Annotated in this window: 69 protein-coding genes, 1 tRNA gene and 3 pseudogenes; 48 read left to right on the top strand and 25 right to left on the bottom strand. The window is 55.8% G+C overall.

What is annotated here, in order from left to right; genetic code table 11:
• Positions 1-297 precede the first annotated feature (297 nt).
• Entirely contained in the window at positions 298-1,620 is a 1,323-nt protein-coding gene (locus APY94_RS05920) for a glycerate kinase type-2 family protein (protein WP_058938750.1), read from the bottom strand.
• Between the two features lie 29 nt (positions 1,621-1,649).
• Positions 1,650-2,069: a DUF371 domain-containing protein gene (locus APY94_RS05915; RefSeq protein ID WP_058938749.1), complete on the bottom strand. Its 420-nt coding sequence runs from the start codon at positions 2,067-2,069 to the stop codon at positions 1,650-1,652.
• 94 nt (positions 2,070-2,163) lie between these two features.
• On the opposite strand from APY94_RS05915, the gene APY94_RS13185 reads away from it, so the two are divergent.
• Both APY94_RS13185 and APY94_RS05910 read left to right on the top strand, forming a co-directional pair.
• Positions 2,164-2,307, top strand: coding sequence for a hypothetical protein (locus APY94_RS13185; protein WP_157065481.1), 144 nt, complete (start codon positions 2,164-2,166; stop codon positions 2,305-2,307).
• A gap of 93 nt (positions 2,308-2,400) precedes the next feature.
• Complete coding sequence (locus APY94_RS05910) at positions 2,401-2,604, top strand: 30S ribosomal protein S17e (protein ID WP_058938779.1); 204 nt, start codon at positions 2,401-2,403, stop codon at positions 2,602-2,604.
• Positions 2,605-2,663: 59 nt separating this feature from the next.
• On the opposite strand, the gene APY94_RS05905 is transcribed toward APY94_RS05910, so the two are convergent.
• The 3 genes from APY94_RS05905 to rbcL form a co-directional block, all read right to left on the bottom strand.
• A complete protein-coding gene (locus APY94_RS05905; protein ID WP_058938748.1) occupies positions 2,664-3,260 on the bottom strand; it encodes an ArsR/SmtB family transcription factor in 597 nt (198 codons plus the stop codon).
• Positions 3,261-3,343: 83 nt separating this feature from the next.
• Complete coding sequence (locus tag APY94_RS05900) at positions 3,344-3,925, bottom strand: thymidine kinase (protein WP_058938747.1); 582 nt, start codon at positions 3,923-3,925, stop codon at positions 3,344-3,346.
• 97 nt (positions 3,926-4,022) lie between these two features.
• Positions 4,023-5,357: a type III ribulose-bisphosphate carboxylase gene (gene rbcL / locus APY94_RS05895; protein ID WP_058938746.1), complete on the bottom strand. Its 1,335-nt coding sequence runs from the start codon at positions 5,355-5,357 to the stop codon at positions 4,023-4,025.
• A 391-nt stretch (positions 5,358-5,748) separates the two neighbouring features.
• Between rbcL and hpkB the strand changes: the two genes are divergently transcribed.
• On the top strand, positions 5,749-5,952 hold the full coding sequence (gene hpkB, locus APY94_RS05890; protein WP_014013473.1) for an archaeal histone HpkB: 204 nt from the start codon (positions 5,749-5,751) through the stop codon (positions 5,950-5,952).
• Positions 5,953-5,996: 44 nt separating this feature from the next.
• Here hpkB and APY94_RS05885 read toward each other — a convergent pair whose 3' ends face one another.
• Genes APY94_RS05885 through APY94_RS05875 form a run of 3 tightly spaced genes read right to left on the bottom strand, consistent with a single transcriptional unit; the run spans position 5,997 to position 7,739 of the window.
• Positions 5,997-6,491 (bottom strand): YfcE family phosphodiesterase, encoded by a 495-nt coding sequence (locus tag APY94_RS05885; RefSeq protein ID WP_058938778.1) that lies wholly within the window; start codon positions 6,489-6,491, stop codon positions 5,997-5,999.
• 9 nt (positions 6,492-6,500) lie between these two features.
• On the bottom strand, positions 6,501-7,412 hold the full coding sequence (locus tag APY94_RS05880; RefSeq protein WP_058938745.1) for a transcription initiation factor IIB: 912 nt from the start codon (positions 7,410-7,412) through the stop codon (positions 6,501-6,503).
• Positions 7,413-7,418: 6 nt separating this feature from the next.
• Positions 7,419-7,739: a Gar1/Naf1 family protein gene (locus APY94_RS05875; protein ID WP_058938744.1), complete on the bottom strand. Its 321-nt coding sequence runs from the start codon at positions 7,737-7,739 to the stop codon at positions 7,419-7,421.
• A 122-nt stretch (positions 7,740-7,861) separates the two neighbouring features.
• Between APY94_RS05875 and APY94_RS13940 the strand changes: the two genes are divergently transcribed.
• From APY94_RS13940 to APY94_RS05860, 4 genes are all read left to right on the top strand, one after another.
• Entirely contained in the window at positions 7,862-8,341 is a 480-nt protein-coding gene (locus APY94_RS13940; protein ID WP_342667072.1) for a hypothetical protein, read from the top strand.
• The gene (locus APY94_RS13935; RefSeq protein WP_342667071.1) at positions 8,259-8,705 is read left to right on the top strand and encodes a PfkB family carbohydrate kinase; all 447 of its coding nucleotides are present in this window, start codon (positions 8,259-8,261) and stop codon (positions 8,703-8,705) included. Before APY94_RS13940 ends, APY94_RS13935 begins: the two co-directional genes overlap by 83 nt.
• Before the next feature lie 77 nt (positions 8,706-8,782).
• Positions 8,783-9,292 carry an NUDIX domain-containing protein gene (locus APY94_RS05865; RefSeq protein WP_058938743.1) on the top strand — a complete coding sequence of 170 codons (510 nt, stop codon included), beginning with the start codon at positions 8,783-8,785 and terminating at the stop codon, positions 9,290-9,292.
• A 4-nt stretch (positions 9,293-9,296) separates the two neighbouring features.
• Complete coding sequence (locus tag APY94_RS05860; protein WP_058938742.1) at positions 9,297-9,653, top strand: Mth938-like domain-containing protein; 357 nt, start codon at positions 9,297-9,299, stop codon at positions 9,651-9,653.
• On the opposite strand, the gene APY94_RS05855 is transcribed toward APY94_RS05860, so the two are convergent.
• Both APY94_RS05855 and APY94_RS05850 read right to left on the bottom strand, forming a co-directional pair.
• Entirely contained in the window at positions 9,643-11,106 is a 1,464-nt protein-coding gene (locus APY94_RS05855; RefSeq protein WP_058938741.1) for a hypothetical protein, read from the bottom strand. The two genes, APY94_RS05860 and APY94_RS05855, sit on opposite strands and share 11 nt — an antisense overlap.
• A 9-nt stretch (positions 11,107-11,115) precedes the next feature.
• Positions 11,116-11,877: an ABC transporter ATP-binding protein gene (locus tag APY94_RS05850; RefSeq protein ID WP_058938740.1), complete on the bottom strand. Its 762-nt coding sequence runs from the start codon at positions 11,875-11,877 to the stop codon at positions 11,116-11,118.
• Between the two features lie 169 nt (positions 11,878-12,046).
• Between APY94_RS05850 and APY94_RS05845 the strand changes: the two genes are divergently transcribed.
• Both APY94_RS05845 and APY94_RS05840 read left to right on the top strand, forming a co-directional pair.
• Positions 12,047-14,578, top strand: coding sequence for a hypothetical protein (locus APY94_RS05845; protein WP_058938739.1), 2,532 nt, complete (start codon positions 12,047-12,049; stop codon positions 14,576-14,578).
• A gap of 80 nt (positions 14,579-14,658) precedes the next feature.
• Positions 14,659-15,972, top strand: coding sequence for an RNA-guided endonuclease InsQ/TnpB family protein (locus tag APY94_RS05840; RefSeq protein ID WP_058938738.1), 1,314 nt, complete (start codon positions 14,659-14,661; stop codon positions 15,970-15,972).
• A 66-nt stretch (positions 15,973-16,038) separates the two neighbouring features.
• Here APY94_RS05840 and APY94_RS05835 read toward each other — a convergent pair whose 3' ends face one another.
• Complete coding sequence (locus APY94_RS05835; RefSeq protein WP_058938737.1) at positions 16,039-16,713, bottom strand: diphthine--ammonia ligase; 675 nt, start codon at positions 16,711-16,713, stop codon at positions 16,039-16,041.
• A gap of 60 nt (positions 16,714-16,773) precedes the next feature.
• On the opposite strand from APY94_RS05835, the gene APY94_RS05830 reads away from it, so the two are divergent.
• The 7 genes and pseudogenes from APY94_RS05830 (at position 16,774) to APY94_RS05800 (ending at position 22,743) form a co-directional block, all read left to right on the top strand.
• A complete protein-coding gene (locus APY94_RS05830; RefSeq protein WP_058938736.1) occupies positions 16,774-18,468 on the top strand; it encodes a prenyltransferase/squalene oxidase repeat-containing protein in 1,695 nt (564 codons plus the stop codon).
• 3 nt (positions 18,469-18,471) lie between these two features.
• On the top strand, positions 18,472-19,215 hold the full coding sequence (locus tag APY94_RS05825) for an MBL fold metallo-hydrolase (protein WP_058938735.1): 744 nt from the start codon (positions 18,472-18,474) through the stop codon (positions 19,213-19,215).
• Positions 19,216-19,292: 77 nt separating this feature from the next.
• Positions 19,293-20,441, top strand: coding sequence for an inositol-3-phosphate synthase (locus tag APY94_RS05820; RefSeq protein ID WP_058938734.1), 1,149 nt, complete (start codon positions 19,293-19,295; stop codon positions 20,439-20,441).
• 67 nt (positions 20,442-20,508) lie between these two features.
• A complete protein-coding gene (locus APY94_RS05815; RefSeq protein WP_058938733.1) occupies positions 20,509-21,111 on the top strand; it encodes a DUF4443 domain-containing protein in 603 nt (200 codons plus the stop codon).
• Between the two features lie 4 nt (positions 21,112-21,115).
• Positions 21,116-21,763 (top strand): orotidine-5'-phosphate decarboxylase, encoded by a 648-nt coding sequence (gene pyrF, locus APY94_RS05810; protein WP_058938732.1) that lies wholly within the window; start codon positions 21,116-21,118, stop codon positions 21,761-21,763.
• Positions 21,764-21,765: 2 nt separating this feature from the next.
• Positions 21,766-22,283: pseudogene (locus APY94_RS05805) on the top strand (RNA-binding protein).
• 1 nt (position 22,284) lies between these two features.
• Positions 22,285-22,743 (top strand): adenylyltransferase/cytidyltransferase family protein, encoded by a 459-nt coding sequence (locus APY94_RS05800; RefSeq protein WP_058938731.1) that lies wholly within the window; start codon positions 22,285-22,287, stop codon positions 22,741-22,743.
• A gap of 133 nt (positions 22,744-22,876) precedes the next feature.
• Here the strand turns inward: APY94_RS05800 and APY94_RS05795 are convergent, their stop codons facing one another.
• The 4 genes from APY94_RS05795 to APY94_RS05780 all read right to left on the bottom strand — a co-directional run bounded on the left by APY94_RS05795 (position 22,877) and on the right by APY94_RS05780 (position 25,524).
• Complete coding sequence (locus APY94_RS05795) at positions 22,877-23,221, bottom strand: CopG family transcriptional regulator (RefSeq protein WP_211259701.1); 345 nt, start codon at positions 23,219-23,221, stop codon at positions 22,877-22,879.
• Complete coding sequence (locus tag APY94_RS05790) at positions 23,208-23,978, bottom strand: ParA family protein (protein ID WP_058938729.1); 771 nt, start codon at positions 23,976-23,978, stop codon at positions 23,208-23,210. The genes APY94_RS05795 and APY94_RS05790 overlap by 14 nt, the downstream gene beginning before the upstream one ends.
• 35 nt (positions 23,979-24,013) lie before the next feature.
• The gene (gene ftsZ / locus APY94_RS05785) at positions 24,014-25,267 is read right to left on the bottom strand and encodes a cell division protein FtsZ (RefSeq protein WP_058938728.1); all 1,254 of its coding nucleotides are present in this window, start codon (positions 25,265-25,267) and stop codon (positions 24,014-24,016) included.
• A gap of 65 nt (positions 25,268-25,332) precedes the next feature.
• On the bottom strand, positions 25,333-25,524 hold the full coding sequence (locus tag APY94_RS05780) for a ribbon-helix-helix domain-containing protein (RefSeq protein ID WP_058938727.1): 192 nt from the start codon (positions 25,522-25,524) through the stop codon (positions 25,333-25,335).
• Between the two features lie 209 nt (positions 25,525-25,733).
• On the opposite strand from APY94_RS05780, the gene cgi121 reads away from it, so the two are divergent.
• The 5 genes from cgi121 (at position 25,734) to APY94_RS05755 (ending at position 29,213) form a co-directional block, all read left to right on the top strand.
• The gene (gene cgi121 / locus APY94_RS05775; RefSeq protein ID WP_058938726.1) at positions 25,734-26,141 is read left to right on the top strand and encodes a KEOPS complex subunit Cgi121; all 408 of its coding nucleotides are present in this window, start codon (positions 25,734-25,736) and stop codon (positions 26,139-26,141) included.
• A gap of 85 nt (positions 26,142-26,226) precedes the next feature.
• On the top strand, positions 26,227-27,405 hold the full coding sequence (locus APY94_RS05770) for a pyridoxal phosphate-dependent aminotransferase (RefSeq protein WP_058938725.1): 1,179 nt from the start codon (positions 26,227-26,229) through the stop codon (positions 27,403-27,405).
• Positions 27,406-27,415: 10 nt separating this feature from the next.
• On the top strand, positions 27,416-27,679 hold the full coding sequence (locus APY94_RS05765) for a TMEM165/GDT1 family protein (RefSeq protein WP_058938724.1): 264 nt from the start codon (positions 27,416-27,418) through the stop codon (positions 27,677-27,679).
• Positions 27,680-27,691: 12 nt separating this feature from the next.
• Positions 27,692-28,894 carry an MFS transporter gene (locus APY94_RS05760; protein WP_058938723.1) on the top strand — a complete coding sequence of 401 codons (1,203 nt, stop codon included), beginning with the start codon at positions 27,692-27,694 and terminating at the stop codon, positions 28,892-28,894.
• A complete protein-coding gene (locus APY94_RS05755) occupies positions 28,884-29,213 on the top strand; it encodes a hypothetical protein (protein ID WP_058938722.1) in 330 nt (109 codons plus the stop codon). The genes APY94_RS05760 and APY94_RS05755 overlap by 11 nt, the downstream gene beginning before the upstream one ends.
• A gap of 381 nt (positions 29,214-29,594) precedes the next feature.
• Here APY94_RS05755 and APY94_RS05750 read toward each other — a convergent pair.
• Positions 29,595-29,682 (bottom strand) — tRNA-Leu (locus APY94_RS05750).
• 101 nt (positions 29,683-29,783) lie between these two features.
• Between APY94_RS05750 and APY94_RS05745 the strand changes: the two genes are divergently transcribed.
• The 6 genes from APY94_RS05745 to APY94_RS05720 are packed head-to-tail and all read left to right on the top strand — an operon-like array spanning position 29,784 to position 33,129.
• Positions 29,784-30,164, top strand: a complete 381-nt coding sequence (locus tag APY94_RS05745; protein ID WP_058938721.1) for a DUF2178 domain-containing protein — start codon at positions 29,784-29,786, stop codon at positions 30,162-30,164.
• Positions 30,165-30,533, top strand: coding sequence for a DUF2178 domain-containing protein (locus APY94_RS05740; RefSeq protein ID WP_058938720.1), 369 nt, complete (start codon positions 30,165-30,167; stop codon positions 30,531-30,533).
• Positions 30,534-30,743, top strand: coding sequence for a helix-turn-helix transcriptional regulator (locus APY94_RS05735; RefSeq protein ID WP_058938719.1), 210 nt, complete (start codon positions 30,534-30,536; stop codon positions 30,741-30,743).
• Positions 30,733-31,101, top strand: coding sequence for a hypothetical protein (locus APY94_RS05730; protein ID WP_058938718.1), 369 nt, complete (start codon positions 30,733-30,735; stop codon positions 31,099-31,101). Before APY94_RS05735 ends, APY94_RS05730 begins: the two co-directional genes overlap by 11 nt.
• On the top strand, positions 31,088-31,846 hold the full coding sequence (locus APY94_RS05725; protein ID WP_058938717.1) for an ABC transporter ATP-binding protein: 759 nt from the start codon (positions 31,088-31,090) through the stop codon (positions 31,844-31,846). The genes APY94_RS05730 and APY94_RS05725 overlap by 14 nt, the downstream gene beginning before the upstream one ends.
• Positions 31,843-33,129: an ABC transporter permease gene (locus APY94_RS05720; protein WP_058938716.1), complete on the top strand. Its 1,287-nt coding sequence runs from the start codon at positions 31,843-31,845 to the stop codon at positions 33,127-33,129. Before APY94_RS05725 ends, APY94_RS05720 begins: the two co-directional genes overlap by 4 nt.
• Positions 33,130-33,143: 14 nt before the next feature.
• On the opposite strand, the gene APY94_RS05715 is transcribed toward APY94_RS05720, so the two are convergent.
• Entirely contained in the window at positions 33,144-33,557 is a 414-nt protein-coding gene (locus APY94_RS05715; RefSeq protein ID WP_058938715.1) for an RNA-binding domain-containing protein, read from the bottom strand.
• Positions 33,558-33,629: 72 nt separating this feature from the next.
• On the opposite strand from APY94_RS05715, the gene APY94_RS05710 reads away from it, so the two are divergent.
• Entirely contained in the window at positions 33,630-34,439 is an 810-nt protein-coding gene (locus APY94_RS05710) for a ZIP family metal transporter (RefSeq protein WP_058938714.1), read from the top strand.
• Here APY94_RS05710 and APY94_RS05705 read toward each other — a convergent pair.
• Both APY94_RS05705 and APY94_RS05700 read right to left on the bottom strand, forming a co-directional pair.
• Positions 34,425-35,027 carry a dephospho-CoA kinase gene (locus tag APY94_RS05705; protein ID WP_058938713.1) on the bottom strand — a complete coding sequence of 201 codons (603 nt, stop codon included), beginning with the start codon at positions 35,025-35,027 and terminating at the stop codon, positions 34,425-34,427. The genes APY94_RS05710 and APY94_RS05705 overlap by 15 nt on opposite strands.
• A gap of 45 nt (positions 35,028-35,072) precedes the next feature.
• Positions 35,073-37,253, bottom strand: coding sequence for an ATP-dependent DNA helicase (locus APY94_RS05700; protein WP_058938712.1), 2,181 nt, complete (start codon positions 37,251-37,253; stop codon positions 35,073-35,075).
• A gap of 72 nt (positions 37,254-37,325) precedes the next feature.
• On the opposite strand from APY94_RS05700, the gene APY94_RS13450 reads away from it, so the two are divergent.
• Entirely contained in the window at positions 37,326-37,688 is a 363-nt protein-coding gene (locus tag APY94_RS13450) for a hypothetical protein (RefSeq protein WP_058938711.1), read from the top strand.
• Between the two features lie 174 nt (positions 37,689-37,862).
• Positions 37,863-38,108 carry an Lrp/AsnC family transcriptional regulator gene (locus APY94_RS05690; protein ID WP_012572304.1) on the top strand — a complete coding sequence of 82 codons (246 nt, stop codon included), beginning with the start codon at positions 37,863-37,865 and terminating at the stop codon, positions 38,106-38,108.
• Here APY94_RS05690 and APY94_RS05685 read toward each other — a convergent pair whose 3' ends face one another.
• Entirely contained in the window at positions 38,109-38,456 is a 348-nt protein-coding gene (locus APY94_RS05685) for a signal recognition particle protein Srp19 (protein ID WP_058938710.1), read from the bottom strand.
• A gap of 48 nt (positions 38,457-38,504) precedes the next feature.
• On the opposite strand from APY94_RS05685, the gene APY94_RS05680 reads away from it, so the two are divergent.
• Positions 38,505-39,152, top strand: coding sequence for a DUF257 family protein (locus APY94_RS05680; protein WP_245610418.1), 648 nt, complete (start codon positions 38,505-38,507; stop codon positions 39,150-39,152).
• Entirely contained in the window at positions 39,133-39,894 is a 762-nt protein-coding gene (locus APY94_RS05675) for a tRNA (adenine-N1)-methyltransferase (RefSeq protein WP_058938708.1), read from the top strand. Before APY94_RS05680 ends, APY94_RS05675 begins: the two co-directional genes overlap by 20 nt.
• Here APY94_RS05675 and APY94_RS05670 read toward each other — a convergent pair.
• Complete coding sequence (locus tag APY94_RS05670) at positions 39,881-40,105, bottom strand: hypothetical protein (RefSeq protein ID WP_058938707.1); 225 nt, start codon at positions 40,103-40,105, stop codon at positions 39,881-39,883. The two genes, APY94_RS05675 and APY94_RS05670, sit on opposite strands and share 14 nt — an antisense overlap.
• A 167-nt stretch (positions 40,106-40,272) precedes the next feature.
• Between APY94_RS05670 and APY94_RS05665 the strand changes: the two genes are divergently transcribed.
• Both APY94_RS05665 and gltA read left to right on the top strand, forming a co-directional pair.
• Complete coding sequence (locus APY94_RS05665) at positions 40,273-41,154, top strand: sulfide/dihydroorotate dehydrogenase-like FAD/NAD-binding protein (RefSeq protein WP_058938706.1); 882 nt, start codon at positions 40,273-40,275, stop codon at positions 41,152-41,154.
• Positions 41,154-42,595 (top strand): annotated as a pseudogene (gltA, locus tag APY94_RS05660) (NADPH-dependent glutamate synthase). Before APY94_RS05665 ends, gltA begins: the two are co-directional and overlap by 1 nt.
• Positions 42,596-42,606: 11 nt before the next feature.
• Here the strand turns inward: gltA and APY94_RS05655 are convergent.
• Both APY94_RS05655 and gcvH read right to left on the bottom strand, forming a co-directional pair.
• Positions 42,607-43,707 (bottom strand): AAA family ATPase, encoded by a 1,101-nt coding sequence (locus APY94_RS05655; RefSeq protein WP_342667068.1) that lies wholly within the window; start codon positions 43,705-43,707, stop codon positions 42,607-42,609.
• 285 nt (positions 43,708-43,992) lie between these two features.
• Positions 43,993-44,397, bottom strand: coding sequence for a glycine cleavage system protein GcvH (gcvH, locus tag APY94_RS05650; RefSeq protein WP_058938704.1), 405 nt, complete (start codon positions 44,395-44,397; stop codon positions 43,993-43,995).
• A gap of 194 nt (positions 44,398-44,591) precedes the next feature.
• Here gcvH and APY94_RS05645 point away from each other — a divergent pair, with 194 nt between their 5' ends.
• The 10 genes from APY94_RS05645 to APY94_RS13630 are packed head-to-tail and all read left to right on the top strand — an operon-like array spanning position 44,592 to position 48,382.
• Positions 44,592-45,197 carry a Na+/H+ antiporter subunit E gene (locus APY94_RS05645; protein ID WP_058938703.1) on the top strand — a complete coding sequence of 202 codons (606 nt, stop codon included), beginning with the start codon at positions 44,592-44,594 and terminating at the stop codon, positions 45,195-45,197.
• Positions 45,173-45,445, top strand: coding sequence for a monovalent cation/H+ antiporter complex subunit F (locus APY94_RS05640; protein ID WP_058938702.1), 273 nt, complete (start codon positions 45,173-45,175; stop codon positions 45,443-45,445). The genes APY94_RS05645 and APY94_RS05640 overlap by 25 nt, the downstream gene beginning before the upstream one ends.
• Positions 45,438-45,752, top strand: coding sequence for a monovalent cation/H(+) antiporter subunit G (gene mnhG / locus APY94_RS05635; protein ID WP_058938701.1), 315 nt, complete (start codon positions 45,438-45,440; stop codon positions 45,750-45,752). Before APY94_RS05640 ends, mnhG begins: the two co-directional genes overlap by 8 nt.
• The gene (locus APY94_RS05630) at positions 45,733-45,963 is read left to right on the top strand and encodes a hydrogenase subunit MbhD domain-containing protein (protein WP_058938700.1); all 231 of its coding nucleotides are present in this window, start codon (positions 45,733-45,735) and stop codon (positions 45,961-45,963) included. Before mnhG ends, APY94_RS05630 begins: the two co-directional genes overlap by 20 nt.
• Positions 45,960-46,202 carry a hypothetical protein gene (locus tag APY94_RS05625; RefSeq protein WP_058938699.1) on the top strand — a complete coding sequence of 81 codons (243 nt, stop codon included), beginning with the start codon at positions 45,960-45,962 and terminating at the stop codon, positions 46,200-46,202. Before APY94_RS05630 ends, APY94_RS05625 begins: the two co-directional genes overlap by 4 nt.
• A complete protein-coding gene (locus APY94_RS05620; RefSeq protein WP_014013410.1) occupies positions 46,199-46,600 on the top strand; it encodes a Na(+)/H(+) antiporter subunit B in 402 nt (133 codons plus the stop codon). Before APY94_RS05625 ends, APY94_RS05620 begins: the two co-directional genes overlap by 4 nt.
• Positions 46,593-46,883, top strand: a complete 291-nt coding sequence (locus APY94_RS05615) for a cation:proton antiporter subunit C (RefSeq protein ID WP_058938698.1) — start codon at positions 46,593-46,595, stop codon at positions 46,881-46,883. The genes APY94_RS05620 and APY94_RS05615 overlap by 8 nt, the downstream gene beginning before the upstream one ends.
• Positions 46,880-47,671, top strand: a complete 792-nt coding sequence (locus APY94_RS13860; RefSeq protein ID WP_281176009.1) for a proton-conducting transporter transmembrane domain-containing protein — start codon at positions 46,880-46,882, stop codon at positions 47,669-47,671. The genes APY94_RS05615 and APY94_RS13860 overlap by 4 nt, the downstream gene beginning before the upstream one ends.
• Before the next feature lie 20 nt (positions 47,672-47,691).
• Positions 47,692-48,111, top strand: a complete 420-nt coding sequence (locus tag APY94_RS13855; protein ID WP_281176008.1) for a proton-conducting transporter transmembrane domain-containing protein — start codon at positions 47,692-47,694, stop codon at positions 48,109-48,111.
• 10 nt (positions 48,112-48,121) lie between these two features.
• Complete coding sequence (locus APY94_RS13630; RefSeq protein WP_245610417.1) at positions 48,122-48,382, top strand: hypothetical protein; 261 nt, start codon at positions 48,122-48,124, stop codon at positions 48,380-48,382.
• On the opposite strand, the gene APY94_RS05605 is transcribed toward APY94_RS13630, so the two are convergent.
• Positions 48,365-48,772 (bottom strand): ACT domain-containing protein, encoded by a 408-nt coding sequence (locus APY94_RS05605; RefSeq protein ID WP_058938697.1) that lies wholly within the window; start codon positions 48,770-48,772, stop codon positions 48,365-48,367. The two genes, APY94_RS13630 and APY94_RS05605, sit on opposite strands and share 18 nt — an antisense overlap.
• A 74-nt stretch (positions 48,773-48,846) precedes the next feature.
• Between APY94_RS05605 and APY94_RS05600 the strand changes: the two genes are divergently transcribed.
• Entirely contained in the window at positions 48,847-49,995 is a 1,149-nt protein-coding gene (locus APY94_RS05600) for a cation:proton antiporter (RefSeq protein WP_058938777.1), read from the top strand.
• 166 nt (positions 49,996-50,161) lie between these two features.
• Positions 50,162-50,636 (top strand): annotated as a pseudogene (locus tag APY94_RS05595) (pyruvoyl-dependent arginine decarboxylase).
• An 8-nt stretch (positions 50,637-50,644) separates the two neighbouring features.
• Here the strand turns inward: APY94_RS05595 and APY94_RS13850 are convergent.
• Positions 50,645-50,776, bottom strand: coding sequence for a hypothetical protein (locus tag APY94_RS13850; protein ID WP_281176007.1), 132 nt, complete (start codon positions 50,774-50,776; stop codon positions 50,645-50,647).
• Positions 50,777-50,847: 71 nt separating this feature from the next.
• On the opposite strand from APY94_RS13850, the gene speE reads away from it, so the two are divergent.
• Entirely contained in the window at positions 50,848-51,714 is an 867-nt protein-coding gene (gene speE / locus APY94_RS05590) for a polyamine aminopropyltransferase (protein WP_058938696.1), read from the top strand.
• 32 nt (positions 51,715-51,746) lie between these two features.
• Positions 51,747-52,293: UbiA prenyltransferase family protein (locus APY94_RS05585; protein ID WP_058938695.1), on the top strand; the 547-nt coding region annotated here is incomplete at its 3' end.

Here is a 52,293-nt window from a genome sequence, read left to right as displayed (position 1 = left end):
CGGCCTTGAACCCGTTACCCCTACCGCCAAAGCGGATTGGGGTTATCGCTTAAGGCCACTCATCAGGTTTCGAACCGCTTAAAGGCGGTTTTTGAAAGGACGCCTTACGGCGTCTTCCTCCCAATGGCGGGAGGACACGCTGAAACCCCTCGTCCCATCGGGTTGTCTTTGAGTGGCCCCTCCGAGGCCTTACTACACCCCAAAGTTTAAAAGGGTTTCGACTGTTGGAAGGCCGGATTACCGATTACTGCATCCCAGCTCTAAAGGACGAGGCTTTCAAGAGAAAAAAAGTAAAATTTATTGGCGTCCCTTCGGGATGACCGCTATCACCATCGAGTTCACGTTGGTTCCCGTCGGCCCCATCTTGAGGAGCGCACCCACTCTTTCCAGCGCACCGTAGGCGTCGTGCCTCCTGAGGACTTCCCCGATGTCCACTCCAGCTTCCCCGAGAAGTCCAAGCGTTTTCCCGTCCACTATCCCGCCGGCCGCATCCGTCGGCCCGTCCGTTCCATCGGTATCGACCGCTAAGACGACTGCGTTTAGACCAGCTATCTTTCTGGCCACACTTAGCGCGAACTCCTGATTCGGTCCGCCGAGGCCGGCTTTTCCCTCAATAGTCACCGTCCACTCGCCGCCGGCTATTAGAACCGCCGGCTTTGGAACCGGGCGGTCGTATTTGGCGATCTCCTGGACTATCGAGCCTATTGCCAGGGCTATCTCCCTTGCCTCACCTTCGAGGGTCGTGGTGAGCAACAGGGCATTGTAGCCGAGTTCCTCCGCCTTCGCCAGGGCAGATTCACAGGCGAGGGTGTTGCTTCCGACTATGAAGTTGTGGACGTTTGGGAGGTCTTCCTTGAGGGTTTCCTCGGCTTTTCCCTCAAGTCCCAGCTCGATGTGCCTCTTAACGCTCTCGGGCAGCTTCTCCCAGACGCCGTAGAGCTTCAAGATTCTGAAGGCATCCTCGAAGGTGGTGGGGTCCTTTACAGTTGGGCCCGATGCTATGGCCTCGAGCGGGTCGCCGACGACGTCCGAGAGGATCAGGCTTACAACCGTCCCCCTCACGCGCTTCGCCAGCTTGCCGCCCTTGACGGCCGAGATGTGCTTTCTCACTGTGTTTATCTCGTATATCTTTGCCCCGCTTTTCAGGAGGAGCTCGTTTGTCCGGATTTTGTCCTCCAGGGTTATTCCCCTCTCGGGAAGGAGGAAGAGGGCGCTTCCGCCACCGGAGATCAGGACGATGAGAATGTCGTTCTCCCCAACCTTCTCGGCCAGCTCGAGGCCGAGTTTTCCAGCCAGGAGGGAGTTTTCGTCTGGAACAGGGTGTCCAGCTTCGATAGCTTTCAGCCGTTCCGTTCTCGGACAGTTTTCGGCGTACCCGTACTTGGTGATGATTACCCCCTCTTCGACTCTCTCCCCGAGGAGGTCAACGACCGCCCTTGCCATGGAGCAGGCGGCCTTGCCGAAGGCCAGAAGATAGATTTTCCCCCGAACCGGGAACCTCTCACCAGAAACGACCAAGTGGTTCCCCTCAATCCCAAGGTTCCTTTTCACCGCGAGGTACGGGTCAGCGGCTTTCAACGCCGCATCCATCAGGGCGAGTGCCGTTTCTTTAGGTGTCATGTGAAAAGATAGTTTGCGAAGCTTAAAAATCAGTCGAACACCACCAGCTCAATCTCGGCAATCGTCTCGGGGTTCTTCAGAAGCTCCACAATGCGCCGGTCTATGTCCCTGGCGGCCTTGTTGGCCCTTATCGCGAGGGTTCTGGCGTCCACGTAGGTGCTCTTCCTGATGACCATCGAGTACTCGTGCTCGAGAATCAGCTCCGGGCTCCCCTCGGCCAGGACCTCGTCAGTGAGGTCGCCCACCCTGATGCGGATCAAGAGCTTCTTTCCAGCCCGGAGGGCACGTTTAAAATCCTCGCTCAGGTCGTTTATGCCCCTGTCCGCTTCGATGCACAGTATGCAGTCCCCCCTTGGGGTGAGGTAGTTTTCCTTCGTGAACTCAAGCGTCGATTTGTGGGTTGCCCTGACGTTCTCGTGTCCCCTGCAGCGGATGATTTCCCTCATCATGATCAAGGGTTTTCGCGGGGCCTTATAAACGTCCCGAAACACTTATAGGTGAATTCACGTTCATGCCATATAGATGCAATGGGGTGGGTGCCAGATGAGGCGTTCGTGGAGGAACCTCCTGAGGGGTATCATCAGGGTTCACGCGGGATTCGCGGTGATTAGGATTAACTCCCTCGGAATCGTCTATCCCAAGCGGACAAACGCGAACATCACCGAGAGACTGAGGAGGGAAGGATGAGTCCTTTTCTTCCCACCACGTGGGAAAACCTTTAAAAGGGCTTTCATGATTTGGGTTACGGTTGTCAGAGTCAAGATAATGGGGGGATTGATGATGGGAAACATCAAGCAGACTTTCATCAAGAGAATCGCCCGCGAGCTGTTTGACCGCTACCCGAACGAGTTCACCAGGGACTTCGAGCACAACAAGAAGAAGGTCGATGAGCTCACCAACGTCACCAGCAAGACCATCAGGAACAGGATAGCCGGTTACATGACCAAGCTCGTGAGGATGAAGGAAGAGGGCAAGATGCTTTGATGCCCCTTTTCTAGGATTTATTCTCTTCGGACCCTTCCAGCCGATTCTTAAAAGGATTCTTAAAAGCTTTCCAGGTCCTCAAGTATCTTTCTCGGCAGCCTGGGGGCGAACTCCTTCAGGAGCCTCTCGAACTCCCGTTCGTTTTCCTGAGCCACCCTTCTGAAGAAATTCTCTATGTACGTCTCCGTCAGCAGGCGGACTTCCTCCAGCTCCTGCTTTGTCCGGATTATCTCATTTATCCTCTCCTGTATCTCCGTTAGAAACGTCAGGAGCTCGTCTATCTTGGCGTCCGCGGGCTCAGTGGATTTTATGAGCGCCCTGGCCTGGTTGTACTCCCTGGTTCGCCTGGGGGCCTTCGGTTCGTACATCTCAGTGCCGAAGGTGTACGGAGTGAGCAGTACCTCCATTCTGAAGCCTCTCTTTATCGTGTAGTACTTCCTGGGCCTGCCACGCGGTATCTTCTCAGTCCTTCCCTCTATGAGCCCAGCGCTCTCGAGTATCCTCAGATGCTCAAGGACCGCCTTCTGACCGACCCCCAGCTCCTGGCTCAGCTCGCTCACAAAGTAAGGTCTCTTGGTGAGCAGGATGAGTATCCTCCTGCGGGTCTCGTTTCCCAGTATGTCAAGCAGCCTTCCCATGTTCTTATTTGACTCCATGGCCTCTCACCCCCTTTCCCTAACCTGATGTAAGAAAAGATTACTTTAAGCTTTTCGGTGGATCCGGGAGAAAAATTGGAGGATTATGGAACAACGTGGTGCTCCCTGCAGCGTGCCTCATAGCTCTCGCTGCTCCCGACGAGGATTATCGGGGAGTCCCTCGGGGCCGGCTTCCCATCAATAAGACGCTGACTCCTGGTCGCGGGTTTCCCGCAGACCGTGCAGACGGCGGTGAGGTAGACGATGTTATCCGCACGGACAAGGAGGTCCCTGGTCACCGGGAAGGGGTCCCCCTTGAAGTCGAGGTTGAGGCCGCTCGCAATCACGTAGATTCCCTCGTCGGCGAGGCGGTTCAGAGTCTCAACTATTCCCTGCGGAAAGAACTGAACCTCGTCCACCCCGATTACCTCGAAGCCCTCATCCAGGGTAATTCTCTCAATGAGTTCAACGCCCTCCTCATTCGTGGGGACGACGAAGGCCTCATACCTGAGACCGTTGTGGGCAACCACGTCATCCTCGGAATATCTGTTGTCGATGCTGGGCTTGAAGAGGGCGGCCTTTCTCTTGGCAAAAGTCTGCCGCTCTATCCTCTTTATAAGCTCGGTGGTTTTGCCCGCGAACATCGGCCCCGTTATGACCTCCAAGAATCCACCAGGGTGAACCATAACACCACCGGGGGAAGAACATTCCCACCCGTTAAATCTCCTCCGGGTGAAAAGTTGAACGAAAGACGAAAATGGGGGAGAAAAGCCGTCAAACCGGTCAGACCGGAGTGACGTGGCCCCACTTCTCCAGGGCGCGGGCAAGCTCCCTGTGGCTCTTGGCGTATTCGTCGAGGGGGATTCCCTGCATGATGGCATCTATCGCCTGCCTGGCAGCTCTTGCACCCGCAGCAGGCCCATCGGGGTGTCCGAGGGTTCCTCCACCGAGCTGGAAGACGATGTCAGTTCCGAGGGCGTCAACAACGGGCTGGATGTTGCCGGGGTGGAGGCCACCCGAGCTCGTCGGGAACGCGGCCTTTATGCCGTAGAACTTCTGCTCCATGTGGAAGACATCGTTCTCGTCCGGCTTGTAGTGCTTCTCCCTGAGGATCCTGGCGTTCTGAATGACGTCCCACTTTCCTCCCTCGAGCTTGCCGGCTCCGGCCGTTCCAACGTGGAGCTGGTCGATACCGACGAGCCTGTAGAGCTTCGCCAGGACGAACATCGAGATGCCGTGGTGTGGGTTCCTGGTGAACGCGGCGTGCATGGCCCTGTGACCGTGGACGGCTAGACCGTAGTCCGCCGCCAGCTCGGTTATGTACTCGAGTGCGCCCCAGCCGGTTATGACGACATCGACCATCGCGTGCTTGAGGCCGAGATCGGCCAGAACCTCAAGCCTGCGCTCCATCTCAAGGAGCGGGGCAGTTATGTTGGCGAACCAGGTCTTCTTCTCACCGGTCTCGTTCTCAACCCTCTCTATCACCCTGGCCATTATCTCGGCGCGCTCATCAAAGCGGTTGTACCAGGGGCTCGTGAGGTTCTCGTCGTCCTTCATGTAATCGGCGCCGTTTGAGAGCAGGTCGTACGCGAGCTTTTCGAACTCCTCAGGGGAATAACCCACCTTGGGCTTTGGAACGACACCGTAGAGCGGCCTGTCCTTGATATCGAGCATCTTTCTGACGCCCTCGATACCAAAGGCCGGACCGTTGAACTCCCTGATGAGCTTCTCGGGGAAGTACATGTCCTCAAGACGCAGCCCCTTAACGCGCTTCATCCCGAAGACGTTGCCCGCTATGCTCGCCAAGAGTCCGGGAAGGTTTGCCTCCTCAAAGGCGTGGAACGGGTAGGCTATCTTGACTATCCAGCTGCCGTCGCCCATGTCGTGGAAGTCGTAGGCCTTGGCGGAAAGGTCCGCCCATCTCTCCTTCTCATACCACTCGTAGAGGGTGGTCCAGGTTCCGGTCGAGCTCTCGGCGGCGACTGCACCGGCGGCCGCCTCGATGGTGTACCCCTCGGCAGGGGTTACGCGGAACACGGCTATGATGTCCCTCTTTTTATTGGGCTCATAGGCCTTGTCCACGTAGTAGTCGTATATCTTGTCAAACTTCTCTACCATGCTTTCACCTCCTGAGTAACTTGGAGATTATACGGCCACCTATAAAAATGCTATGGTTCATTATTGGGACACTCCTGCCCCCATATGAGTATCGGGGACACTTTTACTGCGTCAACGCCCCAAACTTCCGCCCCGCTTTTAAAAATCAAAGCTGTGTCCCACCGGCAAACGGGGTTTCAAGTGCGGATAGACCTTTTCAAAACTTTGCCCTCGGGTTTGTATTGGGCTGTTCATAAGGTGGCAGGCGAAGGATGCCGAATTTCTAAACACCCCACCTAAAAACAGCCGATTATCGCCCCCAGAAGCCCCTGTTTCCGAAAAGTTTATATAGGCCTTCCTTCCTAGAATAGAACGCAGATACCTGCAAAACAACGTTTAGGAGGTTGGGAAAATGGCTGAGTTGCCGATTGCCCCGGTTGACAGGCTGATAAGGAAGGCCGGCGCCGCCCGCGTCAGCGAGGACGCCGCCAAGCTCCTGGCCGAGCACCTCGAGGAGAAGGCCATGGAGATCGCCAGGAAGGCGGTCGACCTTGCCCACCACGCCGGCAGGAAGACCGTCAAGGCCGAGGACATCAAGCTCGCCATCAAGAGCTGATGGCCTTTCTTTTCCTTCCTTAGCTTTTCTGAAAGTTTGGAGCTTTACCAGAAGCGCACCCTTTTGACCCGGACGCTTTCTCCGGTAACCTCCAAAAACGCAAAGCCTGCCGAATCCATCCTAGGGAACGTCGGCGAGCCAGGGTTGAGGAGAACCACCCTTTTCCCGTGGATTGAGTAGGTATCGTGGTAGAAACGGTGCGTGTGACCGAATATGAGAACATCGACCCCCATGTCGAGGGCTTTGAGCGTCAGAAACTGGGCGTTGAGCGAGAAGAACCGGTGCCCGTGGAGAAGGCCGATTCCAATATCCGCGGCATCGACGACCCTCTCCTCAGGGAGGTTGAGGTAATCAGCGTTTCCCCGAACGGCTATGACCGGTGCGAACCTCTCAAGCTCCTCCAGAAGCTCATGGGATGTAACGTCGCCCGCGTGGAGTATCAAATCCGGCGTTCTCTCCTCAAGGTGCTGGAAAAGAAGGGAGAGGGGGTTTCGGGTCTTATCGCCGTAATGGGTGTCGCTCGTCACCGCTATAAGCACGGCCATCCCTCATATCGGGACGTTTATGTTGAGCTTCTCCACCAGCTCCTTGTAGCGGTTCCTCACGGTGACCTCGGTTACGTGCGCTACCTCCGCCACCTCGCGCTGGGTCTTTTTCTCACCCTCGAGGAGAGAGGCAACGTACAGGGCAGCCGCCGCAAGTCCAGTAGGACCCTTGCCGCTGGTTATGCCGCGCTTTATGGCCTCCCGGAGTATCTCCTTGGCCCTCTTCTTCGTCCGGACACTCACGTTTAGAGCGTCGCCGAAGCGGTCAACGTACTCAATCGGGCTGGTCGGGCGGAGGTTGAGGCTGAGACCGCGGGCAAGGAAGCGGTAGCTCCTTCCTATCTCCTTCTTCGTGACCTTTGAAACGGCCGCTATCTCATCGAGAGTCCTTGGAATGCTCTCCATCCTGCACGCCGCGTAGAGTGCCGCGGAGACCATTCCCTCAATCGAGCGCCCGCGGATGAGCTTCTTCATGACTGCCTTTCTGTAGAGCGAGGCCGCAACCTCCTTGACGCGCCTCGGGAGACGCATCTGGGCAGCCATTCTGTCCAGCTCGCTCAGGGCGAAGGCGAGGTTACGCTCGGCGGCGTCGTTTATGCGCATCCTGCGCTGCCACATCCTCAGGCGGCGCATCTTAGTCCGGTACATGCCGGTTATCTGGTTCCCGTGTATGTCCTTGTCGCGCCAGTCTATGTCGGTGGAGAGGCCCTTATCATGGATCATCAGCGTCATGGGCGCACCGGTCCTGGCACGCTTGGCCCTCTGATCGGGGTCGAAGGCGCGCCACTCAGGACCCTCATCGACGACATTCTGCTGAACAACGTAACCACAGACAGAACAGACAATTTCGCCTCTCCTCGGGTCGTAAAACAGCTTATCGGAGCCGCAAATCGGACAAACATTCTTATCAGCCAAAAGCTCTCACCCCCTCTTTCTGGGGGCAGGGCGTCTTGCCTTTCCGCCCTTGGAACGCTTCTTCCCGGACCGAGCTTTTCTGCCAGGCCCGGATTTCTTCCTCGAGGAATCAACGTACAGCAGTGCACCGATGTAACTCTCGGGATTCTTGACTCGTGGCTTGACGGCCACGTAGGGCCTCTTAACCGGCCCGAAAACATCCTTTACTACCCCGACCACGGTGAGCTTTTTGTCAACCACCGGGTCGTTGAGTGAAGGAACCCAGTCAGTCCTGAGAACCAGGAACCCCTGCTTTGCATAGTGAGAAACTTTACCCAGGCGCTTCATAGCCCCACCCCAAAAGGACATCTCCTTTTAAGCTTTTCGTTTTTGCCCTTATAAACTTTTCGGAAAATTTCCAAAAGGTTTTTATGGAAAGCGTGGCTAACAATAAAGATTGGGCGAGCAAAATGAGGTGCCTCATCGTCGGCCATCTCGTGAGGGATATCATTGTCAAGGATTCCGGAATCGAATACCGCATCGGGGGCGGGGCGTACTATTCTGCGATGGCCCTGTCCAGATTCTGCAGGGTCGAGATTCTGACCAGCGTTGGGGAGGATTTTCCCGAAAGCTGGCTCAAGGGACTTGAGGAAGCGGGCATAGTGCTCCATACGATACCCGCGGAAAACAGCACTTCCTACCGTCTCCGTTATCTCGACGGGAACACAAGAGAACTCAGCCTCCTCTCCACCGCGGAGAGAATAACCGACATGCCACATGGGAGCTACGATATAATCATCCTCAACCCCGTCGCAGGTGAGATTACACCCGAAACCGTTGCACTCGCCAAAAAGAGGGGCGACTTCGTTGCTGCAGACGTCCAGGGGTTCATCAGGTCCCCCCCACCCTGGAAGACTGAAGCTGACAGGGGTAGACGGCAGCATCTTTAACGGACTGAAGGTTCTCCACGCCGACGTCTCCGAGGCCCAGCTCGTAAGAAACCTTAATCCGGACAAAATAGAGGTGCTGCTGGTCTCCCGGGGTGCCGACGTTGGGCAGGCATACCTCCGGGGACGAAAGTACACCTATACCCCGGCCAGGGTTGCGGTGGAGGAATCCACCGGCGCGGGCGACGTTTTTCTCGCGAGCTTTTCGTACTTCTACCGCGAGTGTCCCTTCATCCAGGCACTCAAGAGGGCCAGCGCGTTCACCGCCCTTTTTCTCCAGCGCAGAATCCTCGACTTCCCGATGGACGAAGTGAACGAGCTGGCGAGAAGGGTGACGGTTCGCCCAGTTAAATCCCAAGGAATATAAGGGCCCGCACCCACCACATCACGGGTAAGGAAACGTCAGCATGCTAAAGAGGATGAGAGACATCCTGAGGTGATGGTATGGACCGATACGTTCTGCTCGTTAAGGCCCCGAGGGGCTACGATATAACCCCCGTACGGGAGGAGCTCAGAGAGTTTCTCTCCAGAACCCATCCCGAACTCAAGGTCGAGGCGCACAGATGCATAGGCCTCACCGCCGACATAGTCATACTGTACGGGGACGGCGTCGTACTCATCAAAAGGAAGCACGAGCCGTTCAAGGACAGCTTTGCGTTACCGGGGGGCTTCGTCGAGTACGGGGAAACCGTCGAGGAGGCGGCCCTTCGTGAGGCGAGGGAGGAGACTGGTCTCGACGTGAGGCTCATCAAGCTCGTTGGAGTTTACTCCGACCCGAACCGCGACCCGAGAGGACACACCGTAACGACGGCATTTCTGGCGATTGGAACCGGAAAACTGAAGGCCGGGGACGATGCCAAGGAAGTCCACGTTGTACCCGTGGATGAAGCGCTGAAGCTGCCGCTGGCGTTCGACCACGCGAAGATTCTGAGGGACGCCCTGAGCCTGAGGTGATGTCATGAGGGTCGAGTTTCCGGAATTCGGCAGGATAGTCGTGGACGGGAAGGTTTACGAAGGCGACATCGTGATATATCCGAGCGGAAAAATCGAGGAGCGCAAGAAATGGCTCAGCAAGAACAAGCACGGCACGAGCCATAAGCTCGACCCGGATGAGCTGAGGGAGTACCTCACGGAGGACTTCGACGTTCTGCTCGTCGGCACCGGTGCCTGGGGAAAGCTCTCCCTTCTACCGGAAAGCAGGGAGCTGGTGGCGAACAAAGAGGTCATCGAAAAGCCGACCGGCGAGGCGGTGGAGCTCTTCAACGGGCTCTGGGGAAAAAGGAAAGTCCTTGCGATATTCCACGTCACCTGCTGAGGAAGGCCTGAACCGCCGCGAAGCCGACGGTAGCTAGAGCCAGCGCGTAGGGGTAGCCGAGGAAGTACCAGAGGCCGGCGATTGCTCCGAGGGTAACCCCGTTGATTATCATCAGCACCAGGACGTGGCCGAAGTTCGTCTCCGGCACGGATAGCTCGCTTTCGCCGTGGTAGAAGAAGGCCAGCGCCAGGGATGACGTCAGGAGCGGAAGAATAACCGCGGCGGGGAGCAGGGCGAGGGTTTTAACGTCGAGGTACGAAACCGCTAGGACGAGGCCGACGCCGGCAGTAACCGGAACGGCGTTCATTACCAGGAGCTTCGCCCGAACGAACTGACCGACCGTTATGGGCAGACTCCTCAGGAACTCGAACTCCCTACCATCTATTTTGAGAACCGTGTCGATTCCCACGGAGCTCATCCAGGCTATCATGAGGAGGACCGATGCGAGCGCCCAGTCCTCAACCTTTCCGGACGTGAGAATGCCAACGGCACTCGGCAGGATTATGAAGAGAGGAAAGACGAGACCGACGAGGAGGGCACTCTTTCTGAAGACTATCCTCAGGTCCTTCAGGGCGATCGCCACGGTTGGGTGGTGGGTTTCGGCCTTGAAGCGAACGATTCTGGAGCGGGAAACCTTCGCCCCCTCCTCGAGCCGGCCCCAGAGCCGTCCGAGAATGAACAGGTAGAGCGGAACTAGGATGACGAGATAGCCGAGGAGAATGAGGGAGGAGTGGGATGGATCCGTTATCGAGGCGACGGAGAATGGATAGGCCAGGGAGTACTTCGAGAAGAAGGGCAGAAGGTCCTCGTAGTGCTCATTGACGTACCCCTGGAAGTAGTTGAGGGCGTAGAAGATGCCGATGAAGAGGATAACCCCCAGGGTTCTGGCGAGTGTTCTGAGCTTCGAGAACCTGCCGCCGACGCTGGAAGAGCCGAAGAAGGTGAACACTATCAGTCCAAGTGTGTGGCCGAGGAAGGCCCCTGTAAGGATCCAGAGAAGGCCGAGCAGGCCGGAGGTTCCGTACTTCACCATCATCATGATGGCCGCAGGAAGGAGCGCAATGACCGCGGGAACGTTGTCTATCGCCAGGAGAAGGCTGAGATACTTTGAGCCGGTCCTTATCGGCAGGGGTTTGAGCGGCTCGAAGATTCCCATGGAGGTCGCGTAGGAAGCATTGACGGTCGTCGTGTAGAGCGCCATTATGAAGGGGAGCAGGGCATAGGTGGCGAATATCACCGCCGCCCGGGTTTCATCTTCGGCTCCGACAATAGCCCCCGCCATCATGACGCCAAAGAACAGAAAGGCAACTGCCTGAAGGGCCATCCCCCTCTTTATGTCGCCCGCGTTCTTGAGCTGCTTCCTGAACTTCTCAGGATCGGCCGCTATCTGAGGGTTGCTCTTCAAACGTCTGTAGTGGAGTTCCTTATAGAGGATTCTGACTATCTCGAACATGCTCCCACCCTAAAGGGCATTCTTAAGAGCCCGGACTATGCTGGACACCTCGTCCTGGCTCTCGGTGAGCTTCAGGAAAACGTCCTCCAGGCTCTCCTCGTGGGCGAACTCCTTGAGCTGCTCCACCGTTCCCTCAGATATTATCTCACCGTTGTAGATGACCCCAACGCGGTCGCATATAGTCTCCGCCAGAGCCAGGACGTGGGTGGAGAAGACTATGCTCCTGCCCTCCTCCCTGAACTGGAGGAGAAGTTCCCTGAGAATGCGGGCGCTCTTGGGATCGAGGCCGTTCATCGCCTCATCGAGGATGAGAACCCTCGGGTCATGGAGCATTGCCGCTATGAGCGACACCTTCTGCCTGGTTCCGAAGCTGAGCGAGCCTATCATCTCCCCGAGGTAGCTCCCTATGCCAAACGCCCTGACCAGGGTCTCAACCCTCTCCTGGAGTTCTTCTCTGGGAATCCCCCTCACACTCCCCACGAAATTGAAGAACTCGACTGGAGTGAGGCTCTCGTAGAGGACGGGCGTCTCCGGCACGTAGCCGGTTATCTCTTTGACTCTACGGGGGTCTTGCGAGACGTCAACCCCGCCCACAACAACGCGCCCCGAGGTGGGTCCCAATATCCCGGCCAGAATCTTCATCGTCGTGCTCTTTCCACTTCCGTTCGGCCCAAGAAGGCCGTATATCTCGCCATCACCAACGGTGAACGTTATTCCATTGACTGCCCTCGTCGGGCCGAAGCTCTTGGTGAGGTTCTCAACCTCGATCATTCTACCACCAGATGTGAGAATAATCCGCGCTTAATAAATTTTGTCCCCTGAATGACTCTTCATCGAAGAAACTCTTAAATAAAATGAGGGACATAATTGGATAAAATCCAGACCCCTGCATGGGCTTCAATTTCTTTTCTTGCCCGAGGTTTGGCCCGGAGGTGCCGGTATGAAAAAAACCTCACGGATTTTGATTTTCCTGTTGATGAGCATGTTAGTCATCATCAGCGGGTGCATTGGCAACACCCCCTCATCCACGGGCACAAGCCCAACAACGAGCGAGAATCCAACGAGCAACAGGGGCGAGACGTCTGAGATAGAGATCTCGCCGACGGAAACTGGGAGTGAAACCGGAACCGAAACCCATACCGAGGCCGCAACGCAAACCGAAACCCAAACGGAAACCTCGACCGAAACCCCCGTCCAGAACGAGAGCCTCCAGTACGATGAGGACGGGAACGTTGTATGCGAGGGCGACGCAGACCCGGACCTCGGCTGTGAAGCCGGGGAGACCAACGAGAACGGAAGTGGACCGGGATTCTCCCTGGCAGGGGGCATAAACTTCACCCTTCAGCCGGTTATAAGGCCCGTTTACATGCTTACTATGAACTTCACCTACGTCGGACCGATTGGAAGCGAAGTCTTTGAGCCTAACGGCGAGAAAATAGAGCAGATCTCGATTATTACGCAGTCCACGAATCCCGGAAAGAACGTGAAGTTCACTATAACATTTGAAAACGAAAGCCTTGCGGCAGCATACGTCCACATTCCCTCGTTCATCGACATGTTCTCTGGCAAGAAGCACGTGTACGAGCCGACGGTCATAAAGTTCGACGAGGGGGATGAGTTTGGGAGAAACTGGGAGCTCCACCTCTACTCGACGGGCTCCACCCTCTATGAGCTAACCTCCAACGGTTCAATTGAGCTCCAGAGCGGTGAGGTGGAGCTCGACGGGAGGCGCGTGAGCTTCACCGTCGAAAACTTCTCTGAAATCTTTCCGGAGAAGGTTTACCTCAGAATCTACGGCAGAACGATAAACGATGACAACCCCAGCCTCACCTATCCGAGCGTTGGGAAGTTCGTGGTGGAGGCCGGAAGGGGCTGGATTGACTACTACTCGCCCGCCTGGTTCGGCCTTCCTGATGAGAACGTTGAACTCTACATGGAGGCGGGGGGCCACGACCTCCTCATGAGGCTCTACTTCAAGGACGAGAGAACCTACAACCTGATGATGCCCATCAAGGCCTTCATAGACAGCAGCGACAACGGTGAGGCGGACTGGATAGCCATAATAACCGCCAACGGCTACGAACTCAAAGACCGCTCCGGCAGCGTCTTCCGCTCGGGAGACGTGAAGGTTGAGCAGCTCGGGGACGGCAGGTTCATAGTAGAGTTCAATATCAGCAACTTCTTCTCCCTCGTCCCCTGGCGCTACTTCCGCCTCTGGTTCGCCCCCTCAATTGGCCTTGACCGCTTCCCATCGCACAGCAACATCTGGGTGAACGCGACCAACGGACTGAGCCTTGACAAGGACGTTGAGCGCTATCTGATCATCGTCGTCGAGGACGTTTACATAAAGGGCAACAAGGACAGCGCAGAGGGCGAGATACAGCTCGTCTCGTGGGCCTTCCCGGTTTACTGGGAGCACGAGAACGACCTCGACTGGGAATACGGACCGATTTATGCAGTCGGCTATCCAGCCAAGCGCTGGGTCGAGGCGAACGACCACAGCAGACTGCTCTACCACGACGAGAGGGCGATAAGCGTGAGCTATCCCTTCATCAACGGCTACCCGATTTTCGTCATGCCCCTCGATGAGGTCAAAAAATACAGAAAGGTTTACGTCCAAACCGCCGGCTGGGACTTGGACGACCCCGGTGAATACATCACCCTCGGCGTCGGCCTCCTGATTGACGCCGCCATCGGCCTCGCCACCGGAGAAATAGGAACCGCGATGAAGTACGGCTACAACGGCGTTATGTTCATCAACCAGCTCGTTACTGGCCAAGGTGCGGGCGAGTGGTGGGGATCAACGATAGTCAAAGACCTCGGTGGAGATCCCGACCCGGTCGGCTACAACGGTTATACGATAGACGCGAGAGGTAATTACCGCGACGGCGTTCTCGTTGAGATCTGGTCCGCCGACGGCAACATGAGGGTGACCTACCTCGTTCAGGAGGTTGAGGTCCCGAGGACGCTCCGCTACGACACGCTGAAAGCCTATCTCGATACGGTACAGTTCACAAAGGACACAGAGCTCGGAGACGACGAGTACTACCTCTACGCGAGCGCCTTCACCCATTTCGAGCCCCAGGAATACGCCGACGTGCCCGACATAACGAGGGAGGAAACCACCGCGATGGTTCCGGTTGAAGTGACCTACCGCTATCCGAAGGCTGGAGTCCTCTCCGGGAACAAGGTTACGGCCAGGCCTGAGATGCTGATTATAGAGCACGCGAGGGCAAATGTTCCCCTCCTCTACCTTGAGTACGCCGGCTGGGAAGAGGACGCAGGAAAGTGGGGCAACGACGACGACCCGATGGGCCAGGTGGCGATAACGATTCTCCTGGACGACGATTACTTCAACTGGGATTCCTTCTCTGGAATCCCCGAGAAGGAGTGGAGCATTGAATTCCCGAGCTGCGGAGTTTCCGGCGGCTGCTCAAAGGCCTGGTTCTGGGTGAGGATAAATGCCGACTGAGCCTTTCCTTCTTTTACCCAACAACCTTTAAACAGGAAAGCAAACCATTTTAAAGCCTAAGAACAATACCATACTTTGAGATGAGGAGAACAGTAACCATAAAACTCCAGCCGAGCAAAGAACAAGAGAAAACACTCTTCGAATTAGCTGACATTGGGGCTAAAGTTTGGAACCGAGTGAACTACTTGCGGAGGCAAGAATTCTTCGAGGGTAAGCCCGTTGACTTCCTCAAAACCGAGAAGATAGTTTATGAAGAGTTTAAGAAGGAAATCGGTTCTGCAACAGTCCAGCAAATTTGCAGGAAAAACGCCGAAAGCTGGAGAAGCTTCTTCTCCCTTTTGAGGAACAAAAGGGATGGCGAACTCCCCAAGTGGCTCAAGCCCAAACCACCGAACTACTTGAAGGACGATAGGAAGAGAAAACTCTTAATCGTCCTCAGGAAAGACCAATACAAGATTGAAGGCAACAAGTTAATCCTCAAAGGCCTCGGAAAATTCAAACACTTAGAAATCCAATTTAAAGGCAGAATACACTTAAAAAGCAAGCAAGGAAGATTAGAAATAACTTATGACCCCCCCGCTAAGCGGAAGTGGTATGCTCACATCAGCCTCACCGTCAAGGAGAAGTTAATCAACGACGAGTGGGTCAAAGTCCCACGACAACCCTTAGGAAACCTTTCAGCCGGAATAGACTTGGGGGTAAATAATTTAATGGCCGTCTATGTCGAGAATGGAGAAAGCTTTCTCGTCAATGGGAAACCATTGAAAGCCATAGACTTCTACTTTAGGAAGGTCATCGCTGAATACCAGTCAAAACTCAACAAATCTGGTTGTAAAAGGAGCAGGAAGCTTAGAAGAATGCACGAGAAGGCTAAACTCCAAGCGAGACACTACATTAATACCGCAGTAAGACAGACCCTCGAAAGGCTGTATCAGTTGGGTGTTGGCAGAATCGTCGTTGGCTATCCTAAGGGCATTAGTAGGAATTCTGAAAAAGGCAAGAGGCAGAATTTCATTCTCTCCCACGTGTGGCGTTTCAACACGGTGATTCAGCGTCTCAAAGAAGTGGCTGAGGAGTATGGTATTAGCGTTGTGGTTGTTAATGAGGCTTTCACGTCTAAGCTTTGCCCCGTCTGCGGGAAGCCCCACAATGGGGCGAGGTTTGTTAGGGGATTGTTTAAGTGTCCCGCAACGGGGCTTGTATTCAATGCGGATTTAGTTGGTGCTTTCAACATTTTGAGGAAGGTTGTGAAAACCATAACCCCGAGTCTGGGTGGGCTTTACGCTCAGAGGAGGGGTAATTGGGGGAAGACCGTCCCGGAGGGGTCGAAGACCCGCTTTTTAGTGGGTTTTAATGAGACCCCTCAAACCTCTCCGCCATTAGCGAGGGGTTAGGCAAACCCCCGCCCCTCACGGCGGGAAGGAGGTCAGATGGAGAACGGGGAGTTCAGCTGACTCCCCTTATTTTGGTTCCAGGTGAGCCCTCTTAACCTCAAGCACCCCAGAGTAGTTGCACTCGTTCCACTTCTTCTCGACCTCGTCGAATACTACTCTCGCCTTGAAGAACGGGGCGTCGCGAACGAATGTCTCGAACTCACCTCCTTCGCCGGCGACGTGAATCTTGTACTTCTCATGGAGCTTCACAAGTTCCTCAAGGGCTTTCTCGTTTATCCTCCTGCCAAGCCAGCTCTGGTCAAGGCCAAAAGCAGCCGTGCCGACCATGACGATGTCAAAAATCTCTATCAGCTCACGCATGTAGTCAACCGGATCGCGGTGCCAGGCCGGGGCGAAGCTCTCTATGCCAAGCTCCTCGGCAACCCGGTCAACGCGCTTCTTCTGATACTCGCTGGCCAAGGCGCCTGCAACTACCCCGTCTATCCTCAGCCCCTCAAGGACGACCTTCATGTCCTCGACTTCCCTCTCCTTCTCACCGCTGGTAAAGCCCTTAACAAGGGGAATTCCGATGGCTTTCGCTTGGAGCTCGGTGAGGTGGATGTTCTGCACGTGGTACATGTAGCTCTCGTCGCTCTCGCTGACCATGGAGACGAGGTATTTGACCTCGAACCCCTGCTCCAGCGCCCAGTGGAGGGCGTAGTTGGAATCTTTCCCACCGGAGTAGAGCACAGCGACGCGCATCTTCACCACCGTTCAGGTTATAGAAAGCAATAAAAGAGCTGCCTTAAAAGTTTAGTCCGTATGGGGAGGATAGAGACCAACGTTCCCCACCTCAAGATCAACCTCGGAGTGTGGCGGAAGCTCTACGCCCTGACTGGGGGGTACGTAGATAACATCGAAGACGTTAGCAGGGGCCATCTGTGGAGCGTTGGATTAAGTCCTGACTTCTGGGTAGTTATAGACGCTATGAAAAGCTGGAAGGTACCTTTCCATGTAGTTATGATTCTATGGGCACTGCGGGAGAGACAACTCGATAACGGCGGCTTTCTAAGACTTGGGGAGCTAAGCAGGTACGTTGAGACGGGGAGCGTTTACCGCTACGTTGAAATTGCCACTCTGGCAGGGGAGACGTTGAAAGATGATATCCACATGCGGAAAGCCATTGGCTGGCTTCTGGAGCACCAGTTAGGGGATGGCTCGTTTCCAACGCACGAGATGTCCAGCATCGGCGAGGTAGGAACAACAGGACGGGCGGTGAGGATTCTAGCAATGGCAATTGAGAATGAAGCGGGGCAATCCACTGAAAAGATACTCAAAGCTATCGAAAGGGCCCTAGCCTATCTAAAAGAGAGGCACCACCAGACAGGCAAGGATCTTGGTTGGTGGCCCCGAACCGAACGGGATAATGGGAGAGGCATAGTCGGAGCGTCTTCCCTTGCCGTCTTGGCAATCCTCAAGGTGAGGGAGCTCTCCAGGAGATTCCCCCTTGAGGTTCCCCTTGAAACCGTGGAGCCGACGTTAAGATGGCTTTTGAGGGAGTTCGAGGAAACGACCGGCTGGCCGGAATCCGCAGGTGAGGTCTCAAAAATAGACACAACGTTCTACGCTTCGTGGGCCCTGCTGTGGGCCTGGGAAAGCGGACTGCCCGTGGAGAAGGGGAAAGTCCGCTCAAAGATTCTCGATGCCTTTGAGGGACTTCACTATTTGACGAGAGATACCCTCTACGACACGAGCTTTGTACTCCGCTTTCTGGCGCTTCTGGTTCGGTACAGGCGTTTGCTTGGAATCGAAGAGGAGCGGTTGAGGGCGTTGATAAGAAAGTACCTCCACCGTTTAATGGGCGAAATCGGAAGAGTTTTCAAAAGTGATTCCGATACCTACCTCATGGAACTCGTCGGTATATCCCTCCTCGAAGCAAGCAAAGCTATGAAAGAGCTTGGCATGAACGATGAAGTTCAGGAACTCAGACGGTTTCCAGGTATGCCACCGAGCTTTATGTTAAAGGAGATACTTGAGAAGTCCAGCAACGCCAGCGACGTTCTCTACCTCCTGATTGGTCCAAAGACGAAGTGGAAATCCTTCGTGAGTCTCATCGACACTCTGGTGAAGATGGACATATTAACAACTCTTATCGGGGTTACCCTGGGTCTCCTTGTCATCATTAACGACTTCTCCGATGCGTTCTTTAAGGTGATGCTGTCCCCACACCCCCCTTCCGCGGGACTGCTGTCATTTCTCGTGGCGCTGATGCTAACCGTGGTTTGGATAGGGATAAAGGTGGTGCCCGAAAAATCGAGGCTTGAGGCGGTCATGAGCTACACCCTCGCCATGCTTGCGGCCTACCTCTACCTCAAAACCTTCCTGAAGGCGTCAGGTATTGAAGCGTCCCCAGATGCCTTTGCTTTCCTCAAGGTTCTGCTCCTGCTGGCAATAGTAATAGACGTCACCGTTAAACTTCTCGATACAGCCGTCTTCAGCAAAATACTGGGGGGATAACTTGTGATAGTCAATCTGCTCGGAACCGGAGGCTCTGAGGGCATTCCGAACTACCTGTGCAGATGTCCCGCCTGCCAGGAGGCCAGGAGGTTAGCCTTTGCGAGAAGAAAGCCCACCTCGATTTTGATTGTTTCTGAGGAAGGAACGACGATTTTGGTGGACGTTGGCTTTGACGTGACACCCTACGTGGGGGAAAGGATCGACGCCATACTGCTAACCCACTGGCACCATGACCACATAGCTGGACTCTTTAAGCTTCGCTGGACGTCGGAGAGGATAGAGCTCCACGCACCCTCAGGCAGTGCCAACAGGGAGATAGTAGAAAGTCCAAGGAACCTTCGAGTGGTTCTCCACGAGACGCCTCCAAGACTAAAAATCGGGGACATCAGGATAAGGGCTTTCCCCCTCAACCACAGCGTTCAGACCTTTGGATACCTCATAGAGGGCGGGAGCGGGACTCTAGCGGTGGTCTTTGATACGAAGGGTCTGCCACCCAAAAGCTTAGAGTTGCTGAAGAATGAGAGCCCCCACGTGGCACTTGTGGATGCAACCTTTTCCCCGGGTGTAAGCGATGAGAACCACAACAATATCGATGAGGCCATTGCCCTAGGTGAGAGGTTCGCTGAGCTAACTGTTCTGACCCACATAGCTCATCACAACCTGCCCTTCACGGAAGCGGTAAAATACGTCAGGGATAGAAGTGAACGGGCCGTTCTCTCTTACGACGGCATGGTTATCGTCATCTGATTTTTGCAAAAATTTCATAACCAAAAACTATTTAACTGTTGTAAAATATCTTAGGGCAACTGAGGAGGTGGAGAAAAATGGTGAAGGTTGTCATACTCGGACAGGGCTACGTTGCCAGCATCTTCGCGAGCGGCCTTGAGAAGATAAAGGCCGGAAAGATGGAGCCGTACGGAGTCCCCCTCGCCGAGGAGCTTCCAATCAAGATTAAGGATGTTGAGATCGTCGGTTCCTACGACGTCGATGCAAACAAGGTCGGAAAGGACCTCCATGAGGTCGTCAAGGCCTACGATCCGGAGGCGCCGGAGAGCCTCAAGGGCATCACCGTCAGGAAGGGAATACACCTCGGAAGCCTCAGGAACCTTCCGCTCGAGGCCACCGGGCTCGAAGAAGAGATGACCCTCAAGGAGGCCGTCGAGCACCTTGTGAACGAGTGGAAGGAACTCAAGGCAGAGGTCTTCATAAACGTCTGCACCACCGAGGCGTTCCAGCCCTTCGGAAGCAGGGAGGAGCTTGAGAAGGCCATCGAAGGGGACAACAGGGACAGGCTCACCGCGACTCAGGTCTACGCCTACGCGATAGCCCAGTACGCCAAGGAGGTTGGTGGAGCGGCCTTCGTCAACGCCATACCGACCCTCATAGCCAACGACCCGGCGTTCGTCGAGCTCGCCAAGGAGAGCAACATGGTCATCTTCGGCGACGACGGAGCCACCGGAGCCACCCCGCTCACCGCCGATGTCCTCAGCCACCTCGCCCAGAGGAACCGCTACGTTCTTGACATAGCCCAGTTCAATATCGGTGGAAACAACGACTTCCTAGCTCTCACCGACAAGGAGAGGAACAAGAGCAAGGAGTTCACCAAGAGCTCGGTCGTCAAGGAGCTTCTCGGCTACGACGCTCCGCACTACATCAAGCCGACCGGCTTCCTTGAGCCCCTCAACGACAAGAAGTTCATCGCCATGCACATCGAGTACATCAGCTTCAACGGCGCCCACGACGAGCTCGTCATCACCGGCAGGATAAACGACAGCCCTGCCCTCGCTGGTCTCCTCGTCGACCTCGCCAGACTTGGAAAGATAGCGGTCGAGAAGAAGGCTTTTGGAGCCGTTTACGAGGTCAACGCCTTCTACATGAAGAACCCGGGACCGAAGGAGAAGGGCAACATACCGCGCATCATCGCCCACGAGAAGATGAGGATCTGGGCGGGTCTGGAGCCGAGATGGCTCTGAGACCTTCCAACTTTCTCTAACAAACCTTTTAATCCCCTCTCGCCATATTATTCTTGGAGGGAAAAAGATGAGCTGGAAGAGGGGAGCCTATCCTGAGTTCACGCTTGAGGATGCCGTTGCGGTTCTGTTCATGCTCCGGAACCCGACCGGGAGGAAGGCCATATCCGAAGTTCTTGAGCTGGGTGAGGGCAGCGTCAGGACGCTTCTGAAGAAGCTCGGGAACCTTGAGGTCATAGCATCAACCCAGCGCGGCCACTCGCTCAACAAGAGAGGAATGGGGCTTCTTGAGGGGATTTCGAGGCATTTCTCAGAAGCCCGCCGTATAGGGGAGATTGAGGGCTACCCCGCATTCGCACTGACCGTGAGAGAGCCAGGGGAGTTCAAGAGTATCGAGCTCAGGGACGAGGCGATACGGTTCTTCGCAAAGGGTGCGATGATACTGGTAGTGAGGAACGGGGAGCCGGTCTTTCCGGAGGACGGAAGACCGCTGAGCGAGACCATGCCCGAGCTGGCGGAGAAGGTTAAGGAAGCGTTCAAGCTGGAGGACGGCGAGCTGGTGGTAATCACGTGGGCGGAGAAGGAAGCGAACGCCATGAAAAGCGCCTACCATGTGGCACTCTCCCTGAAGGAGGAGGTTCTTCCGGAGGAGATAAAGTCCCTCGTGAGGTGACGAAATGAGCGGGAGTGAAGACCGCAAACTAATCCTGGCCCTTGACGTGTACGAACGCGAGAGGGCGCTTGAGATAGCCGAGTGCACCGCCGATTACCTGTGGGCGGTGAAGGTTAACTGGCCGCTGATAGTCGGCTCGGGGTTGAGCATCATCACCGAACTCAAGCAGGTTACGGGGCTGCCGATAATAGCGGACCTCAAACTGGCCGACATCCCAAACACCAACCGGCTGATAGCGAGCAAAGTTTTCGAGGCCGGTGCCGACTACATCATAGCCCACGGCTTCCCCGGGAGCGACAGCGTTGGGGCCGTCATGGAGCTTGGGAAGACCATAATAGTTGTCGAGATGAGTCATCCGGGCGCGAAGGAGTTCATCCAGCCGGCCACAGACAAACTCATCGAACTGGCCAACGAACTTGAGCCCTTCGGCGTCATAGCTCCCGCCACCAGGCCCGAGCGCGTTTCGTACATACGCTCGAAGCTGAAGCCGGGAATCAAAATCCTCACCCCCGGCGTCGGTGCCCAGGGCGGCAGGGCGGGTGAGGTTTTAAAGGCAGGGGCGGACTACATAATAGTCGGTCGCTCAATCTACGCGAGCGAGAACCCGAGGGAAAGCGCCAGAATGCTGTACGAGGAGACGTTGGGGGTGTGAGAATGGAGCTGAAGGTCAAGCACCCGCTCAGCAAGAAGGAAGTGAAGGAGATAATCAGGGAGATGAGCGAGACTTTCGGCGAGGAGATAGCGGGGAAGATGCTGAACAGGAAGGACAAGGTTGAGGTCGCGGAATTCGATAAGACGACGGAGATACTCCTGGTTAACGGGAAGCCATTCTTCATAAGAAGGAAGGGACTCATCTTCCCGCTGGTTATAGCACTCTACGAGCTATCCAACGAGGAGGACCTGAGGGCGTGGCCCAGGCGCGTCGTGGTCGATGCCGGCGCCGTCCCGTTCGTCCTCAAGGGTGCGGACGTCATGGCCGCGGGGATAACGGACGCGACGAGAGCATCAGGGAGGGCGATTTCGTCTTCGTGGTCGAGGAGGACTACGGAAGGCCCCTCGCAATAGGCATAGCTCTGATGGACGGAAGGGCTATGAAGGAAAAACCCAAGGGGAAGGCAGTGAAGAACATTCACCACGCTAAGGACAGGATCTGGGAACTGACGGTGGGTTGATATGGACGGGGAAACGGAGGGGAGGAAAAGAATTCGCGTCCTCGTCGGCGGGGTTTTTGATCTCCTGCACATCGGCCATATTCACTTTTTAAGTCAGGCCAAGGCCCTGGGGGACGAACTGGTGGTTATAGTTGCCCACGACGAAACGGTGAGAAAACGGAAGCGCAGGGACCCCGTGAACACGGCGGAGGACAGGGCGGAACTTCTAAGGGCACTGAAGATGGTGGACGAGGTTTACATCGGCTCCCCTGGAGGTATAGATTACGAGCTGGTGCGCAGGATAGACCCGGACATCGTCGCGATAGGCCCTGACCAGGACTTCAACTGCGAGCGCCTTAAGGATGCTCTGAGGAACCATGGAATAGAAGCGGAGGTCATACGGATCCCCTACCTCTACAGGAGCGACAGGGCGAAGACGAGCAAAATAATTCAGAGGATAGTAGAGGCGTACTGTGACTGATTTCAGGGTGTTATTCCAGAGTCTGATTCGAGCAGATTATTCCATGGTTGCCGCTCGATGTCCATCCACTGGGAGTTGGGGCATGATTTGATCGGGCTTATTCAACGGGTGAATCTAGGCATCTGGGTTAACGTCAAAGTTTGAACCTGCCCATGTAATCCCGAAGGAACTCCGGGTCTTCCCTCCTCACGGCGCTCAGAAGCTCCTCGAACTTCTTCTCGCCCAGTGCCATTCTAAGGTAGTAGTAGAGGTTCACCGCATCTTCCACGATTATGCTCTGCCTCCTCCCCTCCTCGCCGTACAGCTCAATGAGCTTCCGGTTCATGTCCCTGCTTATGTAGAGGGTCTTCTGCATCTTTTCTTTCTTCATGTCCTTGGATTTCACAGCGCCCTTCTCATCCTTCTTCCTCGGCCTGGAAGGCCTCGTGAGCTCGTTAACGGAACCGTCGAAAAGCTTGGGAATTTTATCCTTCGACAAGCTCAACCACCTCACGGGCAAGCTTTGAAAAGGCCTTTGCGGCCCTTCCATCACCCTCGAACTCGAATATGCTAACCCCCTGGCTCTGAGCCTTCTCCAGGGCTATGGCCTTCGGGATGGTCGTCAGAATCGGGGCATCGGGGTAGGTCTCCTTGAGTTCCTTGAGGCGCATCTTTGGAACCTTCGTTTGACGCGTGAACTTGTTGGGAACCAGGCCGAGGAGTTTAAGGTTCTCGTTGGTTTCCTGACGTATCATACGCATCAAATTGAACATCAGCTGCATTCCTATGACGCCAAAATAGCTGAGCTCCAGAGGTATGAGCACGTAATCTGAGGCCGTCAGGGAGTTGACCAGGAAGATGCCCATGCTCGGCGGGTTGTCAATGAGAACGTAGTCGTAGTCCGGCAGAACAGGAAGGAGAGCCTTTTCAAGCCGCCTCTCACGGTTGTAGGTGTTGATGATCTCAATCTCCTTGGCCGAGAGATTCAGGTGGCTGGGTACCAGATGGAGGTTCTCCCGGACTTCCACTATGGTATTGTCGATGTCGCTCTCCCTCGTCATCAGCGTCCCCACGTTGCTGTCACCGTGCTGAAGGACGTCCATGCCTATAAGACCAAAAGTGAGGTTAAACTGGGGGTCTATGTCCACCACAAGAACCCTTCTGCCCATCGAGGAGAGAGCGTAGGCGAGGTTCATCGTCAGGGTGGTCTTTCCGACCCCGCCCTTCTGATTGGCTACGCTAATAACCACTGCCATAGAACCACCTGTGCCCAAATGATAAGGGAAGAAATTCAGGCAATATCCAGGAAGTCGTCGAGAACCCTCTTCGCGTAGGGCGGAAGCTCCCTCTCCTTCTTCTCAGGTCTGCCCGATATCATGTTGAGTATCCTGTCGAAATCGCCCTCTTTGGACTTGAACGGCTTGACCGGCTGTGTGGTGATTATGTTGTCCTTCATCGATGAGCCGACCTGGAGGGCGTGCTCGCCGCCCAGGATGTGCGGGCTTTTAACGCCGGTCATGATGACCATTGCCCTGACGACCTTGCCCATATCTTCATCGATCCTAGCACCCCACTTAATCTCACTCTTCTCGCCGAGCTTCTCGTAGACAATGTTCATTGCGTCGTTTATCTCGCCGAGGCTTACGTCCGGCCCAACGGTGAAGTGAACCAGTGCCCTGTCACCGCTGCCGTACTCAACCTCGAGCATCTTGTTCTCAAGGGCGTTCTTGACGGCATCGACTGCCCTGTTGCTGGAGTCGCTCTCGCCGATTCCTATCAGAGCCGCACCGCCGTTGTGCATGACGCTGTAAACGTCGGCGAAGTCGATGTTGACCATGGACGGGAGCTTTATGGTCTCGGTGATGCCCTTGACCATCCTGGCTATTATCTCGTCGGCGAAGCGGAAGGCCGCGTTTATCGGAAGCTTCGGAACGAGCTTGAGGAGCTTGTCGTTCTCGATTATGATGACGGTGTCGGAGTAGTACATGAGGGCCTTTATGCCCGCCTTGGCTTTCTCAATCCTTATCTTACCCTCGTTCTTGAACGGGTAGGTTACAACGCTGACGACGAGCGGTTCCCTAAAGCGACCGTTGTGCCTAGCACGCTCCTTTATGACCTTGGCAACAACGGGAGCAGCGCCCGTACCGGTGCCGTTACCCATACCAGCGGTTATGAACACAAGATCGGCGTCACCGATGGTCTCGGCAATCTCATGGGCGCTCGCCTCGGCGGCGCGGTAACCTATCTCCGGATTTCCGCCCGAGCCCTTGCCCTGCGTTATCTCCTTACCGAGGAGAAGCTTCCTGTGAGCTTTCGTCCTGGCAAGGTGCTGGGCGTCAGTGTTCATGGCTATGAGCTCCGCGCCCTGGACGCCAAGCTCGTAGAGTCTGGTTATCGTGTTGTTTCCAGAACCGCCAACACCGACGATGACGATCTTTATGAGATCCTCCAGGTTCTCGTCGGAGAACCCATCAACCTGCGCTGCTCTCGGCCCATCGTCCAGATCGAGTTTTATTCCGGCCTGTTCTAAGAGTTTAAATACCATTGCCCCAACCCCCAATTTAGGTTTGACTATTGCGGGATTTTGATTTTAACATTGATTTCAGCGGCTTATTTTAGGATGTACTCAGGCGTTGAGCGTTCTCCCGTCTCAAGCTGATAAAGCTCCTTCTTCAAAAGCTCGCGGATGGCCTCTCTGATTATCTCACTCCTGTTGGGATAGACTCCCTTTCTAACGAGCTGATCCATGGCGTTGATCAGTCCCTGAGGGAGCTGTACACTGATGATACGCATTTTGGTCATCCCTGCACCACCCAGTTCAGCAAGCCGCTGGGATAAATAGTGATTTAATTAGTTAAATACTTTGCGCTTACTTAATATTATCATGATAATATGATTTTCAAAAAATTTTTTGAAAATCTTGGATTTACGAAAAATTCATAAATAACCCCATAGGAAGGGCTCAGAAAGGGTTTTAACGTCGAAGAATCCACCGGGGATGGGGTGGCCCGATGAAAGAAATAACGGAAAATCTCCACATCACGAAAATATTCGTAAAAAATGCCGGGGAACTCATACCCTTGATAGGCGGTGACTTTCAGATAGTGAACGGCGAATGCTGGGAAGAAGTGGCGTTTGCGGCGCTTTTAGCGCTCCGTTCATTTGAGAGGGGCACCAACCATGCCAGAACCCTCGGCGGCGAACTCCTCCTCCGCCTCGCCGGAACACTCCAGATAAAAGATGCAATAGCAAAGCACGGCGTCAGGGATGGAGAGAATTACCTGGTGGTCTTTGGAAGCCGCAATAGGGCAGGGGGGATTCTTGCGGAGCTGAACCTGGAGGAGCTGCCCATGACCGACTGCGGGGCAGAAAAATCGAAAAGATTTTTTGAAAAGGCGGCTCTCGTTGAAGTTTTATAGGCAGCCAATGGCCATTCACGTGCTTTATGGTGGATAGGTTTATAAAATCCCTCCATCATTCCCGACTGCCTGAGGTGATGTCCTCATGAGATATAAAAAACGCAAATACTTCCTTGCGGGCAGAATAAACCTCATCCAGCGCTCAAAGATTAGGGAGCTCTTCGAAAAGGCAAAGAAGATGGAAAACGTTATCTCCCTTGGAATAGGAGAGCCAGATTTTGACACCCCCGACGTCATAAAGGAGGCCGCGAAGAGGGCGATAGATGAGGGATACACCCACTACACCCCCAACGCGGGCATCCCCGAGTTCCGTGAAGCGATAGCTGAGTACTACAAGACCCACTACAAGGTTGATATCTCCCCCAATGATATAATCGTCACCGCGGGTGCCTACGAGGCCACCTACCTCGCGTTCCAGACCCTTCTGGAGCAGGACGATGACGTTATCATTCCAGACCCGGCCTTCGTCTGCTATGTTGAAGACGCAAAGATCGCCGAGGCCGGCATCCTGAGGATACCCCTCCGCGAAGAGAACGAGTTCCAGATCGACCCCGATGAGCTTGTTGAGGCCATAACCAAGAGAACGAGAATGCTCGTTATCAACTATCCAAACAACCCCACCGGTGCAGTTCTTAAAAAGAAGACGGTGAAGGCCATAGCGGACATAGCGGAGGATTACAACCTCTACATCCTGAGCGACGAGCCCTACGAGCACTTCCTGTACGAGGGGGCGAAGCACTACCCGATGATCAAATACGCCCCGGACAACACGATTCTGGCGAACAGCTTCTCCAAGACCTTTGCCATGACCGGCTGGCGCCTCGGCTTCACCATAGCACCCACCCAGGTTATCAGGGACATGATAAAGCTCCACGCCTACGTCATTGGAAACGTCACGTCCTTCATTCAGATAGCAGGAATCACCGCCCTCCGCGACAAGCGCAGCTGGGAGGCCCTTGATGCAATGCGCCAGACCTACGCGGAGAGGAGGAAGCTGGTTCTCCACCACCTCAGCAAGATGCCCCACATCACGCCGTTCAGACCGAAGGGCGCCTTCTACCTCTGGGCCAAGATCGACCCAGAGCTCGGGATGAGCAGCGAGGACTTCGCAGACTGGCTCCTCGAGAACGCCGGCGTTGTCGTCATACCCGGAACAGCCTTCGGCAAGGCCGGAGAGGGCTGGATAAGGATAAGCTACGCCACAAAGAAGAGCCAGCTCACAGAGGCAATGGAGAGAATGAACGAGGCACTTTCAAAGCTTTGAGGGAGGCGCGATGGACGGCATCCTCGCCATATTCTTTGCCATTTTCCTGGCGGAGCTGGGAGACAAGACCCAGCTAGCAACCATGGCCTTCGCGGCTAAATACGGGTGGAAGGTAGCGTTTGTGGGGGCCATTCTGGGCCTGGCCGCCGTGAACCTCATCGGTGCGGTTCTCGGCGACAAGCTCGGCGACTTCATTCCCCTCGAACTGGTCCACAAGTTCGCAGGGGCGCTCTTCATAGTATTTGGCATCTTGATGCTGTTTGGAAAGCTATAAGGAGGGAGACCCATGGAGAAAAGATGGATTACCGTGCTTCTAAACACGCTCGTCGTCGCGGCGGGCTTTGGAACCATGCACATGCTTGAAAAGTTCGCGGGGATTGTGATAGACCACTACGGTATAACCGAAGCGGCCATGGGCTACCAGCAGACCGCTTACGTCGTCGGTCTGTTCGTTGCGTTCCTCCTCGGTGGGACGAGCCTGTTCAAGGGCTCCTTCAAGAGGAGCGTTGCCCTTATAATCAGCTTCGCGGCGATACCGCAGTTGCTGATTCCGTTCATGCCGAGCTGGGGTGGAGTTGTGGCGCTCCGCTTCTTCCAAGGTTTCATAGTCGCGCTCATAGCTGTCTTCAGCAACCAGATTGGAAGGCTCTTCGTCGCCGAGAGGCCCTTTGCCAAGGGCATAATCCTCTCAGGCATATTCTGGGGTGGAATCTATGGCATAAACCTCGCCAAATGGGCCTCCCACAACTACTCTGATTGGGGAGCCGTCAAGGTTGCGTTCCTCGTTTCGGCCGTTGTAATGTACGCTGTGCTTGCCCTCTGGTGGCTCTTCATTGAGGACTTCGAGATTCCAAAGGGGAAGCACTCCTCAGGCTCAAACGTCTGGAAGATGCCCTTCACTTGGGTCTTCGGCTTTACGTTCTTTCCCGCACTCTGGATAATCTTTACCCTCGGCTCATTCACGCTCCACAACGTCAAATTCAGCGATGCCCAGGTTGCGAACCTTGTTATGACGCTCGAGGTCTCAATGGCACTCTGGTCCATAATAATGGGCTACCTCGGCTACCGCCTCTCAGTCAAGAACACCAGCAACAGAGGTCTCTTCAAGGCCATAGTAAGCGTCATGACGCTCTCCTACGCGGTGACCTTTGCGGGAATCTTCATCGTCTGGAAGGCAATCTCGGCGAACGACTACACACTGGCACTCCTAGGAATCGCGATTACCGGAATAGTCCAGGGAACTGGACCTGCCTTCTGGACGACGGCACCGGCAACGTACCCGAAGAAAATCTATCCGGAGGCCAGCTTCGCCCTCGGCCTCATCTCCAACTCCGCCAACGCAGTGGCCCCCAACGTAATGTTCGTCCTCGTCCACGGCGTGACTACGGGGATGCTGATATACCTCAGCATGGCAATCCTCGGAGTCCTTCTGCTCCTTGCCTCGGCAAGGATGAAGCTCCCCGTGGAGGAGCTCGGCGATGCGGCCTAAGCCCCTCGTCGTTTCTTTCTTTACATTCCTCGCGGTTTTCTTCTACGGCATAGCCGCGATGAGTTTCGGGGAGAGGTACACGTTTTTTGGCTACATCCTCGTTGGGAGCGTGCACCTGCTCTTCGCCTACGGGGTTTGGGTGGGACACGAGACAATCGTGGACCTCTCGGCGTACATAGCCCTCCTGGACCTGCTCTTTGGACTCCTCTGGGTGATGGTGGGACTGTCCCTTCCGGCGGCAACGCTGACCCTCCTCTCGGCGCTGATCCTCTTCGTCCTGATGGATGAAGACGTAAGAATCGAGCTCAAACTGCCGTGAGCAAGCTTTGCTTGCGCAAAGCTTGACCAAAGAAACTTTGCAAAGCAAAGTTTCATCTTTCATCAAGTTTGTGATTCTTCCCCCTAAAGTGCAGTTGAAGGGAGTTTGCACTACCAAACTGCCATTTTAAGCTGGAATTCGCATTTCACAAGCATCAAAACGTGGGTTTGACTCCAAAAGCGCTCCACAGGAGCGCGGGAGAAGTAAACCCACTCAAACAAAGCAACTTCAAAAGGAATTGCCCACTAAACCCCCACTCAAAAATGCAAACCCTCTCAAAAGAGCACTTCACAAAAGAATCACCAACCTTGATCAAACTCAACGGGACTATCGTCCCGTGCGTTGAAGCAGAGCTTCAACGTCGCGCAGGCAAAGTTTCTGTGGTGCGGGGGACGGGATTTGAACCCGCGAACCCCTACGGGACGGGACCCTAAATCCCGCGCCTTTGGCCAGGCTCGGCAACCCCCGCGCGGATTGAACTTCTCCCCGGCGCTTTAAAAACTTTGAGGGAAAAGGCTTATAAGGATGTAAAGGAAGCTTTACGTAAAGGAAACTTTACATGGTGAGAGCATGGAGAGATGGAGAATTATAGGCTACTCAATTCCTGCAACAACGGCCTTTTTACTGGCCGTAGCGCTGTGGATGGGAAACGTTGCACTAGCTTTTGGCGTCCTGGCGGCGGCAATCGCGGTTTCGTTCCTCTACGCCGAGTGGCTCAAAAGGCGCGGTGAAATCATAAGCGACGAGAGAACGCTCCGCATCGAGGAGATGGCCTCACGGAGAACCCTCCAGGTGCTGGTGTTGGCCCTGGCCTTTGCGGTCGTGGTGCTTTCTGTTCTCTCCGAGAAGGACCCAAACCTGAGGAGTGCCTATTACCTGGCCCTCAGCCTGATGGTTCTGACCTCGGCCCTAAAACTGTACCTGAAGCATCACTACGCGAGGGTGATGTGAGTGAACTTAAAGTACGAAGGCCTGCTCGCGGGTTTAATCGCCGTGATGGTCATCGGACTTGCATACTCAACCAAGTCGGGAAAGGCATCCCTAGCCGTGGGGATATTCCTCCTGGGCGTTCTCCTGGTCTACGCCCTGAACCGGTACTACAACTCCAGGGTGGAAAGGGTAGAGGACGAGAGAACCGAGCTGATAAGTGCCAAAAGCACGAGAAACGCATTCGCTGTAGTCAGCATAGTCCTCTTTGCCGAATACCTGTGGGAGTACTCAAACGGGAACACAGAAACCGCCACAAAGCTCCTGATTCCGCTCGCGGTTGGTGTGGTTGCCCTCGTGATCTCACAGTACCACTACGAAAGGGTGATGTGAGTGAAGAACCGCCTGCGTGAGCTGAGGGAGGCAAGGGGGCTGACGCAGGAGGAGCTGGCGAAAGCCCTCGGGGTTACAAGACAGACGATAATAGCCATTGAGAAGGGAAGATATGACCCCTCCTTGAGACTGGCGTTCAGGATAGCTCACTTTTTCGGCGTTAAAATCGAGGATATTTTCATCCACGGGGGTGATGGGGATGAAGGCTAGAACGGTCGCTGGGGGGCTGGCCTATCTCCTCGGAATAGGGCTCTCCCTGGTCAGACCACCCATCGAAAGGCTGGCCTGCGTGGAGGTGCCGAGCGGCAGGGTCTGCACTGGGGTCAACACTCCCCTGCTCCTTATCGAGCTCGGGCTGGTTGTGGTTGGGGCGCTGCTCCTGGGGCTCGACCACGGCTTTAAAAACGATCACGAATTAAACGGCTGGCTTGGAGTCGCCATCGGGCTTGGAACTGCATTCATCGGGGGATACTCGGGAATCTGGGTGGTTTTTCTCTTTGGAGTTGCGCTCGCCACCCTTGGACTGCTCGTTTACAAGGTGGGGAGGGTCAAGCATGGCCATGGTTGAAGTTTTGAATCTGGAGAAGGACTACGGAAAGGTGAAGGCCCTCAAGGGAATAAGCTTCTCCATCAGCGAGGGCGAAATATTCGGGCTCATCGGTCCCAACGGCGCCGGAAAGAGCACGACTCTCAAGATACTCTCGACGCTTCTCAAGCCGACGGGCGGGAGCGCGAAGATAGACGGCCACGACGTGGTGAGGGAAGCCGACAGAGTCAGGGAGATCATCAGCTACCTGCCCGAAGAGGCGGGGGCATACAAGAACCTCACCGGCTACGAATACCTCCAGTTCATGGCGCGGCTCTACTCCAAAGATGATGAGAGGGCAAGGGAGATGCTCGAGCTGGGGGTTGAACTCAGCGGGCTTGGGGAGAGGCTGCACGACAAGGTGTCGACGTACTCCAAGGGAATGACGAGGAAGCTCCTCATAGCGAGGGCGCTCATGGTGAAGCCGAAGCTGGCAATACTGGACGAGCCGGCGAGCGGGCTGGACATAGTTAACGCGTACGAAATACGGCAGACGATTAGGCGCTTTGCAAGAACCGAAGGGGTCACCTTCCTGCTCTCAAGCCACAACATGCTCGAGGTAGAATTTCTCTGCGACAGGGTGGCGATGATAGCAGGGGGGAGGATAGTTGAACTGGGAACCCCCAAGGAGCTGAAGGACAAGTACGGCGCCGAGAACCTGGAGGAGGTCTTCATGACCGCGGTGGGGGCGGAAGCGAACGAGCCGATCGGGGGTGAGGGGGCATGAGCGACTTCTGGGTGATGGCCAAGAAGGAGCTCACGAACCTCTTCAGGGACAGAAAGCTGCTCTTCGGTCTCATAATAGTCCCCCTGATAATCTACCCCATGATGGGGAAGTTCATACAGGTAGGAATGGAGCAGGCAACCGGGACGACGCACGTGACGATAGTGAACTTTGACGAGGGACGTTACGGAGATGCCCTAGTGGATGCGCTCAAGACGGCCCCCAACACCAGCGTAACCCTTGTAAACGCCACGACGCTCGAAGGAGCGCTTCAATGGGCGGTGGAGAATAAACAGAACGTTCTGGTGGTTATCCCCAGGGACTTCTCCGCCAAGCTGACGGCGAACGAAACTGCCACGGTCGAGATATACGGCATCTTTCTGAGCGTGGGGACGGGAATGAAAGAGAGCGTCAGTGAGGGCAGGATAAGCGCCGTCATAGGGATACTGAGCGATGAGATAGCTCGCCTTAAGGTGGCCGCACTGGGTGCCGAAAATCCGGACGCGGTTCTGCATCCGATAACCGTGGAGAGCAGGTCTTACATAAACGACAGGGTGGTCGATGTTCCACCGGGGGTTGTCTCGGGAGTAATAGCGTCCCAGGCATTCACGATACCCCTGATAATCTTCCTTATGGTCATGATAACCTCCCAGATGGCCGCTGGAGCCATAGCGAGTGAAAAGGAAAACAAAACGCTGGAAACGTTGCTGACACTTCCGGTTCCCAGAACTCATATAGTCGGGGCCAAGATATTCGGAACCGCCATGATGGGCCTGGTCGCGGCGGTGGCGTACATGATAGGAATGCGGCAGTACATGGGCTCATTCATGGGGGGAGAGCTGGGGGTCAGTCTTGGGGACCTCGGCCTCATGGTAACGCCGACGGGCGCGGCGATGTTCGCCCTCGTGGTGTTCCTGACGATAATAATCTCCCTCAGCCTGGCTATGATAGTGGCAACCTTCGCCGAAGACGTCCAGAGCGCAACAACGCTGGTCAGCGCGGTAATCCTGCCCCTGGCGTTTCCGGCGTTCATACTTATGTACACCGACATTGGGGACCTTCCGGTGGTCTTTCAATACGTCCTTAAAGCGATACCCTTCACCCATCCGATACTCGACTACAGATACGTGCTGGTGGAGAACTACAGGGCAATAGCGGTCAGTGCCATCTACCTGGCCGCCATAGCGGTGGGTATACTCTACGCCACGGCAAGGCTGTTCTCCTCCGAGAGAATCCTAACGGCCCAGATAAGCTGGGGCAGGAGGAAGAAAAAAGCGGCCGAATGAGCTTTCCTTTTTTTTTACTCTATCGGCACCCCATCCTTGGTTCTCGGCGCGAGCCACTTCATTAGCTTCCCCGGGTCCCTGGTTCTGATGATTATCGTTATGGGGCCTAGCGGCGACTCCTCGTTGAAGTTGACGACGCCGGCGTAGGCCGCCTGTTTGTTGACTCTGATGATTATTTCCTCGCCGAAGTACCCCTCCTCAAGGAACGAGCGCGCAGTGTCAAGTATAGCCTGTCCGCGGAAGAGCTCGTAGAGCCTGCTAAGGGCCTTTCTGCTCTTCGTTTTGCCGGTCAGAATGACGTAATCGCCCCTATCGAACGCCTCGAACTCCAGGTCATGGATCAGGTTCAGCATGGCCCTCTTAACCTTCTCGATGTCCTCGGTCGGATAAACGTAAGCCTCAACCTCAACTTCCTCAAAGAGTTCCATCTTCTCACCCATGAAGAAGCTCGCGGGAAGGCTTATAAACCCAACCGCCCAAATAGTTAGGGTGGCCTAATAGTGTTAGAGAACTTCGTGGCCAGTCTCGCGGAGTGGATACTGAGCATCTCGAACGGCGAAATCATGTGGGTTGCTTTCTACGCCGGACTTTTCGTCGCACTCATGACTTCTCTCGGAGCTATGGTGGCGATATTCGCCAAGAGCCTCCCCGAGGGAGGCGTTGATTTTGCCCTCAGCTTCGCCGCCGGCGTGATGATAGTGGCGGCCTTCACGAGTCTCATCCTGCCAGCGATAGAGAGCACCGGCTCTTTTGCACCGGCTGGAATCGGGATAGCCCTTGGGGTGCTGCTCATCTACGCCATAGACCGCTTTCTCCCACATGAACACCTCGTCAAGGGCTACGAGGGCCCCAAATCCATGAAGGACAAGCTGAGGAAGGTCTGGCTTCTTGTCATAGCGGTGATAATCCACAACCTGCCGGAGGGCCTCGCGGTCGGGACGTCCCTCGTCTACAACCTGGAGGTGGGCCTCGTCACGACGATAGCGATTGGCATCCAGGACTTCCCCGAGGGGACTGTTGTTTCCCTCCCGCTGGCGGCGATACAGAAGAAGCGCCTGACACCGATAGCCATGGGCGTCTTGAGCGGCTTCGCGGAGATGGCGATGGTTCTTGTTGGAGCGTACTTCTTCACGCTCTTCAGCTGGCTTTTACCGTACGGCTTAGGCATGGCGGGCGGCGCGATGCTGTACGTCACGGTGAAGGAGATGATACCGGAGATATACAGGGGAGAAAAGAACCAGACGCTCGTAACCCTCGGCTTTTTCGTGGGCTTCTACGTGATGCTGTTCCTCGACTCAATGCTCGGCTAGAATCCTCTGACCTCCTCCCCGGCCTGAGGGGCGAAGTTTGGACAAAAGAAAGTCAACGAGCTCCCTTACCCTCTCCTCGTATTCGTCCCTACTGCAGTCGTTCACTATCATGTGGTCGGCCATCGCGATGACGTTGCCTATGCCGAACTTCAGCTCCTTCCAGTCGCGCTCCTCGAAGTCCTCCCACGTCCTCGGGTCGTCGTGTCTGCCCCTGGCTTTGAGCCTCTCGAAGCGCGTGTGTGGCGGCGTGTGAACGGCGAGTATTATTATCTCCTCCGTCGGAAAAGCGCTCCTAAAGGTTCCAACCTCGTCGAGGGAGCGGACGCCGTCTATAACGACGACCCTGCTGCCCTCAAGGAGGCGCCTCACCTTCTCGACCGTCAGCTTTGCAACGGCATTCTGACCCAGCTCCTGCCTCAGGCGGATGCTCACCTTGGCAACGTTCTCCTTGGTCAGCTCCAGACCGCGCTTTACTGTCTCCTCCCTCACGACGTCTCCCATAGAAACGCTCGGAAAGCCTCTCCTCTCGAATTCCTTGACAATCCTGCTCTTTCCCGAACCGGGCATTCCAGTCACGATGATTATCATAGTGCCCACGCCCGAGTAAAATAGGGGGATTTAAAAAGATTGGCCCTACTTCAGGAAAGCATCTAGGGTTCCCTTCCGCGCTTTTTCCGCCTTTTTGGAGTCCTTTTTAGCACCCTTCGGCATCTCCACGCCAAAGTGCCGGAACAAACCTTCAACCACCTTCATTCCAATGCCCTCAACCTCCAGGAGGTCCCTCACCTTGGCGCGCATTATATCCTCCTGGCTCCTGAAGCCGGCGTTGTAGAGCGCCCTCGCCCTCTTCCTTCCGATGTTGGGGAGCTTAACCAGCTCGAGGAGCTCCTCGCGAACGCCATGGCGCAGGCGGAGGTGCAGATCTCTCAGATAGTTCAGCACGTCTTCCTCCGGCTCGAAGAGCCGGTACAGCTCGATGAGGGAGTACATGAGCCAGTCCGCGAGCTCCAGAATTCTGTAGAGATCACCCGGGTCTATGTTGTAGGTCTCGTATATCCTCGTCTCCGGAACCTCGTTTATCCAGTCTAGGAGCACCTTTGCCGTTTTTATCTGGCCCAAAAAGCCCTGGAAGCGCGAGTCCTCATAGTAGGGGATGTTCGTGTAAAGCTTATCCTCCATCTCATAGGCCAGATCGAGGTAGTCCTCCATCTCCCGTCTCCGGGCGTTCAGCGTGGCCATGTCCGGCGTCGAGGCTATCAGCTGGAAGATTCCGAAGGGATTTGGGTTGTTCTCAAGCTTCGGGAAGGCGTCCTTGAATTTCTTCGCCGTGAGGGGGTCTATGTAAAGCTGGGAGCTGCGTTTTCCAAAGGGCAGGGGCATGAAGCGGTCGTTCATGTCCATGTCGATGAACCCGTTTTCGATGAGGAAGTAGACGACGTTCTTGGCCTTGTATTCAAGCGAGGCTATATCCCTGCGCTGGTGGGCGTAGAAAGTCCTCTCAAGGAAAGAAACCAGCTCACGGAAGTTACCTATTCTGAAGTTGGTCACGAGCGCCAGAATCTGGCTCCTGAAGGCCTGCTCGTTGGCGAGCATCGAGAAGAGCTTCTCGGGCTTTCCATGGATGTATTTCTCCATCAGCCTTCTCGGTTCCTCCGTCCTTGCGACGATTATTGCCTCTCCGACTTTGTCGTACTTCGGCCTCCCGGCGCGCCCCATCATCTGCTGTATCTCGAGGACCGGTATGTCCGTCCAGCCGAAGCCAGCGTAGCGCTTGGTGTCGCGGATTATAACACGGAATGCGGGTGTATTGACGCCGGCGGCCAAGGTGGGGGTGGCTACGATTACCTTTATCAGTTTAGAGCGAAATGCGTCCTCTATCATGGTCCTCTCAGCCCTGCTCAGGCCCGCGTGGTGGAAGGCGACACCACCCCGCAGCGCCCTCTTGAGCTTCTCCGTCGTAGGGTTGTCCTCGATAGAGGAAACCAGCTCGTCCAGCTGCCTGGTCTCCGGCTTCGTGAGAAGGCGGGCTATCTTGGAGGACAGTGAGAGGGCCTCCTTCTCGGCAGAGCGGCGGGTGTTGACGAACACCAGCGCCTGCTTGCCCTTCTTGACCGCGTCAATCGCCAGACTCTCCCAGTTCTCGGGGTAGCGGTCTATTCCGCCGTCCTCCCAGAAGAGCTGCCCGATGTGGAATACCCCCTTCCTGAGCTGAACCGGGCGCCAGTCGCTCATAACCAGCGCGGCATCGAGCCACTCGGCGAGCTCCTCGGCGTTTCCAACGGTGGCACTCAGGGCCAGAATCTGGGCCTTTCCGAGCATGTGACTGAGTATCATCTCGAGCGTGGCCCCCCTGTCGTAGGAGCCTATGAGGTGGACCTCGTCCGCCACGACCAGTTTGACGTCCTCAATCCAGTTGGAGCCGTGCCTCAGGAGGGAGTCGAACTTCTCGGCGGTGGCGATTATTACATCGTAGCGCCCGAGCCACTCGTCGGTGGAGTCGTAGTCACCGGTCGTTGCGGCCACGCGGAGACCCAGAACCTCCCATTCCTTGAACTCGCGGTACTTCTCCTCTGCCAGAGCCTTCAGGGGGACGAGATAGACCGCCTTGCCCCCCTCTCGGAGAAGCTTGTTGACCATGACTATCTCGCTCACAAGGGTCTTTCCGCTCGCCGTGGGAATGGCGAGTACAAGGTTTTTTCCCTCCAGGACGCCGCTCATCAGGGCCTCCGCCTGCGGCGGGTACAGTTCCTCTATTCCCCTCTCACGGATTATCCTCTTTATCCTCTCGTCCACTGGAAGCTCATCAACCCTCATAGCCCTCAGCTCCGGGACTATTCCTCCAGCGGTTTTATATGCTTATCCCACGTACTCAACGGGGGGAGATGCATGAGGCTGAGGGTTCCCTACGTGCTCTTCGAGACAAGAACCGGGGATGTACGGCGTGGATGCGTACTTTTCGCTGAGGGTGGAGAAACCCGAGAGGCGTGCAACGCTGATAAGAAAGGCCGAAAACCTCCAGCGGCTCGAGGCCAGACCTCGAGGGGCCCTGCTGGAAGAGGACTCCCTGAGGAACCACTTGACGTGGTCTGGGTACCCGTCGGACTTTCCGTGGTGCTCTGCGGAATGGTGGTTGTCTCACCGCTACTTCCACCTATACAGCCGCTGGCTGCAACAGAAAAAACCACTAACAGGGCTATTGAACACTTGACCTTTACATTAATGGCATATTCTATAGGATTGATGAGGTAATAAATCTTTCGATACCACTTTTAGTGCCGTGTAAGCCTCTTAAGCGCACTATTGGTTACTTATAGGCAGCGTTCTCAATATGCAACTCCCCAAAGATATCCGAAAAAACTACGAAAAGCTTAAATGAGTTGGAGGGCTAGATAGAGATGTAAAGCCTTTCCGCGGTGATGAAAAATGGTTAGGTCGTACGTTTTACTGACCGTTGAGATTGGGAAAGTTGAGAGCGTCATAGAGGCGCTCAAACAGATTCCGGGCGTTACCAAGGCCGACGCCGTCACCGGCCCCTACGATGCTATAGTCCACATCGAGGCGAAGGACCTCGGCGAGCTGACCAGGAGGATACTCCACGACATACACAACATTGACGGCGTTATCGATACCACTACCGCCATAGTCGTAGAAATGGAAGAAGAGGAGTGATCACCTCTTTTTCTTCCCGGATTTGCGTTTCTTCTTGCCCCGGGGCTTGACCTGGGTCTTTCTGATTTCCCTGATCTTCTGCCCAAGCATCCTCAGGGATTTGCCCTTAGGGTGCCTGCTCTCGATTCGGAGCATTCCCCTGAGCCGGTACTCATCGTCGAGACCTGCCAGCCGAGGGTTGAGTTTCTCCTCATCGAGCTCGATCACCTTCATCCCGAGGGCCAGCGCGGCATCGGCTATCTCCTGAACCTTCGGTCCGTCGATGGCAAGTTCCCTGCTCACAGCCCTTCCGTAGCGCCTGCTGAGCCTTGCGTCGAGCTCGCTGGGCCACACCACGAACTTTCTCATCTTCCCACCTGACAAGATTTAAAAGAAGTGCCATTAAAAACCCTTTTGGTGAGTCGCGTGGACATCCCCATCTTCGAGAAGTACATCTTCGGCAAGGCCAACCGGGGAGACGTTATTCTGCTCGAGTACGCCCCCACGTATCCAGTGGAAGAGTTCTCGTGGGGCGTCCTTCTGCCGGCACTCGTTGAGAGGGACGGGGTCGTCGTGGCAGATTTCTTTGGCATTGGGGGCATTCTCTTCAGAAACTACACCCGAAAGGTCTCCGGAAAGGAGTACTCGGGAGTGATAGAACTCATTAAAAAAATAAAGGTCGTGAAGATCGGCCCCGGCTCCACCAGCTACGGCGACGTTATAGGGGAGGTGGTTCCGGCCTACGATTCACACACGTTCCTGAAGAACTACTACACCATCGTCAGCAGGATAAGCCATTCCCCCACAAAGCCGGAGTACTTCATCACCTTCGGGCTCGGCCACTACATACACTTCGGTGGGGACGAGGCGATAAAGGCCATACTAACCGGCATCAGCACGATACCCCTGGAGGACTGGGTGGGGATACACTTTATAAACGCGGGCGTTCTGAGAAGTGAACACCTAGCGATGCTTGAGGAAATCGCCTCGATGGTGTTCCACATATCACGGGACGGCCTGAAAGTAAAAAAGGAAGGTGGAGCGATTGATCAGGGAAGGGGATAAGGTTCTGCTCATCGATAGGAGGGGCAAGCGCTACCTGGTGACGGTATCGGAGAGGGAGTTCCACACCGATCTGGGAATACTCAAGCTCGGCGAGCTCATAGGGAAGGAGTACGGCGAGACGATAGTCAGCCACCGAAACGAGGAGTTCAGGGTCCTCAAACCCGACATAAACGACATAATAGCCAAGATGAAGCGCGGACCGCAAATAGTCCACCCCAAGGACGCCGGCATAATACTCGCCTACGCTGGTATTTCCCCCGGCGATACGGTGATAGAGGCGGGCGTCGGGAGCGGCGCGCTCACGATATTCCTCGCCAACGCCGTCGGGCCAAACGGAAGGGTTATCAGCTACGAACGCCGCGAGGACTTCGCCAGGATAGCCCAGAAGAACATCGAGCTGGCTGGATTCTCTGACAGGGTAACCATAAAGCTCAAGAACATCTACGAGGGCATAGATGAAGAGTACGCCGACCACATAGTCCTCGACCTGCCTCAGCCAGAGAACGTCCTCCCTCACGCCGTTGAGGTTCTCAGACCCGGCGGCTACTTCGTGGCGTACACCCCGTGCATGAACCAGGTCCACAGATTCTTCCAGGCGTTTCAGGAGTACAAGGAGCACTTCTACAAACCGAGGGTCGTCGAGGTCCTCGTCAGGGAGCAGGAGGTAAAGAAGGAGTGCATGAGGCCGAAGACGACTATGCTGGCCCATACGGGATACATAACATTCATCAGGAAGCTGTGAGCTCTCCCTTTTCTCCAATCCCGCCGGTCTCTTCTGCGGTCTCGTCGAAAGTCATGTAGGCGAGTCCTCCAAAGAGCACGAGCCCCATGATACCCTGAACCACGGGGTTCCCTGGGAGCACCCTCAGGGCCGGAACGCTGCCGTAGATCACCGGCCAGAAGAGGGCTACCGCCGCCAGCAGTGTTGATATGTAATAAACGAGACGCTTCATAGCGTTACCCCCCAACAGCCCTTTTTGCGAACGTTTTTTAATCTTTTCCCAGCACGCTCGAGGATCCTTCCGCTCAGCAAACCTTTGGTTAACAACATCTTTATAAACACCACAGGTTGCAAACCTTTAGATGACCAAGTTTGAACCTGTGTACGGAGGTGTTCATTGTGCCATACAAGATACTTGAAAAGAAAGAGATCGCCATGAGGAACATATGGTACAGGATCCACGCGCCTCATGTGGCTAAGAAGGTCCAGCCAGGACAGTTCGTCATAGTCAGGGCCTTCAAAAACGGGGAGAGGATCCCGCTCACACCCGTCATGTGGGACAGGGATGAGGGCTGGATAGTGCTCATAACGTTCATCAGGGGAAGGACCACCATGAGGATGGCCAACGAGCTGAAGCCGGGCGATGAGATACTGAACATCGCCGGCCCGCTCGGAAACCCGGCCGAGATGGAGAAGTTCGGAAAGATACTCGCCATCGGTGCCTACACCGGAATAGTTGAGGTTTACCCCATAGCCAAGGCCTGGCAGGAGCTCGGAAACGACGTTACGACACTCCACGTCACCTTCGAGCCGATGGTCGTCCTCAAGGACGAGCTGGAGGAAGCCGTCGGCAGGCACATCCTTGAGACCGTCCCGATCGATCCGAACCTTGACTTCCCGACCAACATGAAGAACGTCACCAAGAGGCTGACCGAGAAGGTCAGGGAACTCCTAGAGAAGGAGGAGTACGACATGGTCTTCATGGTCGGCCCCGCCGGAGACCAGAGGGCCGTTTTCAACGTAGTCAAAGAGTTCGGCATCCCCATGAAGTCCGACCTCCACCCGATAATGGTGGATGGAACAGGAATGTGCGGCGCCTGCCGCGTCACCGTCGGCGGCGAGGTTAAGTTCGCCTGCATAGACGGGCCGGAGTTCGACGCGTACCAGGTGAACTGGGACGAGCTCATAGCGAGGAGCGGCTACTACACGGATATGGAGCAGAGGGCCATGCAGGAGTACATGAAACTCTTCGAGCAGGCCCTCCAAGGGGGTGAGCAGTAATGGCGGTTAAGAGGAAGATCATCAAGGAGCGCGTTCCGACGCCGGAGATGCCGGCGGAGGAGCGTATTAAGAGCTTCGCGGAGGTGAACCTCGGTTACACCTTCGAGCTTGCCGTTAAGGAGGCCGAGCGCTGCCTCCAGTGCCCCTACAATTACGCGCCCTGTATAAAGGGCTGTCCCGTCCACATCGACATTCCAGGCTTCATAAGCAAGCTCGTCCAGTACCGCGACGATCCTGACAAGGCAGTTAAGGAGGCCCTCAACGTCATCTGGGCCTGCAACTCCCTTCCCGCCACCACCGGAAGGGTCTGCCCGCAGGAGGACCAGTGTGAGATGAACTGTGTCATGGGCAAGGTCGGTGACAAGATAAACATCGGAAAGCTCGAGAGGTTTGTAGCCGACTACGCCCGCGAGAAGGGCATAGACGAGGAGCTCCTCTTCGAGATAATCCCGAAGATTGAGAAGAAGGGCCAGAGTGTGGCCATCATCGGAGCCGGACCGGCAGGACTCACCGCCGCCGGCGAGCTCGCCAAGCTCGGCTACGACGTTACCATCTACGAGGCCCTTCACGAGGCGGGCGGAGTGCTCATGTACGGCATCCCCGAGTTCAGGCTGCCCAAGAGCATCGTCGAGAGCGAGATTGACAAGCTCAGGAAGCTCGGCGTTAAGATACTCACCGACCACGTCGTTGGAAGAACCGTCACCATAGAGGAACTCCTCGAGGAATACGACGCCGTCTTCATAGGCTCCGGTGCCGGAACCCCGAGCTCATCAACGCCCCCGGAATCAACCTCAACGGAATATACACCGCCAACGAGTTCCTCACGCGCGTGAACCTCATGAAGGCCTACCTATTCCCAGAGTACGACACCCCCGTCAAGGTCGGCAAGAAGGTCATCGTCATCGGTGCCGGAAACACCGCAATGGACGCCGCGAGGAGCGCGAGGCGCTTCGGTGCCGAGGTCACCATAGCCTACCGCCGCGGCCCGGAGGATGTCTCCGCCAGGGTTGAGGAGGTCCACCACGCCAAGGAGGAGGGCATAAAGTTCGAGTTCTACATCAACCCGGTAGAGTTCATAGGCGACGAGAACGGCAAGGTCAAGGCGGTTAAGTTCGAGAAGATGAAGGCCCTCGAGGAGCGCGATGCTCGCGGAAAGAGGAAGATAGTTGGAACAGGCGAGTACGTTACGCTCGAAGCCGACACCGTCATCATAGCCATCGGAAAGCACCCCAACAGGCTCATCGTCAACACACCTGGCCTCAAGGTCGAGCGCGGAAGGATCGTCGTCGATGAGAACCTGATGACGAGCATTCCGGGAGTCTTCGCGGGCGGAGACGCGATAAGGGGAGAGGCGACGGTCATCCTCGCGATGGGTGACGGAAGGAGGGCCGCCAAGGCCATCCACGAGTACCTCACGAAGAAGAGGGAAGGCAACGCCTGATTGCCCTTTCTTTAATTCTTAAATGCGGCCTCCAGTATCGGGTCCGGAATCATGTAGTAAACGTTCCTTCTCTCGATTCTTTTCTCAAGGAACGATGAATCCACAAGTCCCTTAAGGAGCCTCGCCAGAACGCTGTCCGCTATGCTCTTACCTTCTTTTCTCTCAAGGTGTTCTTTTATTTCTTCCCACGTCCTCTTTCCACCCGCTATGGCTCTCATCATCTCAATGTATCGCTCCCTAGCCGCGATCCTTTTCTTCAGAAAGTTCTCGAACTCGCTCATGGCGAGTGCCCTGGCATCCTCAAAGACCTCGCCTATGAGCCTTTCCGATAGCCCTTTCTCCATGGCCTTCCTCCCGAAGAGGACAAGCCAACCTACTATTCCGTCGAGTCTTTCAACGGCGTCTTCTATGAGATTTTCCGGCGGGGTTATACCGACCTGTTCGAACCCCTTTATCAGGAAATCCCTGCTCTGCTCGGGGATAAATCGGGACAGGCTCACCTCGTGGAAGTACCTTCCGTATAACGGGGCGCTGGGGTCATCAACCCCGAGGTAGTCGTGAAGCAGGCCCACTTCAGAGCCGGTCATCACTATCCTCAGCTCTGAGTAGTCATAGAGGTGGGCTATCAAGCCCGCGAACTCACTACCGACTGGCCCCCTGAGGTACTGAACTTCGTCGAAGGCCAAGACGACATTGTATTTCTCCAGCTCCCTGAAAAGGGCCACCAGGTCGGTCTTTTCCTCCTTCCAGGAGAAGCTCACCCCAAAGCCCAGTAGTCTGAGGCCCGAGATGCTCTTGAGACTTTCCCTGAGTTCTTCCCAGATTTCTCGGTTCTCGCGAAAGAAGGCATTGACGGCGTTCTCTATCCTCTTATAGACATCCATACGGGAGTTTGGATTAACCCCCCTGAAGTCCACGAGAACGTAGGGGAAGGAAAGCTGGTTGAGGCCCACGAGAAGAAGTGAGGTCTTTCCAAGCCTCCTTATGCCAGTGATGACCGTTAGCGGGTTGTTGGACTTTATGGACTTCTCGAACTCGCCCAACTCATCTTCCCGATCATATAGATCCTCTTTTCTCCTTTTCGGACGAGTGTCGAAGTACACAACTACCACCCCAGTAGTTAACTACTGGGGCAGAAGTTATAAGGGTTTCGAGGGGTTTATCAATGCTAATTTGGGTAGAACGAGCCGGTGATGACGAGCCCCGGAGTGGCCGGGGGTAAGGAAGGGCATACTGGCCGAGCCACTACCCTTTTAACTCCCTCCTTGAGAGTGTAGAACGAGCGATGACGAGCTCTAGGGTATCTGAACCGATATGGAAATGATGATAAAAGAGAGCGGAGCTCACTCCCTTCAGAACTCTCTTTTAGCGGGGAATGGAATGAAAAGAGAACAGAATCAGAGGCTCTCGAGGTATTCGGCGTAGGCCTCGGCGTCCATAAGCTCCTTGAGCTCCTCGTCGAGGTTGCTCGGCTTGAGCTTGGCTATCCAGTTCTCGTAGGGGTCCTCGTTGAGAAGCTCCGGGCTGTCCTCGAGCTCGGCGTTGACCTCAGTGACCTCACCGCTGACCGGGGCATAGACCTCGGAAACGGCCTTGACGCTCTCAAGCTCGCAGAGAACGTCGCCCTTGCTGAGCTCAGAACCGACGTCCGGAAGCTCGACGTAGGCCAGGTCGCCGAGCTCCTTCTGGGCGTAGTCGCTTATTCCGATGAGGACCGTCCCGTCCTCAAGAACCTGGACCCACTCGTGGTCCTTCGTGTAGTAAAGGCCCTCCTTAACCCTGTATTCTCCGACTTCAATCATGAACATCACCGGTTCTCGTAGGAAGAGCAGAGATTTAAACCTTTCCATGAGTGAAGGATTCTGCATTCGCCGTTTTCACTTCGGCTGCACAAAGTTTCGGTGTTTCCCGAAGAACTCCGAACGAATTTCACAGATCCGGGCAACCTTTGGCCAATTGCAAAAGTGTTATAACCCCTCGTACCCTAAACCACCACATGAGCCGCGTCCCCTTCTACCTAAAGGAGAGGCTGAAGACCCTCAACGAGAGGGTTCTCCACGGAACCTCCGGGGCGTCCGGCCTGCCGCCTTGGGAAAGGATGGCCCTGACCTGGCTCGCCCTGATGGCGTTCTGGGTCGTCATAACCTCCAGCGTGGAGCCGAGGGACCTCATCACCGGCGCCGTGGTCACCCTTCTTGTGTCGCTCTTCATGCGCGATCTCCTGATGGACGACATACGGCGGAGCGGGCACATAGTTGAGAAAATCCTCTACTTCGCCCTCATCTACCTGCCCCAGTATCTGGTGATAATGGCCTTCCGCCTGCTGGAGAGCAACGTGAAGGTGGCCAGGAACGTAATATTCATGGACATCAACCCGGGCATCGTCAAGATAAGGACCGATCTGCACTCCGACACGGGCGTAACGATACTCGCGAACTCCATAACCCTGACGCCCGGCACCCTTACACTGGACGTCAAGAAGAAGCTCGACGAGACCTACCTCTACGTTCACTGGATAGACCTGGAGACCCTCAACCGGGAGAAGGCCGGGGAAAAAATAAAGGGGGACATAGAGGAATGGCTCAAGAAGGTCTTCTGGTGAGCGCATTCTATCTGCTCGTCTTCACGGCGGTGCTGATAACATACCGCGTGCTCAGGGGACCGACCCTTCCCGACAGGATAGTGGGCCTGAACACCATAACGACGAAGGTGGTGGTGATAATAGCACTGGTCTCCGTCATGAGGGGCGAGTACTACCTGATAGACCTCGCGATAGTCCTACTCATGGTGAACTCGGTCGGGGGACTGATTCTGGCGAAGTACATGGAAAGGAGGGGTGCCGGTGCTTGAGGTTCTGCTCCTCCTCTTCGGGGAAGCTGTAATGCTCTTCGGGGCCCTCGGGATACTCAGATTTCCCGATGTTTACACCAGACTCCACGCGGCCACAAAATGCGACACTGGAGGGGCGATGAGCATAATCCTCTACCTCATCATCACCATGAACGCCCCCGCCCTGGTGAGGGCCAAACTCCTCGTCCTGGCCTTCCTTATAGCCATGATGAACCCCATGGTGAGCCACGCCCTCGCGAGGGGTGCCTATCGCTACGGGGTCAAGCCAAAAGTCGTGGTGGACATGTATGCTTGGGACAATCCTTGATGTGGTCTTCCTCGCGATGATGATCCTTGCCGTTGCGGTGGTTGAGGAGAGGAACCTGGTCAGTGCAGTCGTTAAATACTCCCTCCTCAGCCTGCTCTTCATCCTGGCACTCTTCGAGCTGAACGCCCCCGACGTGGCCCTCTCCGCAATAGTGGTGGGGGCAATAGTCATAGGGGTGTTCCTCTTCACAATAAAGGGGGTGACGCGGTGAGGGCCGCTGCCGCCGCCCTGACGCTCGCACTGGGCGTTCTGCTCCTCTCGCTGAGCTACTCGCCGCCCTACGGAGGGAGCTATGCGTACTACGTCACCCACTGGACGGAGATAAACGTTCCCAACCTAGTGTCGGCCATCCTAGCCGGCTGGAGGGCCTATGACAGCCTTGGCGAGGCGAGTCTGCTCTTCACGGCCGTCATCGGCTTTTACGTCCTCCTCGGGGGGAAGAAAAAGTGAAGATGAGCACCGTTGTGAGGACGACGACCAAGATGGTAAGCCCATTCCTCGTCACCTACGCGGCCTATCTGATGCTCTACGGCCACGTAAGTCCCGGCGGCGGCTTCCAGGGAGGGGTTATCCTGGCGGTGGCAGTGATACTGCTCATCACCTCACACGGCTACGGCAAAGTCCGGAGGAAGTTCCACTTCAACTGGGCTGGCCTCATAGAGAGCTCCGCCGGGGCGCTGCTGGTGCTCCTCGGAATTGCAGGCCTCGGGCTGGGGGCGTTCTATTCAAACTTCCTGCCGACGGAGGGGGGGATAATCCTGCCTTTCAACGTGATCGTGGGGCTGGAGGTCGGCGCGGCTTTCACGTTCGTCTTCTACATCCTGCTGAGGTGGGTCGAAAGTGATTAGTCCGGAGCATGCTGGAATCCTGATAATGCTCGTTGGAATCTACGGTCTGATGGCCAAAAGGGAGCCGATAAAGCTAGTCCTCTCGATAAACATCGTCTCCCTCGGGCTTGTCCTATTCTTCATAGGTCTCGCGTACTCCCCCGAAAAGGACGTGCCGATAATGCCAACGGACCCCGTTGACCCGCTCCCGGCAACGCTCATGCTCACCACCCTCGTCGTGGACGTCGCGATAACCTCCCTAGCCCTCGCGGTTATAATGCGGATGGGGGGTGACGGCGAATGATACCCCTGCTGGCCGCGCTGCCCCTGCTGGCCGCTTTCATACTCATGCTCCTCGATGTGCTGAAGGCCAAACGGAGCTTAATCCAGGGAGTCTTTCTGCTCGGAGCCCTCCTGCCGGTTCCGGTCGTTCTCTTAAATGGGCTTGGTTCGGAGATCGTCGGGGGCTGGGCGCGGGAGGCGGGAATAGAGGTCGCGCTAACGCGGACGAACCTGCCATTTATCGCGGGTGAGCTTGTGCTCTTCATCTTCGTCGCCCTGTACTCCCTGTACTACTTAGATTTCAGGAACAAAAAGACGCCGAAGGTTCTCGCGCTCCTCCTGCTCCTCCACACGGGGCTTATGGGAGCGTTCATAGCACGGGACTTCTTCAATTTCTACATATATTCCGAGATAGCATCTGTATCGGCCTTTGCGCTCGTGGCCTTCTCGGACGAAAAGGGCTCCAAGAGAGCTGCGTTCAGGTACCTCATAATGTCCCTGCTGGCATCGTACCTCTTCGTCTTTGCGGTCGGGATAATCTACATGGAGACCGGCTATCTCAACGTCGATCTCGTCAGAGAGAGTGCCGGGCCATCCAGGGAGCTAAACACCGCCCTGGCACTGGCGTTTACCTCGCTTCTCCTCAAGGCAGGCATCTTCCCGCTCCATTCCTGGCTCCCGGACGCCCACTCGAGCGCGCCGACTCCCGTGAGCGCGGTTCTGAGCGGCGCCGTTGTTAAGGCCCCCGCCTACGGGATGATACTCCTCCTCTCCGCCCTCCCTCCGGGGAAACCTTCAGGGCGGCCGTAATGGGGGTGGCGGTGGCATCAATGTTCTTTGGCGTTAGCATGATGCTGGTCGAGCAGGACGCAAAGCGCTTCCTGGCGTACTCCACCGTCTCCCAGATGGGCTACGTCCTCCTCGGCGTTGGGAGCCTCAACTTCGTCGGGGCGGCGTACTACGCGATGGCACACTCCATATTCAAGGGAGGCCTGTTCCTGGCGGTGGGTTCGCTCGGGAGGGAGAGCAGAAAGCTCGGGGGAGTTCGGCTACAGGAACGCGCCCGTTATGGCAGCCTCCGTCCTTACCCTCAGCCTCGCGATAGGAGGAATAGGACCACTGGTGGGGGCATACGGAAAGGAACTGCTCTACGAAAGCCTGTCAGGCCTTTGGAAACTCGCAGTCCCCTTGGGAAGCATCGGGACACTCACTTCCTTCGCAAAACTGAACCACCATCTGAGACGGGGTGAGGCCCCGGGAATGCCCGCGGCATGGAAGCTGTCGCCGCTTGGCCTAGCGCTGGCGGCCATCCTAACCGGCGTTTACCTTGGAGCAGGCGTAAATCCCAGGGAGGTCCTGTATCTATCCTCCGCGCTCCTCCTCTTTGCACTCCTGAAGTGGCTCGGGGTTCTCGACAGGAGCCCAAGGGCCGGCCCCAGGGAAATCGGGAGGGATGTGAACATCCTCACCGCGGTTTTCGTGATGGTGACCATAGCCATGATTCTACTCCAGGGGGTTTAGATGAACCTCCTTCACCGCGGACAGGGAGGCGAGCTCATTTTTCAGGCCATCCAGGGTTATGCTCATCCCGCTCACGTCCACGACCGCGACGATGCCGGCCAGTCCGATGGCACCGAACTCCTCTGACTCGCTGAAGAGTATATTGGCCCCGTGCCTGCCGAAGAGACCGCTGATCCTGGCCAGAACCCCCGGACGGTCCTCCACAACGAGCTCAACCTCTACGAGCTTCTTTCCAGGCAGGGCCACCCTTTCCAGGTGAACCTCCTTGAGGTCGGTGTCTATCTCAAGGAGGAAATATGCGCCCTCCACCACGCCAAGCTCGTAGGCGTAATCCCGGGGCAGCTCAACCTTGCCGTTCTCCTTGATCCTGACTATCTCATAGTGTCTCATGATTAAAACTCTCCGCGTGGGAATAAAAGGTTGCCGGCAGAAAAATTATTAACATCCCGGACGTAATGGAAGCCATGGAAATCATAGGGTACGTCTTCGTAATCATAGCCTTCGCAAGACTCCTGGCTGAGGGATTCGAGAGGCTGGGCTACCCGGGGTTTCTCGGCGAAATCACCGCGGGAATGATCCTGAGCGCGATCCTGATAGACATGCCCAGGGACCAGATGGGCCTGCTGGCGGAACTGGGCCTGTTCTTCCTCATGATATCCGCAGGCCTGGAGGTGACCCCCGAGGAGCTTCACTACGCGGGGAGGAAAACCCTGCCTCTCTATATCCTCACGTACGGGGTGATGTTCCTCACGACGATTCCATTCACCGGGGGACGCGTCGGCCCGGACAACGTCATAACCGCGGCAATACTGTCAATAGCATCGGCCCCGATAGTGCTCAGGCTCAAGAGGTTCTTCGGGAGCGACTTTCTCCACGTGGCCCTCTCCTACGCGGTGATAAGCGAGATATTCGGGCTGTTCCTCGTTTACATGGTCGTAAGGTTTAACGAGAACCCCGGCGACTACGGGCCGATACTGTCGAGCGTGCTGAAGGACCTCGCCTTCGTGGGGACCCTGCTCTACATCAACTACCTCCTCGGCATAAAGCAGAAGGTCCGCATAATACGCTTCCTCCGCAGGCTCAGGAGCGATGAGGCCGTTTTCGGACTGTTCATGGTGTTCTCCACATCCCTCGCATTCATCAGCGAGGAGATAGGAATGCACTTCAGCATAGGCGGCTTCCTCGCCGGTTTGATGATGCACAGCGACCTCGTCGGTACCAAGCAGTACGACAGGCTGACCACGATAGTCAGCGGAGTCACCTACGGAATCTTCGCCCCGATATTCTTCGCCTGGCGTGGTTTGAACTTCGAAACAGAGCTGTCCTTCGTAGTGATAGAGTTCTTCGCCGCGATATACGCGGTGAGGCTAACGCTGTCGGTTCTGGCCGTGAGAAAGACAGATCTCTCCACGAGCCTCGTCAGGGGCGCTGGCATAGCGAGCTTCGGTGTCCTCGGCCTCCTCATCGGCGAGATAGGTTTCGTCTCGGGAGTTCTAAGCGAGCACATGTACGCCATGGCATCCCTCGCCAGCGTGCTCGGCATATTCGCCTCCGCAACCCTCGGAAGGGTCGTGAACCACCATCAGAAAAAGAGGTCCAGCAGTGCCGCATAGTGCTCAATCCTGCTTCACCTCTGAGGTCTGGCCACGAGGCGGGCCATCAGAGGTTCTTTCAGATATAGCGAAACGTTTTTAAGCCGCCCGCAGAGTAGCGAGTAAGTGAACCGTTGCTTTGCCGTATAATCACCATATAAGTGAGAGAAGAAAGGAGGAAGCTGAGATGAGCTGGACAACCCCCAAGAGGGCTTTTAGTAGGTGCCGCCGCCGCAGAGGGCGGAACCAAGCTGAACGCATTTGACAACGCACTCCTCAAGCTGGGCATAGGGAACGTTAACCTCGTCAGGCTGAGCAGCGTCATTCCGGCGCACATAGAGTGGATCGACGAGGTTCACGACGTGCCAATAGGCATGCTCCTCCCGACGGTCTACGCCCACATCGAGAGCGACGAACCCGGGATGACCATAAGCGCTGCCCTTGGAATCGGCATCAGCGAGAACAACGAGGGCGGTCTCATCTACGAGTACAGCGGCTACTGCACGAAGGAAGAGGCCGAAGAGATGGTAAGGAAGATGGTTGAGGAGGGCTTCGCCGTCCGCGGCTGGAAGCTGGCGGAGTTCAAGGTCGCGAGCGCCAGCGCAACCGTCAAAGACAAGCCCGCCGCGGCGCTGGCCGTCGTGGTGATGTTCCCCTACTGAGCCATTTTTCATACTTTCCCAATTTCCAGGAGGACGTACTCTCCGGAGGAGATTTTCTCGAAAAGCATGTTGTACCTGACCCTATCCTTCGTTGCCCAGACGTCGATGTACTCACCTCTGCCGACAGGGTGAACGTTCATCCACAATTTCTTCGGTGAGGAAGAACCTTAAGCTTTAAAACCCCGTGCCCTACCTAAGGGCGGTGAGACTCATGGGATACAACGAGAAGGAAAGGGCTTTCATCGAATGGTACCCTCGCGGTTACGGCGTTGGCTTCAAGGTCAAGCAGCGCATCTTTGAGACGCAGACGGAGTACCAGCGCATCGAAATTTATGAAACAGAGGGTTTCGGCAAGCTGCTCATCCTCGACGGTACGGTTCAGCTCGTCGAGATCGGGGAGGAGAGCTACCACGAGGCGCTCGTTCACCCGGTCATGCTCGCCCACCCGAACCCGAGGAGAGTGCTCGTTATAGGGGGAGGCGACGGCGGCACGTTGAGGGAAGTCCTCAGGCACAAAACGGTTGAAAAGGCCACGATGGTGGAGATAGACGAGGGCGTTGTCGAGGCCTCCTACCTCTACCTTGACGTTGCCTCGGAACTCCTGGACAGGCTCATAAAGAAGGAGGAGCCAAGGGGAGAGCTCATCATCGGCGACGGGGTGAGGTACCTGAAGGAGACCGACGAGCGTTTCGACGTCATAATAGTTGACTCCACAGACCCCGTCGGCCCAGCGAAGCTTCTATTCAGCGAGGGGTTCTACAGAAGCGCCTATGAGAAGCTCAACGAGAGGGGCCTCTACATCACCCAGGCGGGAAGCGTCTATCTCTTCACGAACGAACTCCTCGACGCCTACAGGGCGATGAAGAAGGTCTTCGACAGGGTTTACTACTTCAGCTTCCCAGTTATAGGCTACGCATCCCCCTGGAGCTTCCTGGTCGGTGTGAAGGGGGACATCGATTTCGGGAAGGTCGACGTCGAGAGGGGAAGGGGGCTCGAGCTTTACTACTACGACCCGGAGAGGCACGGGACCCTCTTCCAGATGCCCAAATACGTCAGGGACCTCCTTGAGAGGGCCTGACGACTTTTCTAAAACTTTTTGGAGGTACCGCCATGCTCCGCGCGGTTATCAGAAACGCTCGAATCCTCGATGGGAGGGCATTCATAGGCATGGGGCTCCTGGGTCTCGCGTTCAGTTTGGGGGCCACCCCCGATGTCACCCGTGTGCTCGTGTTCCTGATTTCACTCGCCCTCTACGTGGCCTATGCCTTCGCGATAAACAACTGCTTCGACGCGGATACCGACTCGATAAACCCGAGAAAGAGGGAGAAAAACCCCATCGCCAGCGGTGAGCTGAGCTTTAGGGCGGGGGTTGCCTCTTCCCTCGCTATGGCACTGCTGGGACTGATGCTTGCTAGCAACCTCGGGACGGGGGAGCTGGTGGTGTACGCGTCGATGATCTTACTGGCGACCGTTTATTCCGCCCCGCCGAGGCTCAAGGCGCGGCCGGTGGCGGACGTTCTCTCCCACGGCATCTTCTTTGGAGCCCTGCCCTTCCTCTACGGGGCCCACCTCGACGGCTCAGTCACGGCGGAGGAGTGGAGCATCGCCGCCGCGGTGTTCCTCTATTCCCTGGCCCTCGAGCTCAGGAACCACCTAG

The organism is Thermococcus celericrescens, from assembly GCF_001484195.1.
Lineage (GTDB): Archaea > Methanobacteriota_B > Thermococci > Thermococcales > Thermococcaceae > Thermococcus > Thermococcus celericrescens.
Note: the sequence above shows the minus strand (reverse complement) of the source record. Positions and strands in the feature narration are given on the sequence as shown.

Bases quoted from the DNA above. Each gene is read 5' to 3' on its own strand.
- APY94_RS05920 (WP_058938750.1), bottom strand. From the start codon at position 1,620: ATGACACCTAAAGAAACGGCACTCGCCCTGATGGATGCGGCGTTGAAA.
- APY94_RS05915 (WP_058938749.1), bottom strand. From the start codon at position 2,069: ATGATGAGGGAAATCATCCGCTGCAGGGGACACGAGAACGTCAGGGCA.
- APY94_RS13185 (WP_157065481.1), top strand. From the start codon at position 2,164: ATGAGGCGTTCGTGGAGGAACCTCCTGAGGGGTATCATCAGGGTTCAC.
- APY94_RS05910 (WP_058938779.1), top strand. From the start codon at position 2,401: ATGGGAAACATCAAGCAGACTTTCATCAAGAGAATCGCCCGCGAGCTG.
- APY94_RS05905 (WP_058938748.1), bottom strand. From the start codon at position 3,260: ATGGAGTCAAATAAGAACATGGGAAGGCTGCTTGACATACTGGGAAAC.
- APY94_RS05900 (WP_058938747.1), bottom strand. From the start codon at position 3,925: ATGGTTCACCCTGGTGGATTCTTGGAGGTCATAACGGGGCCGATGTTC.
- rbcL (WP_058938746.1), bottom strand. From the start codon at position 5,357: ATGGTAGAGAAGTTTGACAAGATATACGACTACTACGTGGACAAGGCC.
- hpkB (WP_014013473.1), top strand. From the start codon at position 5,749: ATGGCTGAGTTGCCGATTGCCCCGGTTGACAGGCTGATAAGGAAGGCC.
- APY94_RS05875 (WP_058938744.1), bottom strand. From the start codon at position 7,739: ATGAAGCGCCTGGGTAAAGTTTCTCACTATGCAAAGCAGGGGTTCCTG.
- APY94_RS13940 (WP_342667072.1), top strand. From the start codon at position 7,862: ATGAGGTGCCTCATCGTCGGCCATCTCGTGAGGGATATCATTGTCAAG.
- APY94_RS05865 (WP_058938743.1), top strand. From the start codon at position 8,783: ATGGACCGATACGTTCTGCTCGTTAAGGCCCCGAGGGGCTACGATATA.
- APY94_RS05860 (WP_058938742.1), top strand. From the start codon at position 9,297: ATGAGGGTCGAGTTTCCGGAATTCGGCAGGATAGTCGTGGACGGGAAG.
- APY94_RS05855 (WP_058938741.1), bottom strand. From the start codon at position 11,106: ATGTTCGAGATAGTCAGAATCCTCTATAAGGAACTCCACTACAGACGT.
- APY94_RS05850 (WP_058938740.1), bottom strand. From the start codon at position 11,877: ATGATCGAGGTTGAGAACCTCACCAAGAGCTTCGGCCCGACGAGGGCA.
- APY94_RS05845 (WP_058938739.1), top strand. From the start codon at position 12,047: ATGAAAAAAACCTCACGGATTTTGATTTTCCTGTTGATGAGCATGTTA.
- APY94_RS05840 (WP_058938738.1), top strand. From the start codon at position 14,659: ATGAGGAGAACAGTAACCATAAAACTCCAGCCGAGCAAAGAACAAGAG.
- APY94_RS05835 (WP_058938737.1), bottom strand. From the start codon at position 16,713: ATGCGCGTCGCTGTGCTCTACTCCGGTGGGAAAGATTCCAACTACGCC.
- APY94_RS05830 (WP_058938736.1), top strand. From the start codon at position 16,774: ATGGGGAGGATAGAGACCAACGTTCCCCACCTCAAGATCAACCTCGGA.
- APY94_RS05820 (WP_058938734.1), top strand. From the start codon at position 19,293: ATGGTGAAGGTTGTCATACTCGGACAGGGCTACGTTGCCAGCATCTTC.
- APY94_RS05815 (WP_058938733.1), top strand. From the start codon at position 20,509: ATGAGCTGGAAGAGGGGAGCCTATCCTGAGTTCACGCTTGAGGATGCC.
- pyrF (WP_058938732.1), top strand. From the start codon at position 21,116: ATGAGCGGGAGTGAAGACCGCAAACTAATCCTGGCCCTTGACGTGTAC.
- APY94_RS05800 (WP_058938731.1), top strand. From the start codon at position 22,285: ATGGACGGGGAAACGGAGGGGAGGAAAAGAATTCGCGTCCTCGTCGGC.
- APY94_RS05790 (WP_058938729.1), bottom strand. From the start codon at position 23,978: ATGGCAGTGGTTATTAGCGTAGCCAATCAGAAGGGCGGGGTCGGAAAG.
- ftsZ (WP_058938728.1), bottom strand. From the start codon at position 25,267: ATGGTATTTAAACTCTTAGAACAGGCCGGAATAAAACTCGATCTGGAC.
- APY94_RS05780 (WP_058938727.1), bottom strand. From the start codon at position 25,524: ATGACCAAAATGCGTATCATCAGTGTACAGCTCCCTCAGGGACTGATC.
- cgi121 (WP_058938726.1), top strand. From the start codon at position 25,734: ATGAAAGAAATAACGGAAAATCTCCACATCACGAAAATATTCGTAAAA.
- APY94_RS05770 (WP_058938725.1), top strand. From the start codon at position 26,227: ATGAGATATAAAAAACGCAAATACTTCCTTGCGGGCAGAATAAACCTC.
- APY94_RS05765 (WP_058938724.1), top strand. From the start codon at position 27,416: ATGGACGGCATCCTCGCCATATTCTTTGCCATTTTCCTGGCGGAGCTG.
- APY94_RS05760 (WP_058938723.1), top strand. From the start codon at position 27,692: ATGGAGAAAAGATGGATTACCGTGCTTCTAAACACGCTCGTCGTCGCG.
- APY94_RS05755 (WP_058938722.1), top strand. From the start codon at position 28,884: ATGCGGCCTAAGCCCCTCGTCGTTTCTTTCTTTACATTCCTCGCGGTT.
- APY94_RS05745 (WP_058938721.1), top strand. From the start codon at position 29,784: ATGGAGAGATGGAGAATTATAGGCTACTCAATTCCTGCAACAACGGCC.
- APY94_RS05730 (WP_058938718.1), top strand. From the start codon at position 30,733: ATGAAGGCTAGAACGGTCGCTGGGGGGCTGGCCTATCTCCTCGGAATA.
- APY94_RS05725 (WP_058938717.1), top strand. From the start codon at position 31,088: ATGGCCATGGTTGAAGTTTTGAATCTGGAGAAGGACTACGGAAAGGTG.
- APY94_RS05720 (WP_058938716.1), top strand. From the start codon at position 31,843: ATGAGCGACTTCTGGGTGATGGCCAAGAAGGAGCTCACGAACCTCTTC.
- APY94_RS05715 (WP_058938715.1), bottom strand. From the start codon at position 33,557: ATGGAACTCTTTGAGGAAGTTGAGGTTGAGGCTTACGTTTATCCGACC.
- APY94_RS05705 (WP_058938713.1), bottom strand. From the start codon at position 35,027: ATGATAATCATCGTGACTGGAATGCCCGGTTCGGGAAAGAGCAGGATT.
- APY94_RS05700 (WP_058938712.1), bottom strand. From the start codon at position 37,253: ATGAGGGTTGATGAGCTTCCAGTGGACGAGAGGATAAAGAGGATAATC.
- APY94_RS13450 (WP_058938711.1), top strand. From the start codon at position 37,326: ATGAGGCTGAGGGTTCCCTACGTGCTCTTCGAGACAAGAACCGGGGAT.
- APY94_RS05690 (WP_012572304.1), top strand. From the start codon at position 37,863: ATGGTTAGGTCGTACGTTTTACTGACCGTTGAGATTGGGAAAGTTGAG.
- APY94_RS05685 (WP_058938710.1), bottom strand. From the start codon at position 38,456: ATGAGAAAGTTCGTGGTGTGGCCCAGCGAGCTCGACGCAAGGCTCAGC.
- APY94_RS05670 (WP_058938707.1), bottom strand. From the start codon at position 40,105: ATGAAGCGTCTCGTTTATTACATATCAACACTGCTGGCGGCGGTAGCC.
- gcvH (WP_058938704.1), bottom strand. From the start codon at position 44,397: ATGATTGAAGTCGGAGAATACAGGGTTAAGGAGGGCCTTTACTACACG.
- APY94_RS05645 (WP_058938703.1), top strand. From the start codon at position 44,592: ATGAGCCGCGTCCCCTTCTACCTAAAGGAGAGGCTGAAGACCCTCAAC.
- APY94_RS05640 (WP_058938702.1), top strand. From the start codon at position 45,173: ATGGCTCAAGAAGGTCTTCTGGTGAGCGCATTCTATCTGCTCGTCTTC.
- APY94_RS05630 (WP_058938700.1), top strand. From the start codon at position 45,733: ATGCTTGGGACAATCCTTGATGTGGTCTTCCTCGCGATGATGATCCTT.
- APY94_RS13860 (WP_281176009.1), top strand. From the start codon at position 46,880: ATGATACCCCTGCTGGCCGCGCTGCCCCTGCTGGCCGCTTTCATACTC.
- APY94_RS13855 (WP_281176008.1), top strand. From the start codon at position 47,692: ATGTTCTTTGGCGTTAGCATGATGCTGGTCGAGCAGGACGCAAAGCGC.
- APY94_RS13630 (WP_245610417.1), top strand. From the start codon at position 48,122: ATGCCCGCGGCATGGAAGCTGTCGCCGCTTGGCCTAGCGCTGGCGGCC.
- APY94_RS05605 (WP_058938697.1), bottom strand. From the start codon at position 48,772: ATGAGACACTATGAGATAGTCAGGATCAAGGAGAACGGCAAGGTTGAG.
- APY94_RS05600 (WP_058938777.1), top strand. From the start codon at position 48,847: ATGGAAATCATAGGGTACGTCTTCGTAATCATAGCCTTCGCAAGACTC.
- APY94_RS13850 (WP_281176007.1), bottom strand. From the start codon at position 50,776: ATGAACGTTCACCCTGTCGGCAGAGGTGAGTACATCGACGTCTGGGCA.
- speE (WP_058938696.1), top strand. From the start codon at position 50,848: ATGGGATACAACGAGAAGGAAAGGGCTTTCATCGAATGGTACCCTCGC.